The sequence below is a fragment of the Paraburkholderia jirisanensis genome, from assembly GCF_054782355.1.
Genome location: NZ_BAAGSQ010000009.1, coordinates 115,006 through 161,582 on the forward strand (window position 1 = coordinate 115,006; position 46,577 = coordinate 161,582).

Here is a 46,577-nt window from a genome sequence, read left to right on the forward strand (position 1 = left end):
TACCGCCGCTTGCGAACCAGGTCGAACTTGAAGATGCTGGTGTTGTAGTAGTCGTTGCTGTAGCAAAGCGGTTCTCCGCTTTGATCGAAATCCACTTCGTCCAGCAGCAGAAACAGGCCGAAGCCGTCGCCCAGTTCGGGCAGATCGCGCGGCGTCAGGATGGTCGGCTGGATCGATGTGTGCGTGTGCGAAAGACGGCGCCCGGTGCGCGCAAACATCGCGAACAGCGATTCGCCGAGTTCGCCGCCGGCTGCATCGAAGACGGGCTTGGGCACCGTATCGATACAGTACGCGGCGATCGCGTCGTCCGCACAGCGTACGCGCTCGATGCGCACGCACGGCGCGCCGACGTCGATATGCAGCTTGCCGGCGAGGCTTTCCGAAGCGCTGATCTGCTCGACCTGGATCCGGCAGGTGGACGGCACCGCGCCGACGCTGCGAATCATGTCGGTGACAGACATCAGATCATCGAGCCCGCCCTGCAGTTTCAGCGATATTTGTCTGACGAAGGTGCCGCGCCCTTGCACACGCGACAACAGGCCATGCGAGATCATCTGCGCGACCGCTTCGCGAAGACTCGAACGGCCCACGCCCAATAGCTCGCAGAGGTCCATTTCGGTGGGAATCTGGTCGCCCGGCTTGAGCGCGCGCTCGCGGATCATCGTCATCAGCGATTCCTGGATCTTCTCGCTCATCGAGTGTTCGACGGAGAGCCGCATGGAGGTATCGTAAGAGTCGCAACCCAGAAAATATACATCAGACATCTGATGTTTCTGCCGGTGTTTACCCGAGGCAAGCGGATTGTTAACCGTGGGTTAAACCGGTTTTGAATCGCGCATGCGCGATGCAAGGGCCTGCGTGCCTATGATGACGGGCCGAAGCCGGCACCAGGCCAGCACCCTTCGCCTGCATGGAACAAGCCCATCATCGGAGACATCTTGAGTTCGAATTCCCGTCTGTTGCAGCTGGATCCTTCCGCATCGCTGCGCGCGCCCGGCCGGCGCGATTTTCTGAAAGTCGCGGGCGCCGCCGCGGCGTTGGGCGTCGTCACACACGCGAGCCCGGGCCACGCCGCCGAAACGCCCGCGCATCCCGATGCGTTCGTGAAGATCGATATGAGCCAGATCAAGGCGCTGACCTTCGACATGCAAGGGTCGCTGCTCGACTTCTACTCGACCATCGTCGACGAAGGCGAGCAGTTCACCAGGGCGCGCGGCATCAGCGCGGACTGGACGAAGATCTCCGACCAGTGGCGCAGCGAGTATCGCAAGCAGCTGGACCAGGTGATTGCCGGCACGATTACGTGGCGCTCGACCGACCGGATCTATCGCGATTCGCTCGATAACCTGCTCGCCACCTATAGCTGGGGCAATACGCTATCTGCCGCCGATCGCGATCAGATCAGTTCGCTGTGGTCCAAACTCAGGGCATGGGACGATACGCGGCCGGGGCTCGAGCGGATGAGGAAGAAGTTCACGCTATCGACGCTGTCGAACGGCAGCATGGCCTCGGTGGTCAACATCGTCAAACAGGACAAGTTGCCGTTCGATTGCATCCTGACGGCGGAGCTCGTGAAGTCGTCGAAACCGGACCCGAAGGTCTATGCGCTTGCAGCAAATTCGTTGAACCTGCAACCGCAGCAGATCATGATGGTCGCTTGCCACAAGTACGATCTGGCTGCGGCGAAGAAATTCGGCTTCAATGTTGCGTTCATTCCGCGGCCGCTCGAGTTCGGGCCGGGCGGCAAGACCGATACGTCGCGGGAAGATTACTTCGATGCGATGGCGCCGAACCTGGTGGATCTGGCCAAGGTGTTGGGAGCTTGAGGTCGGAAGACTGCGTTTGACGCGTGCGCGGCCTGCACATTCTTTCTTCGCCTATGCTGCTATATTCACGCCGCTCATTGAGGTGCGGGTGAGCTCGCATGAATGTTCAAGGAGGAATTGCGATGCTGCAGGCCATTCATCATCTGCACGTTCGCGCACACGCGCGTGGACTGGTCGACATCACGATGCAGATTCGCGAATTCGTCGCGGAACAGGCTATCGAAATGGGCTTGCTGACGGTGTTCTGCCGGCATACGTCCGCTTCGCTGCTGATTCAGGAAAATGCCGATCCTTCAGTGCGCAGGGATATCGAGCGTTACTTTGCGACGCTCGCGCCGGAGGATGCGCATCGCTATGAGCACGATACCGAAGGGCTCGACGATATGCCCGCGCATTTGCGCACGGCGCTGACGCAGGTGCAGTTATCGGTGCCGGTGGAGGAAGGACAGATGGTGCTCGGTACGTGGCAAGGTATTTACCTGTTCGAGCACCGTAGGGATACGCAGACGCGCGACATCGTGCTGCATCTGATCGGCACGTGAGGCATTGCCGATGCGCGCTTCCGGCGTCATTCCTGCTGGATATGCTTCAACTCTTCGCGCGCCATCCGTTCGATTTCGTTTAGCGTGAAATTGTTGACGTTCATGCTCGCTTCGAAATGGATCTGCACGTTGACGGATTCGCCTTCGGCGTTCTGAAGCTCCGCGAACATCGTGTTCGGGTGCGCGTTGCGGTTGATCGTGATGGCGGTGAGCTTGAGGGTCATCTGGGCCTCCTGTGGTGTGTGCGCCGTTGATTGAGATTACTCGATCGACACGATGTGCAATCCCCGTGGCGATACTAACCCGGGATACCGCGTCCCGTTTCGACGCGACGCGGATTTCGGGAAAGTATCATATTGTGATTGAAGTGCACACCGCGATGGTGCTATTGCTTCAACGGAAGGTCTACGATCGAATCGCTCAACTGGGCAGCCCGCCGATTGTTAAGTTCGGCAACACAGGCAAGGCGTTTTATTTCGTGGGAATTGCCGGCGGCACCACCGGTCAGCGAGGTGGCGAAGTCACACTGAGACTGGCGATATTTGACAAAATCCTGCTGCGACGCGGCCAACCTGGCTTTCGCCAAGCCGACGTATTTTGGATCTTCATCCCACCGCGAAAGCGCGTTGGCTACCACGTTCTCCGCGTTTTTTAGTGCCTTTTGACTTTCTGCCGCTTTGTTCGCGAGACAATCATGCATTCCTGCTTCCGGGTAAGCGCTACACTCCTCCCTCAACGCGCGCTCGTCCAATACGAACTTGCTGGTGGCGGCTTGCAGGGATAGCGGCGACAAGAGTAGCAGTACAACGATATTCGTTATTGTTCGCATAGCGCCGCCTTGCCGTTACGAACCAGGTTCAACGCGTAGTCAAGCTTCTTCGCGTAGTTAGGATCGCCGCCCCCGTTGTATCGCTGCGCTATCGATACGGTGGACACGGTCCGCCAGCCGGTGATAACAAAGGCAACAGATGCTTTTTGCAACTTCAACGTTTGCCCTGGTCGCAAAACACTTGCCGCTGGATTCAATCGCCTCAATACGTCGGGCGTGCTTCCGTTGGCCTTCGCTATTTTTTCGAAACTATCTCCGGGTTTTACGTTAACCTCATAGACCTTGACGTCAGCGTCGGGCACCGTGCGATAGTCAAAGAAGGCCATGCGCATCAGCAGGTAACCCACTCCTGCCTGGATGTTGTGAGTGGGAATAGTGCGGACAGATCCAGTTGTCAGCCGCCCTTTCCAGAGTGACGGCAAGATCAGGTCTCCGCCCTCTTTCCCTGAAAGAAACGATGTAACGCCTGGATCGCCGGGCACCCCTATTTGCATGGGTTTGCGCTTCCACTCACGACTGTCTGCGCCTGTCTCAACCCACAACATCGCCTTGATATATTGCCAGTTCAAAGGGCTATAGCCAGCGGTGCCGGCCAGATGCCGGTTGTATTCATTGACAATGGTCCGAATCTCGCAATCCCACGCGTTCCATCTGGCGTCCTCCGGCGCCTCACTCAATCCGTCCTGCCATTTCTCGAATGCTGTTTTCGGCGGTGACTGAACCGGCATGTCTAACCTCTTTTAAATGACCTGCCGTATTGTCACCACGCTGGCGCGATGGAATCAACTATCAAATTGAATCAACAATGCCGCTCGCATATTCTTGATAGCTCTTAATTCAAGTAGATGTGTCGAGGCTTACGCTATCAGCTCATACGACCCCGTAGCGATAAAAGCCTCTTCACTGCGATGGCGCGGTATCACGCGCCATGCTGTCGCAAGACATCCTCGCAAGCCACCGGATCGATCCACCACGGAAACAACGTCGACGGATCGTCGAAGCCGTTCGCGATTAGTCCCGCCAGCGACGCACTATGCGCCGCCGCTCCGAGCACGAGCGGAATATGCGGCGGCGGCGCGGACAACAGCGAATGGGTCCACTGCGTGACATCGCGCCCGGCGTTCTGCCAAAACCGTTCGAATGTCGCGCTCATCCATTCCGCCGTGAACGGCTGCGTGCCGTGCCGCACGATCTCGTCGAAGTAGATCTGGCTGCATTTGACCGCCGTGTTAGCGCCCTGCCCGGTAATCGGGTCGTTGCGCAACACCGCGTCTCCCATGCCGAGCACGACGCGCCCGGACGGCAGCATGCCGACCGGCTTGCATACCGCAGGCGTCACCGCGCCCTTCAAAATGCCTTTCGAGTCGGTCAGTGCCAGCGTTTTGCAGCCCGCCAGCTCCCACGGCGCGAACTTGCGCAGCACCTCGAGTGTTCTTTGCAGATGCTGCTGCGCCGATACCACGTCCTGCCAGCAATCCATCGGCCCAGCGGGTACGCCTTCCAGCACGACGATATGACACGGCCCGCTGTGCGTGATCGCCGGCATCACGAACAGCTCGCCAATGCCGGGAATCAGATTGAAGCTCACGCCCTCGGCAGATTCTTCGGCCCGCAGGCCGTGTACGTAGGTCATCGCGAGCGCGCGTTGCGGTCTGTCGAAGATCGAGCGCTCGGCGTCGCGCTCGAACAGGCGGTTCAGTTCAGCCTGCCGGCCGGTCGCGACCAGCACGAGATCGTGCGATGCTGCCAGGCTTTCGAGGGTTGCGATGTCGGCCACTTCGCAGCGGATCTCAGCGCCCTTTTCTTCCGCAAGGTCGAGCCATGATGCCAGCTTCAGACGCTGGTCCACCGACATCGCGGCGCTTGCCAGTTCGCCGCGCCAGCTTGTCATCTTGCTGCTGGGAGACGCGCCGTCGGACATTGCAAACGAAATGCCGGTGATCGGCGGGCAGCGATCGTCCCATTGAGATGCGGCGACCTCGTGCTCCAGTTTCAATGCGGTTCCGAACAGGCACTGGCTCGACATCACGTAACCGCTTTCGATGTCTTCCGCGCTGCGCTCGGTGATCAGTGTGACCGCGTGTCCCTGACCAAGCAGGGATAGCGTCATCTGCAGGCCGGCCTGGCCCGCACCGACGATTGCGATGCGGCGAGGATGGGCTGTTGCTGCTGCATGCTCGTGCGAGTGTGGCTGAGTGATCGGTTCGCTCATATCGGCTTTTCTGGAGGCGGCCCGTTCGTGCGCTTGCAGGCAGATGTGCAAGTGGCGCTGACGGACACGGTTGACAAAGACGGTTGGTCGTACGCTGCGCGCGATCGTCGCGGATTGACTCGAAGCTACGAGCGGCTCGAGTTCGCTGCGTCGAAACGGCTCGCCGCTGATGTGCTCACGCGTGCGGCTCGACAGCCGAGTGTGCCGTATCTCGGGCTACCGCGATGCGGATGACGCGAAGAAGACAAACCTTTCACGAAACCTGGGCGGGCCAGGCGTGGTGCGGTGCGGCCTCGCGCTGCGACGAACGGAGCGCTGAACGAAGTGCATGCCTCGCGCCGCCCGGAGCAAGGCGGACAGGCTATTTGATCGGCTGTCTACTCGTCCGTTTAGCCACCGCCATCCGGCATATGGGCAGGCGCGGAAGAGTTTGCTATAATTCGCGTCCCCAGCGGAGAGATGGATGAGCGGTTTAAGTCGCACGCCTGGAAAGCGTGTATAGGTTAATAGCCTATCCGGGGTTCGAATCCCCGTCTCTCCGCCAGTACATATAAGGCTCCGCAACGCGGGGCCTTTCTCTTTTCGGTTACCTGTTGGGTTACCCCCAAGGAATCGAAGCCTCCGCAAAGTCCGGCGCGGCTCACCGACCGATGAGCGTCAGCAGAGCCGTGCATCGCGTCGAACGTCAGGCCGCAGGCGGATAAAGTTTTATTTTCTCTGCCAGACGTTCGGCCAGCACCCCGTGCGCTTCACCGAGTTCGGCAAGAATGAGCGCTGCTTCTCTGCGATACCCGCTGACCTTGTCTTGCGACCAATGCGCCGGTGGCGCCGCGAGATTCACGATACGGTCTGCCATCTTGACGCACCAGATCGCTGTGGGCTGCTGGCGAATACGCGCGAGACTATCCGCCATGGCTTCGGCTTTCGGCAGTGCCGGGTCTTTAGAAAGCGCACCAACCCCTCGCGCAACAGCCTCGCCGAATCTGGCACAAAGCGTGTCGTACGAAACGCCCTGGTCTTCCTGCGTGTCGTGCAACGCAGCGCACTTTATCGCCAGATCGATGTTGTCGACCGGCCACACGGAGTGGGCCGCAAACAGCTCCATCACGACAGCGCCTACGTGATAGATGTACGGCAAGTTCGACCCGGGCACTTTCTGTTCGACATGCATCGATGCGGCGAATCGCCATGCATCGATCCATCCATCAGGATCGGTAAGGCCAGATATTCCCGCGGCAGTCAGGTCCATTTCAGTTGAAGCGCGTTAGCGCAGAGGGTCGGCCCGGTTCGATTGTAGCGTCGTGAGACGAACATCCGGTGGAGACTCTCACGACACCATGCATGCCCGGTCTTTGGCTCGCGACGCGCTCTATGCGTCGATCGTATTGCGTGTTAGTTCGGCCTCTTGATACTGACTTCGGCCCTTGTTGGCCAATCCCCACACAACCCCAATGAGATTAAATAACGAGATGGTCGAACTGGTACGATTTCCAGCTCTGACCTGACCTGTGCGCTCAGCGTTTGCGTCTGTAGAGTCTTAGCCCATTTCACGAACACGAGACATCCCCACGCCAATGATCGACGATCTCGCGACCGACGAGGCAGAAGAGCTACTTGCCAAGATCAAATTCGGCGATCCCGGCATCGGCTGGGATTGGGCACAAGAATTGGCCGGCGTAACCAACTGTGCTTTCGGCGTAACCGACGCAGATGGGCTAGGCATTCGCGGAGTAACAGCCGACTTGCTCGTCAAATATGGAGTGCGCCCACCGAGCGTTCATTTCCGGTTTACCATCTTCAAGCTGGAATACAAAACCAAGCGTCGCGCATATCAACTGGACATCCTCCAGAATGGTCGGAAGCGTCTAGACCCTCATCGAGCCCCGCACGAGCATATCGGCCGTCGGAAGCAGTCAGGAGACCCTTGCTGGTTGTCGTATACGTACGATGACGCCTTGAAGTTATTTTGCTCACGGACTAACCTGAGTCTCGCCTCCGAACTTTCGGACCCATACTCACTCACTCTCACATGAACGCCAACATTCCTTGCGAAGAAATCTGCGGAAAGCTCGGCTTCGGCTACGAGAGGCTTGATGCGGACGGCGGCGCCATCATGGCGCTGGACACGCCATTTGGATTTTCCGATGGCTCCCCTTTCGTCATATACATAGAGCACCTGACCGGAGGCACCGTTCGGTTTTTTGATTCGGGCGAGACCTTGTTTCATGCGATGGGAAGAGGCATCAGGTCATTCCATTCGCGGAAGTATCAGTCGATAAAGGCTCTGCTCAGCAAACATGGCGCGTCGATCGACGAGTCCGGCGATATCCAGGTGTTCCATCCAGAACACCAGATGGCAATTGGATTCGCGAGATACATCAGCGCACTCATCGCAGTTGCAGACTGGGAAGATGAGAATGCCGGTGTCGATCTCGCCGACAAGGAAACGAGGCTTGTGCATGAGGCCAGAATGTACCTTACCGCTCTCCACTCCGCGATGCCGGCGGAGAAAAGCAATTTCAAGGCACGGGGGCTATCCGGTAGGGAATACGGGTTCGATCTGGTACAAGGCGATGCTCAAATCGATGCCATTTCATCCCATGCGAACGCGGCGGCTTCGGAGTTGTACAAGCTGGTCGACCTTCGGGGCAAAGCGCTAACGGCCGACACGAAGATAATCGTGATCATTGATGACCGGTCCTCTATCAATCAGGCAGAACAGGAAATCGCCGTGCTTGGGCAGTATGCAGACACATGGGCGATGAGAAAACTCATACATGCTGCGACCGGCGGAACCCAGCATTGAAAGCGCGAAGCTCCTTCCGTCGTGTGTGCCGATACGCGCTATTGTCAATAGGGTCGGCCAGGGCGCTCCTTGCGGCGCTAATACAGAAGGCTCCGCACCGCGGAGCCTTCCGTTTTCCCCCTCACTTCTGCTCCGCAAAATTCACAAACGGAATCGCCGCCCCCGACCACTGCGCCGGCAGTCGCCCATCCCACTTCTTCACCGCCTCCAGCGCGACATACTCGTGCCCGCCCTGCTGCTGGATCGCCTGAGCCTGAATCGCAATCGCCTTGGCTTGCCCTTCCGCTTCGACAATCCTCTGCTGCGCCGTCACCCTCGCCGTCTCCAGCTGCTGCTCCGCGGTCAGCCGGTTCTGCCCCGCCACCACTTTCTGCCGCACCGCCTCGGCAAACTGCGGATCGAAATGAAAATTCTGGACGTTGATGTCCGAAACAATAATCCGGTACTTCGTCAGCTTCGCCTGCAGCTTCTGCACGATGTCCTGCGACACCTTCGCGCGCTGCGTCACCAGTTGTTCCGCGGTGTATTGCGACGTGACCGCCTTGAACGATTCATAGAGCGCCGGCACGATAAACTTCGCTTCGATATCCGCATCATCGCCGAAATTGTTGTACACATACGGCGCATGAAGCGGGTCGTATTCATAGTTCACCGTGATGTCCTCAAATACCTCTTGCAGATCGGCCGTGCCGCCCTCTGCTTTCGTCGCAGTCGCGCTTTGAAAACGCACGTTGAAATCGACCACACGCGCCAGTGGATTCAGCAAATGGATCCCTTCAGGCAGCGGTGTTTCCTGCACGTCGCCGAACACCTTCACTACGCCGCGATGCCCCGCCGGCACGACGTGCACCGATGCGAACCCGATCAACACCAGCAATACGACAATCGCCCCTATCACAAAGCCTTTTTTATTCAACGTCTTTGCGTCGGTTTGCAGCTTCATTTTTTAATTCCCCATTAATCCCGTTCATACGGGCGTTCTGACTATAACGCCGCCGTCGTTTGAATGGGGTGCCTGGGGATAGACATTGACAAGCATCGCTTTCGTGCTAAAGCGACGATTAAAGAATCGACGTAACGCGTACAAGTCACATGCATGACAAACAAATTCACGGATGCCGGATATAGTCGACCAGCGCACGCGTATACGCGTCCGGCTTGCGATCGAACAGGCTCACCACGATCGCGACTACAAACCCCGCCGGCACCCCGAACACGCCTGAACTGATCGGCTCGATACCGAACCAGCGCGCACCGGCAAAACCCGTCATCTGCGTGAAGTACGGATACGTCGACACGATGTAATACACGCACACCGTCAGCCCCGCGAGCATGCCGGCCACGGCGCCCAGCCGTGTCGTGCGTTTCCAGAACACGCCTAGCACCAGCACCGGAAACAGACTCGAAGCCGCCAGCGAAAACGCCGCGCCCACCAGAAACAGAATGTTCCCGGTGTTCAGCGACGCCACATACGAAGCAAACAGCGCCACGCCTAGCAGCAGGATCTTCGATATTGTCACGCGCCGCTGGCTCGACGCTTCGGGATCGACCATGTGGTAATAGACATCGTGCGACAGCGCATTCGCGATCGTCAGCAGCAAGCCGTCTGCGGTCGAAAGCGCGGCGGCCAGCGCACCCGCCGCGATCAACCCCGACATCACATACGGCAGCCCCGCTATCTCCGGCGCCGCCAGCACGACCATATCCGGCTGCATCTGGATCTCGCTCCAGCGCACCACGCCGTCGCCGTTCAGATCCGCGATGCTGATCAGGTAGGGCTCCACTCTGCGCCACTGCATCACCCATTGCGGTAGATCCGCAAAGCGGTGCCCAACCAGATTCGTCAAGATCTCGTACTTGATCAGCACCGCCAGCACCGGCACGGTCAGGTAAAACAGCGCAACGAAAAACAGCGTCCATCCGACCGAGCGACGTGCCGAAGAAACCGACGTCGTCGTGTTATAGCGCGTCAGGATATGCGGCAAGCTCGCGGTGCCCAGCGACAGGCACAACAGCAACGAAAGAAAATTTCGCTGATGCACGCGGCGCGCCTCGCTATCTTCCGCGGGAAACGGTTCGTGCATCGGCACCGGCGCCGCCGCGCTCGCCAGGATCTCGTCGCGGCGTTGCGTCCATACAATGCGCGCGGCCGCCGGGTCGCGCGGAAAACGCGCGAGCTTGCGCTCGAGGTCGTCGATCTCGCGTAGCGGCCCGTTGTGCCGGCGCAGGTCGGCCAGCTGTTGCGTCAGCTGCTGCTTGCCGTCGATGAACGAAGCCGGCAATGCATCGATCTGCGCCTGCATCTGCGCGGCATGCTGCCGGTATACGTCGCGCACCGCTTCTTCCTGCGGCGCGGTGCGCACTTCGCGTTCGAGCGCTTCGACGCGCTCCATCACGCGTCCGTAGCTGAATTGCGGCACCCAGCCGAAGCCCTGCTTGTGTGCGATCAGCGAAACCGGAATCAGAAACGCCGCAATCAGGATGATGTATTGCGCAACTTGCGTCCATGTCACCGCGCGCATGCCGCCGAGAAACGAGCACACCAGAATGCCGGCCAGCCCGCAGAAAATCCCGATCGCGAAATCGACGCCGATAAAGCGCGTCGCAATCAACCCGACGCCCTGGATCTGCGCGACCAGATAGACAAACGAACACAGGATCGCCGCAAGCGCAGCGATCCCGCGCACTGCGTTGCTCGAAAAGCGCGTGCCGAGGAAATCGGGAATCGTATAGCGCGCGAGCTTGCGCACGTACGGAGCGAGCAAAAATGCGACGAGGCAGTAGCCGCCGGTCCAACCCATCAGATAGGCCAGCCCGTCGTAACCGCTTGAGTACAGCGAACCCGCAAGGCCGATGAACGATGCCGCCGACAGCCAGTCGGCCGCGGTCGCCATGCCGTTGAACGCGGACGGCACGCGCCGCCCGGCCACGTAGTATTCGACCAGGTCCGAGGTGCGCGACAGCAGCCCGATCACCGCGTACACCGCAATCGGCACGAACAGGAACACATAGCCGACCCACATGCCGGGCCCGCTCACCATCTCGATGCGCCACATCAGATAGATAAAAGCGAGAAACCCCAGCGTATAGAGCGAATACGAGCGGATCAGCCGATGCGCGAGCTTCATCGGCTGGTCTTCCGCGCCGCGGCATCCGCTTCGAAGGCGCGCTGCAGCGCGCGGTCGGCGATCTGCATCGACACGATGTAGACGGCGATCAACCCGAGGTAAATCAGAATCGCGCCTTGCGCGCCCATGTAGAACGGCAGGCTAAAGCCGAAGAAGCGCACGTCCGATAGTCTGCGCGCGGCCAGCGGCACGATGAACGACACCGAGAAGCCGATCGTCATCAGCACGATGATCAGCGTCACGTTGAAGCGCCAGTAGCGCCGATGCGCGCGCGCCATCGCGTCCGAAACCGGCGGCGGCACGGGCGGCGGATTGATGGCGGGGGCTCGGGATGAAGGGGGCGGCGCGGTCATGCGCCTGTTTAACAAAAAGCCGTTGCGCAGGCAATCGGGATTGTCCGCGCAACGGCTTTAATACGGCTGTCTTTCTGCTGCTTCTATTGCTTGTGCTGTCGTTTCTGTTTAGCGCGGCTCGCCGAGCTGATCCAGAATCGCCGGATTCTCCAGCGTCGATACATCCTGCGTAATTTCTTCGCCCTTCGCTAGCGAACGCAGCAGGCGTCGCATGATCTTGCCCGAACGCGTCTTCGGCAGGTTGTCGCCGAAGCGGATGTCCTTCGGCTTCGCGATCGGGCCGATTTCCTTGCCGACCCAGTTGCGCAGTTCCGCCGCGATCTGTTTGGCCTCATCGCCTTCCGGACGCGAACGCTTGAGCACCACAAACGCGCACACCGCTTCGCCGGTCGTGTCGTCCGGCCGGCCGACCACCGCCGCCTCCGCGACCAGCGGATTCGCGACCAGCGCCGACTCGATCTCCATCGTGCCGAGCCGGTGGCCCGACACGTTCAGCACGTCGTCGATACGGCCCATGATCGTGAAGTAGCCGGTGTCCTTGTCGCGGATGCTGCCGTCGCCGGCGAGGTACAGCTTGCCGCCCAGCTCTTCAGGGAAATAGCTCTTCTTGAAGCGCTCGGGGTCGCCCCAGATCGTTCGGATCATCGCGGGCCACGGCCGCTTGATCACCAGAATGCCGCCTTGTCCGTCCGGTACGTCCTGGCCGGTTTCGTCGACCACCGCGGCCATGATGCCCGGCAGCGGCAGCGTGCACGAGCCCGGCACCAGCGGCGTCGCGCCCGGCAGCGGCGTGATCATGTGGCCGCCGGTTTCGGTCTGCCACCACGTGTCGACGATCGGGCAGCGCGAGCCGCCCACCTGCTCGTAGTACCACACCCACGCTTCCGGATTGATCGGCTCGCCGACCGTGCCGATCACGCGCAGCGTCGACAGGTCATAGCTCTTCGGATGCACCTTCGGGTCCGCGTCGGCAACCTTGATCAGCGAACGGATCGCGGTCGGCGCGGTGTAGAACAGCGTGACCTTGTGCTTCTGGATCATCTCCCAGAAGCGGCCGGCGTTCGGGTAGGTCGGCACGCCTTCGAACACCACCTGCGTCGCGCCCAGCGCGAGCGGACCATACGCGATGTAGCTGTGGCCGGTGATCCAGCCGATGTCGGCGGTACACCAGAACACGTCGGTGGGCTTCCAGTCGAAGGTCCACTTGAGGGTTTGCGCGGCCCACAGCAGGTAGCCGCCGGTACTGTGCTGCACGCCCTTCGGCTTGCCGGTCGAACCGGACGTGTACAGGATGAACAGCGGATGCTCGGCGCTGACCCATTCCGGCGCGCAGGTATCGGCTTCGGCTTGCGCCAGTTCATGCATCCACAGGTCGCGGCCTTGATCCCATGCGACCTTGCCGCCGGTGCGGCGATACACGATCACGCTCTTCACCGCGTCGCAGCCGCCCATCGCGAGCGCTTCGTCGGCAATGCTCTTGAGCGGCAGCGCCTTGCCGCCGCGCATCTGTTCGTCGGCGGTGATCAGCGCGACTGCGCCGACGTCGACTAACCGCTCGTTCAGCGACTTCGACGAGAAGCCGCCGAACACCACCGAATGCGTCGCGCCGATCCGCGCGCACGCCTGCATCGCGACGATGCCTTCGATCGACATCGGCATATAGATGACGACCCGGTCACCCTTCTTGATGCCGCGTTTTTTCAGCGCGTTCGCGAAGCGCGACACCCGCTGCAGCAGGTCCTGATACGTGACGTTGGTGACGGTGCCGTCGTCGGCTTCGAAGATCACCGCGACACGGCCGCCGTTGCCCGCCTCGACGTGCCGGTCGAGGCTGTTGTACGACGCGTTTAGCTCGCCGTCTTCGAACCACTTGTAGAGCGGCGCGTTCGATTCGTCGAGCACGTTGGTGAACGGCTTGTTCCAGCTCAGCGTCTCGCGTGCGAGGCGCGCCCAGAAGCCTTCGTAATCGCTTGCGGCTTCGGCGACGAGCGCCTTGTACGCCTCCATGCCTGACACCGTGGCCGCCTTCATCGTCTCGGCGGAAGGCGGAAATACCCGGCGTTCCTGAAGAACGGATTCAATCGCTGACATCGACTACCCCTTGGTGAAGATGAAACGTAAAACCTTTCGCCGGCATGCATGTTGATATGCCGTGTCGTTGTGACGCCGCGGCGGCGCCTGTCTCCAGCCCTCGTGCGCGGCTTCGGGCCTCGTTGCCCAGGCGCGCACTGCAATCGACGAAGACGTGCGGCGGCGCAACATCCACTGCGCGGGCACGCCCGTCTGCTTCATGCGTCACGATAAGCGCTGCAACTTACCGCGCACTTACGATACGCGCTTACCCTGGGCGTCGATCCTGCCGCGCACCGCAATCATTCAGCATTCGGGAGGCTCAAAGCGCCATTCGCGTAAACCCAACGTAAGCTGTTGCGACGAGGCGGTGTGGCTGCGTCGTCGCTCCGGTCCTTGCTCAGCTACCGCAATGCTAGCTGAATTGGCGCGATTGCTCCCACACTGCGCCACACAGCAAGCGGCATCCCGCCCGCTTGTGCCATGCCTGAGTGCAGATGAATGCCAGTGGTAAGCCGCGACGCTGCGCAGCCTGCCGGTCGCGGTACAATGTTGCGCCCGCAGCAAAGCGCATCCGCGTTGCGTGCAGCGAAGCCCCACGAAGCAGCGCAAGCACCTGAACCCATTGCGAACCGTCCGCATCCGCCGCCCTCTTCTGCGACCCTGAGCGCCTATGTCCGTTTCGAAACGCAATCCCAATCCAGCGAATCCGGCAGATAGCCAGCCGCGCCGCAGAATGCGCCCGCTGCCGGCCGTCATCTTCATGAGCCGCTGGCTGCAGGTGCCGCTGTACCTCGGCCTGATCGTCGCGCAAGCAGTCTATGTGGTGCTGTTCCTGAAGGAAGTCTGGCACCTCGTCACGTCCGCAATGACCTTGAACGAAACCAGCGTGATGCTGGTCGTGCTGAGCCTGATCGACGTGGTGATGATCTCGAATCTGCTGATCATGGTGATCGTCGGTGGGTATGAGACCTTCGTGTCGCGGCTCGGCGTCGAAGGTCACCCGGACGAGCCCGAATGGCTAGACCACGTGAATGCCGGCGTGCTGAAGGTCAAGCTGTCGATGGCGCTGATCAGCATCTCGTCGATCCATCTGCTGAAAACCTTCATCGATCCGGACCAGCGCAGCGAGCATGCGATCTTGTGGCAGGTGATCATCCATGTCGCTTTCCTCGTGTCGGCCGTGACGATGGCGCTGGTCGATCGCCTCACCACGCATACGCACCCCGAACATTTCCACGAACCTGAAGAACGGCGAGCCGAACGGCGCCCGGGTCCCGCTGCGCTGAACACCCCTGAGTGAAACGCGCAGCGCTCGCGTTTCACGTTTTACGTTGCACGCTTCACGATAAAAGAATTCCCGAAGTCCCCACTGAGCTAGCCATGACCGTCATCAAACAGGAAGACCTGATTCAAAGCATCGCCGATTCGCTGCAGCACATCAGCTACTACCATCCGCTCGATTACATTCAGGCGCTCGGCCGTGCCTATGAGCTCGAGCAGAGCCCGGCCGCAAAAGATGCGATCGCGCAGATCCTGACCAACAGCCGCATGTGCGCCGAAGGCCACCGGCCGATCTGCCAGGACACCGGCATCGTCACCGTGTTCGTCAAGATCGGCATGGACGTGCGTTGGGATGGCGCCACGATGGGCGTCACCGACATGATCAACGAAGGCGTGCGCCGCGGTTACATGCACCCGGACAACGTGCTGCGCGCGTCGATCGTGAGCCCGCCGGAAGGCGCGCGCAAGAATACGAAAGACAACACACCGGCCGTGATCCACTACGAGATCGTGCCGGGCGACAAGGTCGACGTGCAGGTCGCGGCGAAGGGCGGCGGCTCGGAGAACAAGTCGAAGTTCGCGATGCTGAACCCGTCCGATTCGATCGTCGACTGGGTGCTGAAGACCGTGCCGCTGATGGGCGCCGGCTGGTGCCCGCCGGGCATGCTCGGCATCGGCATCGGCGGCACCGCAGAGAAAGCGATGGTGATGGCTAAGGAATCGCTGATGGATTCGATCGACATCCAGGACGTCATCGCGCGCGGCCCGCGCGACTGGATCGAGGAACTGCGCGTCGAACTGCATGAGAAGGTCAATGCGCTCGGCATCGGTGCGCAAGGTCTCGGCGGCCTGGCCACGGTGCTCGACGTGAAGATCATGGCCGCGCCGACGCATGCCGCCAGCAAGCCGATCGCGATCATCCCGAACTGCGCGGCCACGCGCCATGCGCACTTCACGCTCGACGGCTCGGGGGTGGCGAAGCTCGAAGCGCCGTCGCTCGATGCATGGCCGAAGGTGCAGTGGACCGCGAACACCGAAACCAGCAAGCGCGTCGATCTGAACACGCTGACGCCTGCCGAAGTGGCCAGCTGGAAGCCGGGCCAGACGCTGTTGTTGAGCGGCAAGATGTTGACGGGCCGCGACGCCGCACACAAGCGCATCGCCGATATGCTCGCGAAGGGCGAGAAGCTGCCGGTCGACTTCACGAACCGTGTGATCTATTACGTCGGCCCGGTCGATCCGGTGCGCGACGAAGCGGTGGGTCCGGCAGGCCCGACCACGTCGACGCGGATGGATTCGTTCACCGATATGATGCTTGCGCAGACCGGCCTGATCTCGATGATCGGCAAGGCCGAACGCGGGCCGGTAGCGATCGAGGCGATCAAGAAACACAAGGCCGCGTATCTGATGGCCGTGGGTGGTGCCGCCTATCTCGTGTCGAAGGCGATCCGCAGCGCGAAGGTGCTCGCGTTCGAAGACCTCGGCATGGAAGCGATCTACGAGTTCGATGTCGCGGACATGCCGGTGACCGTAGCCGTCGATTCGAACGGTACCTCGGTGCACCAGACTGGACCGAAAGAATGGCAGGCGAAGATCGGCAAGATTCCGGTCGCAACCGCTTAAGCCCCGTTCGCTATCTGACGAAAACCGGGGCTGCGTGCCCCGGTTTTTTATTAGCCGCGCGAATGTGGTTTACGTCCGCATTTAACCGCGCGCAGTGATTAATTACGCGAACGATTCTCATCAACAGCATCCGTCCTTGGCATTTTCCGATCGGACGTTTATTGTTGTTGGAAATTTCAAATCTGCCGACCCCGGCCAAGAGGACTCCCCATGCAAGGCGACAAGAAAGTCATCGAATATCTGAACGCGCAGTTGAAAAACGAACTGACCGCGATCAACCAGTACTTCCTGCACGCACGGATGTACAAACATTGGGGCCTCGAAAAACTCGGCAAGCACGAGTACGACGAGTCGATCGGCGAAATGAAGCATGCCGACAAGCTCATCGAACGCATCTTCATGCTCGATGGCCTGCCCAATCTACAAGATCTGCATAAGCTGCTGATCGGCGAAGAAACCAAAGAGATCCTCGAATGCGATCTGAAGCTCGAACAGATCTCTCAAGGCACCTGCAAGGAAGCGATCGCCTATTGCGAAACGGTGCGTGATTTCGTGTCGCGCGAGATTTTCACGTCGATTCTCGAAGACACCGAAGAGCATATCGACTGGCTCGAAACCCAACTCGATCTGATCGATAAAGTCGGGATTCAGAACTATCAGCAATCGGGCATGGGCGAGATCGAGTCGTAACATACCGCGCGCGCCGCTATTCCGTTGCGGCCGCGTGTCCTGATACACTGCCCGCCGTTACTCCTGTAGTTACCTTCGTGCAATGTCATCGTTACCGACGTGACCGCCCTCCGCGCGACACGTCGGCAAGCGTTGCGCGAATCTCGATCCCCCAAGCGCTTTCGCTACGCCATGACCGCTTCGTCGTCTGACTCGTTCATCGTGCCCGCATCGCCGGCTACGGCGGGTGCGCCCGTCGGCATCTTCGATTCGGGCCTCGGCGGTCTGTCGGTATTGCGCGCGGTGCGTGCGGAATTGCCGAACGAAGCGCTGATGTATGTCGCCGATTCGCTTTACGCGCCCTATGGCGAACGCGACGACGACTTCATCGCCGACCGTACGCTTGCGATCGGCGCATGGCTCGCCGCGCAAGGGGCGAAGGCACTGGTAGTGGCGTGCAATACGGCTACCGCGCAATCGATCGCGCTGGCCCGCGAGCAGTTGCCGATTCCGGTGATCGGCGTCGAGCCCGGCATCAAGCCGGCAGCGCTGCAATCGAAAACGCATGTCGCCGGCGTGCTGGCCACTCAGGTTACGTTGCGTAGTGCGCGCTTTCTCGCGCTGCACGAGCGCTATGCGGCCGAGTGCCGGTTTATCTGCCAGCCGGGGCACGGGCTCGTGCAGGCGGTCGAGCGCTGCGATGTCGATTCCGCGGAAGTGCGCGCGCTGCTGCAAGGCTATCTGCAGCCAATGCTCGACGAAGGCGCGGATACGCTGGTGCTCGGCTGCACGCATTACCCGTTTCTTGACCAGACCATCCGCGAAATCGTCGGCGACCGTCTTGCGCTGATCGATACCAGTGTCGCGATTGCGCGCCAGTTGCAGCGGGTGTTGGCGCAGCAGGACATGCTGGCGCCGCCGCACAGCGAAGCAGCCGCGCCCCGGTTCTACTCGACCAACGACGGCGCGCATCTGCAGCAGCTTGCAAAAACCCTACTTAATGTCGATGCCCGCGTCGAACGGGCGCACATTCCTTCGCGCCGCACGATCGAACTCGAATCGATGCCGGCCGCTGCCGCCGAGCCGCAGGCCGCGTCCACTTCCTGACTGGGGCGGGAGCAAGAGCAGCGCGACATCGCTCGTTCGGGCGCCGCGCTGACTCGTAGAGAGGGCGCTCTCCGGACACAGCGCCCCGCCCGACCAGCGCCGACAGCGGCACGCCCGGCCCCATCATCAGGCTTTCCCCGCCCCGTTTACCCGCCTCACCGTCCCGTTGCCCCCACCCGCCGCCGCCCGCACGGGCGTGCGCTAGCCCACGCCCGGCGAGCGAAAACCCTGCCAAGGGACTGGTTTTGTTACAAAAATTCCTACGTGGCGCTTGCCAAACCGCGCCGACAAAATGATAATAATTCGCATTAACGAAAGCTATCGCGATCCATCATGATTGTCTGCGTCTGCAAGTCCGTGTCCGACCGGAAGATCCGCGCCTCGATTGCCGAAGGTATCGACACCTTCGACGAACTGCAATTCGAGCTCGGCGTGGCCATCTGCTGCGGCAAGTGCGAGGAGTCGGTGCGCGACGTGATGGCGCAAAGCGGAGTATGCGCAAGCCATTACGGCGTCGAGACGCACGCGCAATCTATGCCCGTGACATTTTACGAACGCAAAGCTGCGTAATACTCTTACGTACACGTACAGAACCACTGCTGGCGCGGCAGCTTCCGCGCCTCATTCGCCGTCAGCAAGCCACCCGTACCCAGCCAGCGACACGATTCCTCAAGGAGTAGAAGATGGAATTGCTGATCGGTTTCATAACCACGCTGTGCATTTCACTGCTGATATTCCGAACATGACGTTGATTTGCCCGACGCGCTGCCTCGACGGCGCGCTGCTCCGCTAACCATGCAGGCTCCATCTTCTGTTGCGACCGGTTTTCCGTCAGACGGTCCGCGGTTCAATCCACGGCTTACCACCGCAATCGTCGCGGTCGTCGCGGCGCACGTCGTGCTGTTTGCGATCGCGCTGTCGATGCACGACAAGACGCTGCCCAAGCCGGTCGAGCCGCGCACGATCACTGCCGAGCTGATCAGCCCGCCCGCGCCGGTCGCCGCGCCTGCCGCGATCGAATCGACGCCGACGCCGCCTCCTCCCAAGCCGGTACCGGTTCAGCACATCAAGCCCAAGGTCCAGCCGCGTCCGACGCCCAAACCGACGCCGACGCCGCTGCCCGAGGCCGCCGCGCCGTCGCAGCACGAGATTGCAGCGCCCGCGGCCGATCCTACGCCGCCCGCGCCGCCGGCTCCGGCTGCCCCCGCGGCACCGGCCGCGCCCGCCGCGAAGCCGACGCTGGCGCTGTCAGCGCCCAAGAACGTCTCGCATCTCGACTGCAAGATCGTCGAACCGGAGTACCCTGCACTTTCGCGCCGCCGCGGTGAAAGCGGGACCGCTTTCGTGCGTTTCGTGGTCGGCCTGACGGGCAAGATCGAGAATGTCGAACTGAAGAAGAGCAGCGGTTCCGACCGGCTCGACGAAGCCGCGATGGACGCGCTGCGCTCGAGCACCTGCAAGCCGTATCTGGAAAACGGCGAACCGATTCGCGCAACCTATACCCAGCCGTTCGAGTTCGGTCTGAAAGACTGATCGAACCTGAACCGCTGACGCAGTTTTCGAAAACAAGGAATCGCAATGCAAAACTACGGTATGGCCCACGTATGGGTACAAGGGGATTTCGTGACGCGCGGGATCGCGCTCGCGCTCCTGATCATGTCGGTGCTGTCGTGGACGGTGATCGTCGTCAAGAGTTTGAACGTGATGCGCCTGAGCCGTCTGACCAAGAACGCCGAGCGCGCGTTCTGGCACTCGGACGACTTCGCCGACGGCATGAAGAAGCTCGGCAGCGGCAAGTCGTCGCCGCACGACAACCCTTACCTCGCGCTTGCGCTGTCGGGCCAGGAAGCGGCCGATCATCATCATCAGACGCAGCCGCATCTGCATGACCGTATGGACGTGTCCGACTGGGTCACGCGCTGCCTGAAAGACACGATGGACGATTGCGTCGCGCGCATGCAAAGCGGTCTCGCGATTCTCGCGTCGATCGGCAGTACTGCGCCGTTCGTCGGCCTGTTCGGCACCGTGTGGGGTATCTATCACGCATTGCTGTCGATCGGCGCTGCCGGTCAGTCGTCGATCGACCAGGTCGCCGGCCCGGTTGGCGAGGCGCTGATCATGACCGCCTTCGGTTTGTTCGTCGCGATCCCCGCCGTGCTCGGCTACAACGCGCTGACGCGCGCCAACAAGGGCATCGTCACCAAGCTGAACCGCTTTGCACACGGGCTCCATGCGTTCTTCGTGACGGGCGCACGCCTGTCGTCGTCGAAACGCGGAGACGGTCTTCGGCTCGCCACCGCGCGACGCCCCGCAGCCGCCCACGCAAACGCAAACTGAGTAACGAGGCTTTCAGATGGCAATGAGCCCTTTCGCCGCCGATGACGACGACGGCCTGATGAACGAAATCAACATGACGCCGCTCGTCGACGTCATGCTGGTTCTGCTGATCGTCTTCATGGTGACCATTCCGGTGATTCGCCACGCCGTGAAGATCGATCTGCCGCACGCGAGCAGCCAGAAGGAAGACACGAAGCCGTCGCAGGTCACCGTTTCGATCGATGCGGCCGGCAACGTGATGTGGGAAGACAAGAAGATTTCCGACGACGAACTGCAAGCCAAAATCGCCGCGGCCGCGCAGCAGAATCCGCAGCCGGAACTGCACCTGAGTGCGGACCGCAAGGTGGCCTACGAACGCGTGGCGGATGTGATGTCCGCTGCGCAGGCCGGCGGTCTGACGAAGATCGGCTTCGTCACCCAGCCGAAGCATTGATTTGAGCGAATGACCGCGGCCAGGTGTCGCGGTCGCGATTTCGCACGGAAACGCCAGCGCAAAAAGTAAAAGGCCTTCATCGTCAGATGAAGGCCTTTTTCATTGCGCACTCGGCGCCTTCGGGCGGCGGGACTATTTTCCACTCGACGAGTAGCTTCCGTCACCGCATGCGACAGCCGTGATCGACACGGACAGCGCGGTCAGCCCTATCAGGCTCACTATGATAGCGGCCATGAGTTTTCGCATCGGACGCCTCCTTAGCGAAGGGATTTCAATATAAGCCCAGCGGCGCAGGTGTTCAAGCAAACCGCCATTGAAAGTACTCATCGCTGCTCGCGCTTAAATGCCTAAACGCAAACGCGGGTTAATGCGGATGAAGCTGGGTCTGCACGTGCCAGCTTGCCAACGTCGGCGGTTCACAGCATTTCGGCACGCGCCTGCTCCGCGAGCGCGTGGTCTGCTTCGAATGAATCGCGGGTCGGGCATTCGCGCGTAACGTGCGTGCCGGTATCCGGATCGAGCATCTCGACCAGATAGTCGACGAACGCACGCACCGCCGGCACCATCCCCAGACGCGACAGGAACACCGCATACAGTTGCGGCGACGGCAAGGTCCAGCCGGGCATCACCGGCGACAGCTGCCCTGAGCGCAGCGCCGCACCGTACAGCATTTCCGGTAGCGCGGCGATGCCGAGCCCGGCCATCGCGGCTTCGCGGATCGTCGAGAGATCTCCGGAGACGAGCCGCGGTTCGTGCTCGAGCGCGTGCCGCGTGCCGTCCGGCGCGATCAGGTGGAACACGTGACGGCCGTCGCCGGTCGGGGTGTCGAGCGTTTCATAGCGGTCGAGATCGGCGGGTTGCAGCGGCGGCGCGTATTGGCTCAACAGGCTCGGCGCGCCGACCAGCATCTGCTCGGTGCGCCATAGCGGCCGCACGACGATATTCGCGCTCTCGGGCGGCTCCGAGCGCACGCGCAAAGCGACGTCGATCGAATCCTCATAAAGATCGACCACACGATTGGTCACGCGCATCGACACGCGCACTTCCGGGTAGCGATGCATGAATTCCGGCAGGATCTGCGACAGGATCGTCTGCGACACGGTGACCGGCACGCTGACGCGCACCGTACCGCGCGGCGACGCACGCAATTGCTGAACCACGTTCACCGCCGCCTGCGCCTCCGACAGCATCGCCTGACAGTGCTGGTAGAACAGGTGACCGGCTTCGGTCAGCGCGAGCTTGCGCGTCGAGCGCTGCAGCAGGCGCACGCCGAGCGACGCCTCCAGTTCGGTTAGCCGCCGCGACAGCCGCGACTTCGAAATGCCGAGCACGCGCTCGGCGGCGGAAAATCCGCCGTGTTCGACAACCTGTGAAAAATACATCAGGTCGTTCAGATTGTGCGAATCGATCTTCATGTCATCGTTTCACCAGTAGAACAATCCATTGCGCGACGCCTGCTGGCATGCGCAAAAACGGTCCATATAATAGCCCCACGTTTCAAAAATGATGCTATTCCCCATTTCCCGAGGTGACATTGATGGATTCGACCCGCACGATCGAACGGACCTACCCGTCCGTTCGCACCACCGAAGGCGGCGGCTTTATTGTCCACCGTCCGTTTCCAACCCGCATGTTGATGGACTTCGACCCGTTCCTGCTGCTCGATGAAATGGGTCCGGTCGACTATGCACCCGGCGAGGCGAAAGGCGCGCCGGACCATCCGCACCGCGGCTTCGAAACCGTGACCTATGTACTCGAAGGCCAGTTCGGCCACAAGGATTCGGCCGGTCATTCGGGTACGCTGCGCGCCGGCGACGTGCAGTGGATGACCGCCGGCGCGGGCGTCGTGCATAGCGAGCTGCCCGATCCGTCGTTCGTGGAGAGCGGCGGCCGCGTGCACGGGCTGCAGTTGTGGGTCAACCTGCCGCGTCGCGACAAGATGATCGGGCCGCGCTACCAGGAACTGCCGTCGGCCAACATTCCGGTAGCGACGTCGGCGGATGGCAAGGTGCGCGTCAAGGTGATCGCCGGCGAAGCGCTCGGCGTATCGGCGGCCATCGAGACGCGCACGCCGATCCTGTATCAGCACTTCACGCTGCAGCCGGGCGCGCGGATCGAGCACCCGGTGCCGCGCGACTATCGCGTGTTCGCTTACGGATTGTCAGGCGTCGGTTTGTACGGCGCGCATCCGCATGCGATCGCCGCCCGGCAGATGGTGGTCTTCGCGAACGACGGCGATAGCGTGACGCTCGCCGCCGGCGACGAGCCGCTCGACGTGTTGCTGTTCGGCGGTGTGCCGCTGAACGAACCGGTGGTGCGTTACGGTCCGTTCGTGATGAACACCGAGGACGAAATCCGTCAGGCCGTGATCGACTACCAGGCGGGCCGGATGGGCCAGATTACCCACTGAACGGTCGCTACGCCGCGCGGCGCTCTCTCGCGCAAATTCGTTCACAATAGCGGTTCGCCCGCGCGGCTAGCTGGCCGCGCGGTGAACCCGTCCGCTTCAGGAGCGTATATGGCAGAGTCCAAGGTCACCGCACACATCGGCTCAACGAATTTCAAGGTTCTGTTCGACGACGGCGCGCATACGTGGCTCGCCGACGAACCCGAATCGCTCGGTGGTGGTGATCGCGGTCCGACGCCGATCGGGCTGCTGCTGTCCAGCCTCGGTGCGTGCACGTCGATTACGCTGAAGATGTATGCGCAGCGCAAAGGCTGGCCGCTCGAAGACGTGCGCGTGACGCTGTCGATGGAAACCAGCGACGAAGGTTCGGTTATCGATCGCCAGATTGCGCTCGAAGGCAATCTGTCCGACGAGCAGCGGGAACGGCTGTTGCAAATCGCCAATGCGTGCCCGGTTCACAAGATCCTGTCGCGGCCGATTGCGATTCGCTCGGGGCTGGTGGTTGCCTGAGCGCGCTGCCAGTCGGACACAACCGGGCACAATCGGGCGCACATCGAATTGTCGAGCGCGTTAATGCGCTTTCACAGGAAGCTGTCGTTTTGAATTTCGAACACCTGATCCAGATCAACGATCCGTCCAACCCGCTCGTGCCAAGCATGACGCGCGACCAGCTGTGGGAAGGGCTCGTGCTGCGCGCCGAGCAGCCGCAGCTGTTCGTGCTCGGCCTCGACAGCTGCACGATCCTGTCGCGTACCGACAGCACGCTCGAACGCGAGCTGCACTTCGGTAACGCGACGGTGCGCGACCGCGTCACCATGCAGTCGAAGCAAAGCGTGCGTTACGACATCATGGCGACCGCGGCGTACGTAGGCGGCTCGCTGACGATGACGATCGAGCAGCCGGACGCGCTTCAGCTATTCCTGCGCTTCGAATATCAGACCACGCTGCCCACCGCCGATGCCACCGCACCAGATAGCGACGTACGGCAGACCCAGGAGATCGTCAAGTCGGCGTATCGCGAGTCGGATATCGACACGGTGCGGCTGATTCGCCAATACGTGCTCGGCGCGAACCCTTCCGACCAGCCGTTGCACTGAATCCTGCGGCGCTGCCGGCAATGCGCGGCGCCGCCTTCCTTCGCGCCTACTGAAGACATCTTTTCGCGGCTATCGGAATGTCATTCCGATGAATTTCAATTCCTTGTGAATAGGAATAGTTATCATTTAGAATTCTTCCATCGACTCGACAAACCGATGGAACGAATGACTAATCTGACTCGCCCTTCCACGCTCAGCCTGCGCCGCCCCGCGACCCAGGCGCTGACGACGAGCCGTTCCAGCAGTTCCAGCAAACCGCCGCGCGCGTCTTCCACTGCCCCCGTCGCCGAACGCGACAGCGCAGTGGACGGATCGGAAGCATCAGGCGAGCGGATGATTCGAAGCGACACGTTGCTGCAAGGACGCACGCATATCAGCATCATGCACAACGGGGAAACCTACCAGTTGCGCGCGACGCGTCTGGGCAAGCTGATTCTGACCAAGTAGTAGAACCGGGTATTGTGGGGACCACCTCTCCGAGAGGTGTTGGGCTTTAGCCAGCCACGACGGCTTGCACGTTAGATCTAGACCCCTTCGTGCAGACACCAAGCCAGCCGTCGAAGCAAGCCATGCCGTTTTTTTGGTTCCCGCCGCCGCGTGCTCATGTAAAGATCGGAGCCGGGCATTGTGATTGTCAAACGAGGCCGTGTGAATGACGACATTCACACGGCTTTCGTTTTTGTGCTGCTTGCACGCGCGGTATCGTTGTACGCGCTGACGCTACTCGCTGCCTGCAACGCAACGATTACTGCGCGCCCGCTTCGCTCAACGCCGCGATACCCGCGCGGGCAATCGCCGCGTCCTGCTCCGACTTCACGCCCGACACGCCGATCGAGCCGACCACTTCGCCGTTGACGACGATCGGCACGCCGCCTTCCACCATCGCCACCAGCGGCGCGCTGAGGAACGCGGTACGCCCTTGTTTGATGATGTCTTCGTAGATCTTGGTCTCGCGCCGTCCGAGCAACGCGGTGCGGCCCTTGCCGATCGCCATCTCGACAGTGCTCGCCGCAACACCTTCCATCCGGTGCAGATTCAGCAGATGACCACCGTCATCGAAGATCGCGACGGTCACATGCCACTGGTTGGCGGCCGCATGCGCTTCGGCGGCAGCGGCCATTTTCTTCACGTCTTCGTCGGTCAGGACAAGTTTGGTTCTCACAGGCAGCCTCTTTTCAGTTACTCGACACGCCGTTAGCGCGCCCAGCCCCAGAACATCAGCCACCACGCGCTATCGACCACCGCTAACGCGGCCATGAACCATACCACCGCGAGCCCACGCTGGAAAAGCCGCGTGCTGTAGCGGCGCGTCACGAGCCACGCGAGCCACGCACTCCACACATTCGCGATCACGAGGATCGCGATGCGCACATCCGAGGCCCAGTAGAGCGGCACATGTTCGGCGCGCAGCAGCGACAGCGTGGTCGCCGACAGCCCGAGGAACACGCCGGTGCCGGCAATCGGAATCAGCGCCTGCGCGAGATGGTGCAGCCGCGTGATGCTGAAGCGGCCGAGCACGCGCGTCGCGCCGGCCATCAGCGCAAGCAGCACCGTACCGTACACGAGCCCCGTGACCAGAATGTAGGCGATCACCATCGTGCCGTCGAGCCACGAGAACACGTCGTTCTGTTCCGGATAATGCGTGAACAGGAACCACGGCACGTTATCGGTCTCGAGCGGCCAGGTGATGTCGCGATCGATCAGCCATGTCGCCAGGAACTGCTTGATGCCGATGAACCACGGCGAAGCGGTCCAGTGGAACGCGCCGATCGCGATGCCGAGCAGACCGTACAGGATCAATGCGGTATCCCAGCCGCTCGCCTGCTTGTCGCCGAGTTCGACGACTTCCGACGAGGGCTTCCGCCACGTCAGCGCGATCGCATCGCGATGGCCGCTGCAGCGGCCGCACATATGGCAGGCCGCGGCGCCCTTCATATTGCGCAGCGGCAATAGCGGCGCGCAGTTGATCGGAATCACGCGATGACCGTGTTCGCCCTCTTTGTACGAGCGGCGCCACGCATCTTCGTCGACCTTGTAATGGAACGGCGCGAGGCGCGCCAGCAGCGCAAAAACCCCGTTGACGGGGCACAGGTACTTGCACCAGACGCGTTTCTCGCGCCCATACAGCACGCCGATCACCATCGCCGCGAAGGTCGACCCGCCGAGCACCAGCAGCACCGCCTTCGGATACTGGTAGACGCTGACCATCTGGCCGTAGATGGTGGTGATGCCAAACGCGACGAATGGCCAGCCGCCCCAGCGCATCCAGCGCGGTATCGCCCAGCCGCGGCCATACTTGCTGGCGAATTCCGCGAGCGCGCCTTCCGGACACAGCACGCCGCACCAGACTCGCCCGAGCATCACCATCGACAGCAGCACGAACGGCCACCAGATGCCCCAGAACACGAACTGCGCGGCGAGCGTCAAGTTGTTCCACAGATGCGCGGTGTCGCCAGGCAGCTGCGTGAACGCCGGCACCAGAATCAGAAACGCGTAAATCGCGACCACCACCCACTGAATGCCGCGGATCGCAGCGCCGTGGCGCTGCATCCATTGGCCGACCTCAGCCAGCCTGCCGGGTCGGCTTACTGCGGTATTCATGCGGCACGCCCCGCCGTCTGCGGCGCCGGGCGCCGGTTGACACGACGCATCAGCAGCAACACGACGGCCCAGTACACCGCATAAGCGATCAGGTTCATCAGCGCCGGATGCGCGCGATAGCCGGTCAGCGTGGCGACCAGCGAACCGACCGGGCTCGAATCATCGAGCAGCCACGATGAGTTCCACACCTGATCGACGATCGTCGGCAGCACTTCCTTGTCGATCAGCTTGTCGACGCCGGCTTCGAACAGGCCCGCGCCGAGAAACAGCAGCATGATTTCCGTGACGCGGAAAAACAGCCGCCATGAAAAAACCTTGCCGCCCAGTTGCAGCAGATAGAACGTCAGGAACGCGAGCCCGAGGCCGATCAGCGCGGCCGCAATCTGGCTCACCGCGACATGCCCCGACTGCCCGAAGCCGACGCCGTACAGAAAGATGACGGTCTCGCTGCCTTCGCGCGCGATCGCCAGTGCGACGAGCACCGTGATGCTCCACCAGTTCGCGTCCTGCGTGCTTTTTTGCAGCGACTGTTCCATGTCTTTTTTCAGCGTGCGTGCGTGCTGTTTCATCCACAGCACCATCTGCACGATCAGTACGCAGGCAATCAGGACGATGGCGGTCTGGAAGTAGTCTTGCGCGTCGCCGGACAACACCTCGGTGAAGCCGACCAGCGCCGCACCCAGCGCGATGGCCGCGAGAATGCCCAACCCGACGCCGGCCCACAGATACGGCAAACCGCGCCGCGCGTTGTCGTCGCCGTTTTTCAGCCATGCATACAGGATGCCGACCACCAGCAGCGCCTCGACGCTCTCCCGCCACACCACGAACATCACCTGACCCATCGATACCTCCGACTGCTTCCAGCGGACGCCACGCGCCCTGGATTTTCACGCGACCCGCAGATCGCCCCCGTGCGCGCCGCACGCGCGCACGTTACTTCGCGACGATCACACCCTGTGCCTGCTGATGAAAATCGTCGAAAAACTTGTACTCGCCCGGCGACAGCGGCGCGATCACGACGAACGACTCGGCGCCCGGCGCCAGCACTTTCTCCTTGCGCAACTCGACGCTCTCGAATTCGGCCGCGCCTTTGCCGACGTTGCGCACCTCGATCTTGATGCGCTGGCCGGCCGGCACTTCGATACGGGCCGGATTGAGCTTGCCGTCGTTCATTTCCAGCTTGAACGTCGGCAGATCCGCGGCTTGAGCGACGTCGATACAGGCCACGCTCACCGCCAATCCGGCCGCTATCGCCACACGCGCGATCTTGCTGTTCAATTTCATGCACCTTCCTCACGTCGCAACTTCGCAGACTTCGATGTCCACCGCGCGCCACCCGCTGCCGCTTGTCCGCAGCCGGTCTCCGCAGCGTGCCGCAAGTGGCCGACCGGTAGTCTACCGGCAGCCGACGAGCTTCGATCAGTAACCGCCCTTCTTGCCGATGCCCGCGAACGTGAAATCGTAGTCGAGCGTGATCGGCTTGAACCACGGACCCACGCCGGTTTCCTTGTCGACGTGGCGGCCGAACGCCATATGGCCCATCTGCATCGGCGGCTCGACGATCAGCTTCAGGTGGTACTTGCCCGGGCCCGACAGCTTGACGTTGTCGCCGTAGTGCGGACCGTCGTTCGCGACCATCGCCATCAGATCGCCCTTTTGCGACCAGCTCGAGCCGTTTTTCGTCAACTCGTAATGCACCTGCAGGTACGGCATCCAGTCGCCCTCGGCGAAGCCGGTCGGGTTGTTCTTGACTGCGTGGATGTCGGACTCGAGATGGATATCCGAATCCGATGCCTTGCGCATCATGCCTTCGGGGTCCATCGTGATCGGTTGCAGATACACGGCGCCGATTTCCATGCCGCCTTGAATCTGCTGCTTGCCGATCGGGTACTCCGCGGCCGATGCCGACAGCGCAAACGCTGCCGCGACGGCAACCGCACCGCCACGCAAAACTGACGAAACTCGCATCGAAACTCCTTTGTTTTTTTAAGAGAGACAACCGCGACCACGGGCTGAAACGACCGCTGCACGGCTTTCAGGATGATTGCGAAACGTGTACAGAACGGTAATGCGAACCATTCTCATAAACTTGTTCGGAGTTTAACACTCTTCCCCGTCCAGAACAAATCCTGGACACGGGCGAAACCCTGCTACGACAGGGGTTTACGGGTGGCTTGTGAGATGAATCGCAGACGGCATGCGGCGATTGCGAATATGCGTGCGGCGTCAGGTCGCACGCGCCTCGCATCCGCCATTTCGCGCCTTCAATCGGTACCGGTCAGATGATCGCCGACGTTCGCGCCGAACACCCGTTCGCGCAATAGCGCCAGTTGGTCGCGCGCCTGCGCCGCCTTTTCGAATTCGAGATTTTTCGCGTGTTCCATCATCTGTTTTTCGAGACGCTTCAGTTCTTTCGCCAGCTGCTTTTCCGACATGTCCTCGAACTTCGCGCGCTGTTGCTGCTCGCGCAGTTCGGTGCGCGCTTCGTCGACGTTGTAGACACCGTCGATGATGTCCTTGATGCGCTTGACCACGCCGCGCGGCACGATGCCCATCAATTCGTTGTGCGCGATCTGCTTGGCGCGCCGGCGCTCGGTTTCGTCGATGGCACGGCGCATCGAGTCGGTGATCTTGTCCGCGTACAGAATCGCTTTGCCGTTGACGTTACGCGCGGCGCGGCCGATCGTCTGGATCAGTGAACGCTCGGCACGCAGAAAACCTTCCTTGTCCGCGTCGAGAATAGCCACCAGCGATACTTCGGGAATGTCGAGGCCCTCGCGCAGCAGGTTGATGCCGACCAGCACATCGAAGGTGCCCAGACGCAGGTCGCGAATGATTTCGACCCGCTCGACCGTGTCGATGTCGCTATGCAGATAGCGCACCTTGACGCCGTGATCGGCGAGGAACTCGGTTAACTGTTCGGCCATTCGTTTGGTCAGCACGGTGACCAGCACCCGGTCGCCGGCTGTCACGCGCTCGTTGATCTCGCTGAGCACATCGTCGACCTGGCTGCGCGCCGGGCGCACTTCGATTTGCGGGTCGACAAGACCGGTGGGCCGCACGACCTGCTCGGCTACCTGCGACGCGGTGCGGTTCTCATAGTCGGCGGGCGTCGCCGACACGAACACGACCTGGCGCATCTTGCGCTCGAACTCGTTGAACTTCAGCGGCCGGTTGTCGAGCGCGGACGGCAGGCGGAAGCCGTAGTCGACCAGATTCTCCTTACGCGCGCGGTCGCCGTTGTACATGCCGTTTAGCTGGCCGATCAACACGTGCGACTCGTCCAGCAGCATCAGCGCGTCGGGCGGCAAATAGTCGACCAGCGTCGGCGGCGGCTCGCCTGGCGCCGCACCGGAAAAATGCCGCGAGTAGTTCTCGATGCCTTTGCAGAAACCAAGTTCCTGCAGCATTTCAAGGTCGAAGCGGGTGCGCTGCTCGAGCCGCTGCGCCTCGACCAGCTTGCCGCCGGCGTAGAAAAACTCAAGCCGTTCGCGCAACTCGGTCTTGATCGTCTCGACCGCGCGCATCACGGTTTCGCGCGGCGTCACATAGTGCGACGACGGGTAGACCGTGAAGCGCGGAATTTTCTGCCGTACGCGGCCGGTCAGCGGGTCGAACAGCTGTAGCGTCTCGATTTCGTCGTCGAACAACTCGACGCGCACCGCCATTTCGGCGTGCTCGGCCGGAAATATGTCGATCGTGTCGCCGCGCACGCGGAACGTGCCGCGCTGGAAATCCGCCTCGTTGCGCGAGTACTGCATCGCGATCAGCCGCGCGATCACTTCGCGCTGGCCGACCCGATCGCCCGCGCGCAACGTCAGAATCATCTGATGGTATTCAGATGGGTTGCCGATACCGTAGATTGCCGAGACGGTCGCCACGATTACCACGTCGCGCCGCTCCATCAGGCTCTTGGTGGCGGAAAGACGCATCTGCTCGATATGCTCGTTGATCGACGAGTCTTTCTCGATAAACAGGTCGCGCTGCGGCACGTACGCTTCCGGCTGGTAGTAGTCGTAGTACGACACGAAGTACTCGACCGCATTGCGCGGAAAAAACTCGCGGAACTCGGCGTACAGCTGCGCCGCCAGCGTCTTGTTCGGTGCGAAGACGATGGCCGGACGGCCGAGCCGCGCGATCGTATTCGCCATCGTGTAGGTCTTGCCGGAACCGGTCACGCCGAGCAGCGTCTGGAACGACAGGCCGTCTTCGATGCCTTCGACGAGGGTCGCAATCGCCGTCGGCTGGTCGCCGGCCGGCGGATAGGGCTGATAAAGCCTGAAGGGCGAGCCCTCGAACGAGACGAACCTGGATTCGTCGAGCGCGTCGTTGACTTCGCGCAGGTGATGTTCGGACATGGGACGGCATCCTTGGCCGGAAGCAAACGACTATTTTAGCGGGTTGTGCGACGGCGAGCGCAGCGCGCTGCCGACAGGCGGCAAGCCGATACGTGGCGTGGCTTCGTGGCTTGGTGGCTTGGTGATGCCCGCGGTTAAGCCCGCGCCTGTGCAACCCATGGCACATTTGTGTCGAAAATCGAGCGTGGATTGCTACAATGGCGCGTTGCGCTTGCCCTCGTCCGGAATGGCCGGCAGCGCGCTGAGCTGCTTACCCGCTAGCCGTCTCAGCGTCGGCCGCCGCGTGTGCCGATTGGCTGACCGGGTCGGATTCTGGTCCGTTCCGGGCGGTACTGGCCCGAGCCGGGCCGGTATCGTGACGCAAGCAAACCGCCCTGTCGCCGTCTTCCTTTTCACTACTGCCGAACCATCATGTCTCTCTTTGCCGCTGTCGAACTTGCCCCCCGCGACCCGATTCTGGGCCTGAACGAAGCCTTCAACGCCGATACCCGCCCGACCAAGGTCAACCTGGGCGTGGGCGTCTATACGAACGAGGAAGGCAAGATTCCGTTGCTGCGCGCGGTGCGCGAAGCGGAAAAGGCACGCATCGAAGCAGCGCTGCCGCGCGGCTACCTGCCAATCGAAGGTATTGCCGCTTACGACGCAGCGGTCCAGCAACTGTTGCTCGGCAACGATTCGCCGCTGATCGCCGCAGGCCGCGTGGTTACGGCGCAGGCTCTGGGCGGCACCGGCGCGCTGAAAATCGGCGCGGACTTTTTGAAGCGGCTGAATCCGGCATCGAAAGTCGCGATCAGCGATCCGAGCTGGGAAAACCATCGCGCACTGTTCGAAGGCGCAGGATTCGAAGTCTTGTCGTACCCGTATTACGACGCACAAACCAACGGCGTCAATTTCGAAGGCATGCTGGGCGCGCTGAATGGCTACGCGGCGGGTACGGTGGTCGTGCTGCACGCTTGCTGCCACAACCCCACCGGCGTCGACCTGACGACCGAACAATGGCGCCAGGTCGTCGAAGTGGTGAAGGCTCGCCAGTTGGTGCCGTTCCTCGATATCGCGTACCAGGGCTTTGGCGACGGCATCGATGCTGACGCGGCCGCGGTGCGTCTGTTCACGCAATCCGATCTGAACGTGTTCGTGTCGTCGTCGTTCTCGAAGTCGTTCTCGCTGTACGGCGAACGCGTCGGTGCGCTGTCGATCATTACGAACAGCAAGGAAGAAACCACGCGCGTGCTGTCGCAGTTGAAACGTGTGATCCGCACCAACTACTCGAACCCGCCGACGCACGGCGGCTCGGTTGTCGCGGCCGTGCTCGGTTCGCCGGAACTGCGTGCGATGTGGGAAACGGAACTGGGCGAAATGCGCGACCGGATCCGCTCGATGCGTCATGGTCTCGTTGCGCGTCTGCAGGCGGCAGGGGTGGAGCGCGACTTCAGCTTCGTCAACGCGCAGCGCGGCATGTTCTCTTACTCCGGGTTGACGGCGCCGCAAGTGGACCGTCTGCGTGAGGAGTTCGGCATCTATGCGGTGGGCACGGGGCGCATCTGCGTTGCCGCGCTGAACATGCGCAACCTGGATGCGGTTGCAAATGCGGTTGCACAGGTTTTGAAGTAAGCACGAGTACGCTGGCCGGACGGTGGGTGCTGTCCGGTTTGCAGCAAGCATGCTGTGGCATGCAGAGCGGCGGCACGATTGGATCGTGCCGCTTTTTTTATGGCTGCTTTTTTATGGCTGTTTCTTGTTGGCTGCTTCTTGCGATTTGTACTGCGTTACCGTCTTGCTTTGTCCCGCGCGCGCGCTGCGCAGTTGGCCCGTCGTTTCGGCCGTTGCCGCCACAGCCGTTGTCCAGCCGGTGCACGACCCGAAGCCTGTGTTCAACGTGCATCGCGGTGAATGTCATGCGTGACGAAACCTGAGTCGTTGTCAGGCATATCGAGCCAGCCAGGCTGGGCGAGCGAGGCACGAATGTCTTCCAGACCGCTTTGCCAGTGCTCGCGCATCGTCGACAAGCCGAACTGATAGTCCTTGTAGTGGCCTTCGTATTCCTTGTTGCGGTAAATCAGGTGGACGATGTTGTAGCGCTTGGAGCAGGACAGTTCATCGGCCAGCTTGCACCATGGGTCGTCGCGATGCTCGGGTGCGACCCGCTCCAGCACTTCGCGCAATACGTGCCTGAAGCGTTGCGTGCGCTGCATCATGTCCGTGACGAGCCGCGTGCGACTCGAGTACTGCACGTCTTTCATCCGCCCCTGCACATCGGTAATGTTATCCGGCACCGGGCCGACCGCGCTCCATAGGTCCACCTGGAACGCCAGCGTGTCGCGCCGCGGCGAAGTCTGAGCGACCTCGTAAAGCGGCGTGTTCGACATCAAGCCACCGTCCCAGTAATACTGGCCGTCGATCTCGACCGCGCCGAAGCCTGGCGGCAACGCCCCGGAAGCCATGAAATGCTCGGGCCTGAGCGTCATGTTCGGATGTGCGTTGTCGAAGTACGCGAAGTTGCCCGTGCCCACGTTGACCGCGCCGACCGATACACGTGTCTCGCCGGAGTTGATGCGATCGAAATCGCACAGCCGCTCGAGGGTTGCCTTGAGCGGGGTCGTGTCGTAGTAGCTGGCAACCTGCGGCGGACCGGACACGGCCGGCAGCGGCGGAGGAAAGCGCGGCACGAAGAAGCCCTTCTGACCGTCGACGATCGCGCCGACCGCTTGCATGGCTGTGAACGCCTTGCGCACCGTATCCGTGGAGTTGAAGAACGCCTGCTCGACGAATGGTGGCAACGGCGGCCCGAAGGCCGGCTGGCAGATCGTTTCCCAGAACTCGCGCAGCTTCGCTACCCGCTGTCCGGGCGCGTTGCCGGCGATGATCGCAGTGTTCAACGCGCCGATCGAAATGCCGGCAAGCCAGTTGGGCCGGATGCCGGCTTCGTCGAGCCCTTGATACACGCCTGCCTGATACGCACCGAGCGCACCACCGCCTTGCAGCATCAGTGCAATCGTCTCGTATTGCGGCAGATCGAAGCGGGGACTCACGGATGCCGGGGTGGCCGCGTGATTGCCGCCACCCATGCTGACACGGGCACTCGCGCCGGTGCTCAAGTCCATGCCTTGACCTGTGTCCTGATCTGCGCCCTTACCCGGACCTTCACCCTTACCCGGACCTTCACCCGCGCCGCGTCCACCAGCGCGTGCCTGCTTGACGTTACGGACGTTGCGTTGCGCCATCCGCGTTCTCCATGTTTATTGCATATACCAGCCGTGGCTCACGATGAACGACTGGCCGGTCAACGCGGCGGTGGGGAAAGCCGACAGGAACAGGACCGTTTGCGCGACGTCTTCGACGGTCGTGAACACGCCATCCACTGTGCCGCCCAGCATCACGTGCTTGACGACCTCTTCTTCGCTGATGCCGAGTTCTTTCGCCTGCTCTGGAATCTGTTTGTCGACCAGCGGCGTGCGCACGAAACCCGGACAGACAACGTGCGAGCGCACGTTGTGCTTCGCGCCTTCCTTCGCGAGCACGCGCGCCAGACCCAGCAGGGCGTGCTTGGCTGCCACATACGCGGACTTCAACGGCGACGCTTCATGCGAATGCACCGAGCCCATATAGATCACCACGCCGCCTCGATCGTCCTTGTACATGTGCTTCAACGCTGCTTTGGTGGTGAGGAACGCACCGTCGACGTGAATTGCCTGCATCTTCTTCCAGTCGGAGAAAGCATAGTTCTCGATTGGATTAACGATCTGGATGCCGGCATTTGAAATCAGGATATCCACCGAGCCCAGTTCGGCGGCAACCTTGTCGATACCCTGATTCACCGCGTCTTCGCTGGTGACGTCCATGGCCACGCCGATCGCCTTGCCGCCGGCCTTGTTGATCTCGTCGGCCACGGCGTTAGCGCCTTGCTGGTTCAGGTCGGCGATCGCAACGGCCGCGCCCGCCCCGGAAAGCGTCAACGCGATCTGCTTGCCAATACCGCTTGCCGCGCCGGTCACGACCGCGACTTTGCCTTTCAGACTCGTATTCAATGACGACATCCGGAACCTCCATGCAGTAGATGAAATGAAACCACGGCGCACAAGCGCTGTGAAGCTAGCCGAATGGCATATGCCATCCGGACGAATGTTGCGCTGCGGCTAACGTTGCTATTGTGCATGAACCCAAACACACGACGCACGAATCACGCGCGAAACGGAATCGGATTAAGCTACGCGGTTTCGAGCGGTCACACATCATCAAGGAGAATTGCATGAACTATCGTCGGCTCGGCCGTTCAGGCCTGCAAGTCAGCGAGTTGTCCATTGGCTCTTGGGTCACGTACGGCAATCAGGTAGACCGCCGCGCGGCGCGCGAGTCCCTCGCCGCAGCACGCGATGCGGGCGTCAACTTCTTCGACAATGCCGAAGTCTACGCAAGTGGCCAATCCGAAGAAATCATGGGTCACGCGCTCAAGGAACTGGCGTGGCCGCGCATCAGCTATGTGGTCTCGACCAAATTCTACTGGGGCCTCAACGAAGCGCCGAACCAATACCACACGCTGAACCGCAAATATCTGCTGAACGCCATCGACACGTCGCTCAAGCGTTTGCAGCTCGACTATGCCGATCTGGTGTTCTGCCATCGCCCGGATCCGAACACGCCGATCGAAGAAACCGTATGGGCGATGAGCGACATGATCGCGCGCGGCAAGGCGTTGTATTGGGGAACGTCGGAATGGAGCGCCGACGAGATCCGCGCGGCTTACGAAATTGCGGAGCGGCATCATCTTCACAAGCCGGTCATGGAGCAACCGCAATACAACCTGTTCTGGCGCAAGCGTGTCGAGCAGGAATACAGCCGCCTGTACGAAGACATCGGGCTCGGCCTGACCACGTGGAGTCCGTTGGCCTCGGGCCTGTTGACGGGCAAGTATCGCAACGGCGTGCCGGCCGGCAGCCGCGCCGAACTGCAAGGCTATGACTGGTTGCGCCAGGCGCTGACGGATACGGAGAAGAACAACGTCGTCGCGCAGCTTGGCCGCGTGGCCGACGAGCTCGGGTGCACGCTTGCGCAACTTGCAATCGCGTGGATCCTGCAGAATCCGAACGTGAGCACCGTGATTACCGGCGCGTCCCGCGTCGAACAGATCGGCGAGAACATGAAAGCACTCGAGGTCGCTGCGAAGATCACGCCGGAAATCAAAGAGCAGATCGAACAGATCGTTGGCGACTCGTTCAACTGATATGTACGCCTGCGTGGCACCGCGCGAGTCTGTGGTATGTAGCGATCACACAGTAGCAACGCGCATCCGGTGATAACCTCGGACCGCAACGCGGCAGCGCGTACTACAATACGCGCCCGCGTTGCCGCAACTGGCCGCGCGGCCTACCTGCGTTACCGGTCGCAACGGCCGGCACGTGCTCTCACCAGCCCCGGAGGCCACCATGCTCAGCTACCGACACGCCTTCCACGCAGGCAACCACGCCGACGTTCTCAAACATGCCGTACTGGTGCAGCTGCTGCGCTACCTCGGTCAGAAAGACAAGGCCTACTGGTACATCGATACGCATGCAGGCGCCGGCGTGTACGCGCTGCAGGAAGGCTACGCGGCGAAAACCGGCGAATCCGCCAGCGGCATTGTGAAGCTGTGGCAGCGCAAGGACCTGCCGCCGCTGCTGGCCGACTACGTGGCAGAAGTGTCTGCGGTCAATCCTGGTGGAGAGCTGCGCTACTACCCAGGCTCTCCTTATCTCGCCTGGCGGCTGATGCGCGAACAGGACCGCGTGCGTCTGTTCGAACTGCATAGCACCGAAATCGAAGTGCTGCGCCACAATTTTCGCGACGCCGGCCGGCGCGCAATGCTGTTTGAAGGTGACGGCCTCGATGGTCTGAAGACACTGCTGCCGCCGGCTCCCCGTCGCGCGCTAGTCCTGATCGACCCGTCGTATGAAGACAAACGCGACTACTCCCGCACACTGAACTGCATCGAAGAAGGCCTGAAGCGGTTTGCGACCGGTACCTACGCCGTGTGGTATCCGCAGGTCACCCGTCTGGAATCGCAACGCTTTCCCGATCAGCTGAAGCGCTTGCAGGACAAGAACTGGCTGCACGTGTCACTGACGGTCAGCGGCCCCCCGACCGACGGCTTCGGATTGTTCGGCAGCGGCATGTTCATTCTGAATCCGCCGTACACGCTGGCACCGTTGTTGAAAGAAGCCATGCCCAAACTCGTCGAGGCGTTGGGCCAGGACAAGTCGGCACAATTCAAGCTGGAATTCCGGGCAGATTAGCCGACCTGCGGGTTACGCACCACACGCGCCAGCTCGCCGGCGGAAACCTGCGCGAGCACCAGCGCAGGCAGACTCGCCCGCTTACGCCGTTTCATTTCTGCCAACACGCGCGTCGATACAGAACGCTTCGTCGATAACCTCGCACGCCCGAAACGACGCGAACCACACCGCCCCGACGAGTCGGTCTATGGCCTACTGTCGTGGCTGCGGCACAGGCCGCGGCCCGGGGCGAGGACCTGGGTTGGGAGATGGCGGCTGGCCGCCATTGGCGGGGTACTGAATATAGGGTGCCACGTAGATAGGCATCGACGAATCCGGTGCCAGTTGCTGCGGCTGAGCCGTCGGCGCAGCCTGGACGATCGGCTCCTTCGACAGCGGCGCGTTCTGCAGCACAGTACCGCTCTGGCCGTCGATGATCCCGCGTTGGGTATCGAGTATCAGCGGCTGGCCGCCACCTGATGCAGCTTGCACAGCCGACGGCGCGCAAAGCGCCGCAGCGAGCAGCATCGACGCCATGACGGCGTTTGCAAATTGAGTCGAACCGGCTGTGTACATGAACGGGCTGATCTTCGGAAAGGGACGGGACGCGTAGAAAGCGCTTTACCTTACCGCAGTGGCAACGTTCAGACTAGTGGCTGGCGAAATGGAGCGACACCAAATACGACAAAGCCCCGCTTGGCGGGGCTTTGTGTGGCGGCTGGTGAACCGGTCGAAGCGCTTTTGCGCGTGCCGCCCCGGCGCATTTACAACGAGTAGCCATTCTTTTCGAGTTCGCGGATACGTTGCTCGAGTTGGACGATGTCCGTCGACTCAGCGAGGTAAGCCTCGCGGCGGCTACGTTCTGCGGTTTCGAACCAGTGGCTCAGTTTTTCGACAACAAACACGATCATGATGCTTCTCCAAGGACCAATATGAATCCCCGGTGGATTGAACATCAGGGATTTCCCGTAAACGGGTTAACCCGCATTATAGCGCTACATCGTCGGTCCGCTAGTGAAATGCCTGAATCAGGTGCATTCCGTTTCGGAATGGAGCATCGTTTTTCGCAAAACAAATTATTGATTTCACGGCCTATTTTTTGGATAGCGGTGGGCAGTACCGCTGTGAGTCGGCAAATACGCACCGATTTAGTGCAAATCGAACACGACCGACATCAGAAATCTGGCCCTTTTATTAATTCAATCTGCGTGGCATTTGTTGGCCACCGTCTTTGCATCCACACTCGCCAGTTGCTCGATGATCGGGCAGTCGGGCCGATCATCGCCATGGCAATGGTTGGCAAGGTGTGCGAGCGTATCGCGCATTTCGGTCAATTCGGCGATACGCCGGTCGAGATCCGCCACATGCTCGAGGGCGATCGTCTTGACTTCGGCACTGGCGCGCGACCGGTCATGCCACAGCGCGAGCAGCCGACGGATATCGTCGACCAGGAAGCCGAGGCGCCTCGCCTGGCGGATAAAGCGCAGCGAATGAACCTCCTGCGCCCCATAAACGCGGTATCCGGCAGCAGTCCGCGTGGCGGCTGCAAGCAAACCAACACTTTCGTAATAGCGAATCATCTTCGCCGTGACACCCGACGCGCTAGCCGCTTCACCAATGTTCATCACGCTGCCCCTCGTTCGTTACCGTTCCGCCCGATGCTACACCTTCCCATCATAGGAAGGTCATCGTTCGAAAATAAGGACCGGCGGGCATAATCCAACCGTTGTTGCATCACTTCATTGCAAAAGGAAATCCAGATGACTATCCAGTTCAACGTAGAAGGCATGAGCTGCCAGCATTGCGTATCGGCCGTAACCAATGCGATCCACGAGCGCGACGCCGCCGCGCACGTCCAGGTCGATCTCGCAGCGGGCAAGGTTTCAGTCGACTCGACGGCAACCGTCGACGCACTCAAGGACGCGATCGACGACGCTGGCTATACGGTCCTTGCCGTTGCGAATCAATGATGGCAGCGCGCGCTAGCTTCAAGGTCGCGCTGATCGGCGCGTCCGGCTTGCTCGGGCGCGCCATCGCCGGCTGCCTTGCGCGCGAGGCAGGCTGGCAAGTCGTGCAGACGGCCTTCAATCATGCGCGCCCGGATCAGACCGTGCTCGACGTGCGCGACGCGCAGGCGGTGGACCGCTTTATCAATCAGCATGCGCCCGACGCGATCGTGATCGCCGCGGCCGAGCGTCGGCCGGATGTCTGCGAAAACGATCCGGCGCTCGCGCAGGCGCTGAACGTCGACGCGGTGCGCACGCTCGCGGGGGCGGCGCGCCGGCATGGTGCGTGGGTGCTGTCGATTTCAACCGACTATGTGTTCGACGGCACCCGGCCGCCCTATCTGCATGACGCCGCGCCGTCGCCGCTCAACGCGTATGGCCGCAGCAAGCTGGAAGGCGAACACGCGTTGTTCGATACGACAGATTTCGGCTGTGTGCTGCGCTTGCCGCTGCTATACGGGCCGATCGTCAGTTGGCAGGAATCGGCCGTGACGAGCCTGGTTCCGGCGATTGCGGCGTCGGCGCACTCCGCTGCCGCGGAATCGAAACCGGCCGTGATGGATGCCTGGGCGATTCGTTACCCGACCTTCACGCCCGACGTAGCGTTTGTGATTGCGCAGATGCTCGAGCGGCATCGCCAGGGAAAAGCAGTGTGCGGCATCGCGCAATGGTCTGGCGACGAGCCGATGACGAAGTACCAGATCGCGCAGCGGATCGCCGACGCGCTGCGGCTCGATGCGCAGTTGACGCCGCAGCATACGCCGACCGATGCAACGCCGCGCCCGCATAACTGCCATCTGGATTCGGCTGTGCTGGAGGCACTAGGCATTGGGCGCCGTACGCCGTTCAACGTAGGAATCGGGCAGGTACTGGCAGAGTTTCCGTGGCGAGGAGCCGTGTCGTAAACAAGCGTTCGGCGTCAGCAAAAATTCCGGCTAGTCGATTGCAGCCCACCCAGCAGATGCGACATATCGACCAGCCGATGCGCAACGAGGTGTCGTACTTCGCCCTGACTTTGCCACACGCCGTACACCGCCAGCAGCGATGCACCCAGCAGTTCCTTGCGCTGCTGCTGAACCAGCTTCGGCCACACGATCACGTTGACGTTGCCGGTCTCGTCCTCGATCGTCACGAAGATCACGCCTTTCGCGGTGCCCGGCTGCTGGCGCACTGTGACGATACCGCAGGCGCGCGCGAGGCGCCCATTGCGGTAAGCATTCAACGTCGCAGCAGGCATTAACCGCTCGGCCAGCAGTTGCGGCCGCAACAACTGGAGCGGATGACGCCCCAACGTCAGCCCTGCCGACCGGTAATCCGCGACGATGTCCTGCGCTTCCGACGGCGCGCCCAGTCGCGGCGTCTCGTCGGTCACCGCGGTGCCCGCCAGCATATCCTTGTCGGGCACCGCCGCGACCGACTGCCACAACGCTTCGCGGCGATTGCCGGCGAGCGCCGCGAGCGCGTTCGCGTCGGCCAGCACATGCAGGTCGCGACGATCGAGTTGTGCCCGATACGCCAGATCCTGCACGCTGGCGAACGGCCGGTCTTTACGCGCCATCCCGATGCGCTCCGCCGCGCCGTCTTTCATGCCGCGCAGCAGCGAGAGCCCGAGACGCACCGCAGGGCGCACCGCATCAGCGATCTTTTCGAGCGACGAATCCCAGTCGCTTATCGTGACGTCGACCGGCAACACCTCGACGCCATGCCGCTTCGCGTCCTGCACCAGCTGCGACGGCGAGTAAAAACCCATCGGCTGGCTGTTGAGCAGCGCGGCCAGGAACGCCTCGGGTTCATGGCACTTCAGCCAGCTGCTGGTGTAGACGAGCAACGCGAAACTGGCAGCATGACTCTCAGGAAAACCGTACTCGCCGAAGCCTTTGATCTGTTCGAAAATCGCGTCGGCGAAACCCTGCTCGTAACCGCGCTCCAGCATGCCGCTGACGATGCGGTCGTAGTATTTCTGCAGGTTGCCTTTGCGCTTCCATGCGGCCATCGCACGACGTAGTTCGTCGGCTTCGCCCGGGGTGAAGCCGGCCGCGATCATCGCGACCTGCATCACCTGCTCCTGGAAAATCGGCACGCCAAGCGTGCGCTCCAACGCGACCTTTAAATCTTCGTTGGGGTAAGTCGTCGGCTCGACTTTCTGGCGCCGTCGCAAATACGGGTGCACCGCCCCACCTTGAATCGGCCCGGGCCGCACGATCGCGACCTCGATGACGAGGTCGTAGAACTTCTCCGGTCTTAACCTCGGCAGCATGCTCATCTGTGCGCGCGATTCGATCTGGAACACGCCGATCGTGTCGGCGCGCGAGATCATCTGGTAAGTCTGCGGGTCTTCCACTGGAATCGACTGCATCTCGAAGTGCTCGCCGCGCCGCTGCGCCACCAGATCCAGCGCACGACGAATCACCGATAACATGCCCAGTGCCAGCACATCGACCTTCAGCAAGCCGAGCGATTCGAGATCGTCCTTGTCCCACTGGATGACCGAGCGCTCCGCCATCGCTGCATTCTCGACCGGCACGAGCCGCGTCAGCTTGCCGCGGCTGATCACGAAACCTCCCGAATGCTGCGACAGATGCCGCGGAAAATTGAGCAGCTGCGACGCCAGCATCGCCCACATCTGGATCAGCGGCGTTTCCGGGTTGAGCCCCACCTCCTCGAAACGCGCCAGCAAGTCGCTGCTCGAATCGAACCAGTGATGCGACTTCGCCACCTTGTCGACGATCTGCGGATCGATGCCCAGCGCCTTGCCGGTTTCCCGCAACGCGCCGCGCGGCCGGTAAGTGGACACCGCAGCGGCAATCGCCGCGCGATCGCGACCGTACTTTCCGTAGATGTACTGGATCACCTCTTCGCGCCGCTGATGCTCGAAATCGACGTCGATATCGGGCGGCTCGCCGCGTTCTTTGGAGATGAAGCGTTCGAACAGCATGCTGTCTTTGACATGCTCCGGGCCGATTTCGGTGATCCTGAGGCAATAGCAAACCAGCGAATTGGCTGCGGAGCCCCGCCCCTGACACAGGATGTGACGGCTACGCGCGTAGCTGACGATGTCATAGACGGTCAGAAAAAACGGCTCGTATTCCAGCTCTTCGATCAGCTTCAGCTCGCGTTCGAGCTGTTGCCGGTTTTTATTGGTAAGGCCCGTGGGAAAGCGCTCTTGCGCGCCTTTATAGGTTTCCTGCCGCAAATAAGTGGTCGGCGTGAAGCCTTGGGGAATGATCTCGTCGGGATACTCGTACCTGAGATCATCCAGCGAAAACTTGCAACGCCCCAGCAAGCTGATCGTCTCGCGCAACGTGTGCTCGGGATAAAGCTTGGCGAGCCGCACCCGCGCGCGCAAATGCTGCTCCGCATTCGGCGCAAGATCGTAGCCGCACTCGTGAACCGGCTTGCCGACGCGAATCGCCGTCAGGGTGTCCTGTAGCGGTTTGCGCGAACGTATGTGCATCACGACGTTGCCGAGCGCGACAACCGGTACCTGCAGACTGTCCGCGACATACTCGAGCGCGCCGCGATGAATATCGTCCATCGCGCGCTGATGCAGCACGAGGCCCGCCCATGCGCGTCCGGGGAAGGTCTCGTCGAGCCATTTGATCTGCGCCTCGAGCGCTTCCTCCTTCGCGGGGAACGGCGGCACCAGGATCGCGAGACAGTCGGGCATGCCGCGCAGATGCGCGTTGTTGCGATCGGGCCGCGACAAGTCATGTGGCGTCAGACGGTATTCGCCTTTCGGCGCGCGTTTGCGCGCAAGCGTGATCAACTCGCACAGGTTGCCGTAACCGTCACGATTCTGCGCCAGCAGGATCAGGCCGAAGGCTGGTGAACCGTCGGCGTTGCGCAGCTGAAAATATGAACCGATGACGAGCGGGAAGCCCTTTTCCTTCGCTGCAACGTGCGCACGCACGATGCCGGCGAGCGAACATTCGTCGGTGATAGCGAGGCCTGCGTAGCCCAGCTCCAGCGCGCGCTGGACCAACTCATCCGCATGCGACGCGCCGTGCAGGAACGTGAAATTGGAAAAACAGAACAGCTCGGCGTACGCCGGCAATCCGAACGACATCGTGGACGCTTCGACGAGCGACGACGCGTCGGGTAGCGCAGGGATGGGCGGCTTGGAGGATGGATCCATGGTCGTTGTGCTGTACCGTTTGTGCTCCGTTTGAGCTCCGTTTGTGCCGGATCAGCCAAACAGGCCGTGCAGAAACCAGCGCGGCTCCTCTTCGCCCACCACGCGGCTGCTGACGCGCTCGAGATAGACCCAGTAACAGCTGCGGTCTTCGGCCTGCATCACGTAGTAGTCGCGTGTGACGAAGTCGTTGTCGAACCAGCCTGCTTCGATGCGCTCGGCCCGCGATACCTTGCGCAACGGCGAGCCGTAAAACGGCCGATTCTGGCGCATCAGCAGACGCAGCGGCGTTTCCAGCAGCCACGTCGGGCGCGGCAAGCCTTGCGGCAGCGCCGTCTTCTTCTCCACATCGCCGACTGGCACCCAGCGGTTCGCCATCTCTGGACGGTAATCGCCGGTCGGCGCAGCACGCAGTACGTTTTCGGCACCGAGCCGCGCAATCAGCAATTCGAGCAGACGCGCGTGATCCTCCGGCGTGCCGCCCGGTTCCGGGAACAGCGCGTCCGACGCCGGTTCGGCCACGTCGACGCGCGTCGCGTCGAGCCGCAGCACAATAGCGGGTGCAGGAAATTCTGCGCGATGCAGACGCTCCTTTAAAAGTCGCATCAGATGCTCTTCGCGCCATGTCGGTTCGCCGAGCGCGATTTCGATCACGGTCGGCGCAATCGCCTGCCGGCCTCTCTCATGTTCGAAAGTCAACGTGATCGAGGCTACAGCGAGTTGCTTTGCGCACAGCCAGCCGCATAGTTGCGCGATCAACCGGTGCGCGGCAAATATTGCGCCGTCCGCATGCTCGAGTCGATCGGGTAACTCGACACGCGCAGCAAAGGTAGGGGGTAGTGCAAGCCAATCGAACAGTTCCGGCGCCATACCGAAAGCGCGGTCCAGGGAATCCAGCAGATGCTCGCCGCAACGGCGTTGCAAACCCGCGCGGGGCAACTGGCGCACATCTGCGATCGTTTCGCAGCCGAGCCCGGTGAACCAGTCAGCGAACGGACGGATTTCCGGCACGATGTGCATCGGCAACGGTGCCAGCGCACGTTCAAGCGAGGCGATTTTCAGCACCCTTCGATTACCGTGCTGAGCCAGCAACCATGCGCCCTGCGCGGTTGGCGCAACGCTGATGCGTGCGGTCAGGCCGAAGGTGTCGAGTAGCGCTTTTGCCTGCCGGCATAGCGACAGCACCCCGCCGAAAAGCTGCAGACTCCCACCGACTTCCACGATGACCGTGGCCCCGTCGAGCAGCGCGACATCCGGTGAAAATTTCATCAACGCGATGCCGACTTCACGTTGCGCGGTGGCTTCGCGTACAAGGTCGCGCTCGTACAAGCGTGTCTGCGGCGAAAGTGTATGCACACCCGCGCGCTTCATGCCAAAACGCACGCCGACTGCGCGCGCCGCCTTATCGACGACCACTACCGCGCCCTTCTCCAGTACTGCGTTGCCGTACCCCATTGCAGATGAGTCGTCATGCGGCCACTTCGGCTGGAACACTTCGAGTGACAACTTCGGCAAGTGGACGGCGAGCAAGACGCGCATGACGGGAATACAGAACGGGTGTGGGTTGCAGGGAAATCGACAGCGGCTCGGTGCGTATGGGGCCTCGTCGCTTCACAATCTCGACTGTCAGGCCTTCCGCCGCGGGTCTTAGCGCCAGCCGTAACGAGGCCGGCGATGAATCTTGGATCGCGACGAGCGGCCGGACCATGATGAACAGCGTGTCGGACGATTGCGCGGCCAGATGAAGACGCCGCAACGATGATGCTTTCGCATGCTCTGCCCACAGCAGCACTGCAGCGCAGCTGCCGGCACGTAGGATCTGTTCGGCTGCCCATAGAGCGTCGGTAATTTTCGGCGCCTTGATCTGCAACAGCCGATCGAGCGACAGGCCAATGTGATCGAAGCCAGGTCCATCCGGGATATGCGGCGGCCGGACCAGTGCTATAGGCCGTGTGCTCAGCACATTCAGTGTGGGACCAAGAAGCCGCATTTCGCCGACACCCGGTTGCTCGACCAGTAAATCGATCAGTTCACCTAGCGGCCAGCCGTGGCCCGGCAACTCCGTGGACAAGACCGCATAGCCGGTGTCGACCGTCTTCCCGCGCCCGTGCGCAAGCTGCGAGGCTCGCCAGAGCGCTGGATGGATATCCTCGGCAGGGACAGCGGCGGTCGACATCGATCGTAGGAAAAACCTGTATGTTTATACAGTATCCTACACGTAATTCAGGGGGCTGGACCTGGCACTTGTTAAGGTGCGATGGGGAATTGACTGAGGAAAAAATATGGAAATATGACTTTAAGCAGAAAGGCTTATTCGAAATGTTTACTCATTCGAGATAAGTCATCGCCCATTTTCGACTTGCGATATGCCAGTTAATAGAACCGGATATTGAAATAAATTTTCGAGTCGTAAACGCACAAACCCCGCCATTTATGGGGCGGGGTTTGTGGTGCTGCATAAGGAGCCTGACGATTACCTACTTTCACACGGGCAATCCGCACTATCATCGGC

46 protein-coding genes and 1 tRNA gene (1 of these 47 running past the window's edge) are annotated in these 46,577 nt (G+C 61.4%); 22 read left to right on the forward strand and 25 right to left on the reverse strand.

Annotation, left to right across the window (positions count from 1 at the left end):
- A protein-coding gene (locus ACYVNQ_RS06420) for a GntR family transcriptional regulator (RefSeq protein WP_460901561.1) crosses the window boundary here: on the reverse strand, positions 1-695 show its 5' portion. The gene continues 1 nt to the left of window position 1, outside the view; 695 of the gene's 696 nt are visible here — the first part of the coding sequence; the start codon lies at positions 693-695; the stop codon is cut by the window's left edge — 2 of its three bases fall inside, at positions 1-2.
- 243 nt (positions 696-938) lie between these two features.
- Here ACYVNQ_RS06420 and ACYVNQ_RS06425 point away from each other — a divergent pair, with 243 nt between their 5' ends.
- Both ACYVNQ_RS06425 and ACYVNQ_RS06430 read left to right on the forward strand, forming a co-directional pair.
- The gene (locus ACYVNQ_RS06425) at positions 939-1,826 is read left to right on the forward strand and encodes a haloacid dehalogenase type II (protein ID WP_460901563.1); all 888 of its coding nucleotides are present in this window, start codon (positions 939-941) and stop codon (positions 1,824-1,826) included.
- 122 nt (positions 1,827-1,948) lie between these two features.
- The gene (locus ACYVNQ_RS06430) at positions 1,949-2,368 is read left to right on the forward strand and encodes a secondary thiamine-phosphate synthase enzyme YjbQ (RefSeq protein ID WP_460901565.1); all 420 of its coding nucleotides are present in this window, start codon (positions 1,949-1,951) and stop codon (positions 2,366-2,368) included.
- A 26-nt stretch (positions 2,369-2,394) separates the two neighbouring features.
- On the opposite strand, the gene ACYVNQ_RS06435 is transcribed toward ACYVNQ_RS06430, so the two are convergent.
- From ACYVNQ_RS06435 to ACYVNQ_RS06450, 4 genes are all read right to left on the reverse strand, one after another.
- Complete coding sequence (locus ACYVNQ_RS06435; RefSeq protein WP_460901567.1) at positions 2,395-2,592, reverse strand: hypothetical protein; 198 nt, start codon at positions 2,590-2,592, stop codon at positions 2,395-2,397.
- A gap of 161 nt (positions 2,593-2,753) precedes the next feature.
- Entirely contained in the window at positions 2,754-3,197 is a 444-nt protein-coding gene (locus tag ACYVNQ_RS06440; protein WP_460901569.1) for a lysozyme inhibitor LprI family protein, read from the reverse strand.
- Positions 3,185-3,925: a LysM peptidoglycan-binding domain-containing protein gene (locus ACYVNQ_RS06445; protein WP_460901571.1), complete on the reverse strand. Its 741-nt coding sequence runs from the start codon at positions 3,923-3,925 to the stop codon at positions 3,185-3,187. The genes ACYVNQ_RS06440 and ACYVNQ_RS06445 overlap by 13 nt, the downstream gene beginning before the upstream one ends.
- A gap of 191 nt (positions 3,926-4,116) precedes the next feature.
- Positions 4,117-5,409, reverse strand: a complete 1,293-nt coding sequence (locus ACYVNQ_RS06450) for a styrene monooxygenase/indole monooxygenase family protein (protein WP_460901573.1) — start codon at positions 5,407-5,409, stop codon at positions 4,117-4,119.
- Between the two features lie 453 nt (positions 5,410-5,862).
- Here ACYVNQ_RS06450 and ACYVNQ_RS06455 point away from each other — a divergent pair.
- Positions 5,863-5,953: transfer RNA gene (locus tag ACYVNQ_RS06455), tRNA-Ser, on the forward strand.
- A 141-nt stretch (positions 5,954-6,094) separates the two neighbouring features.
- On the opposite strand, the gene ACYVNQ_RS06460 is transcribed toward ACYVNQ_RS06455, so the two are convergent.
- The gene (locus ACYVNQ_RS06460) at positions 6,095-6,517 is read right to left on the reverse strand and encodes a bifunctional (p)ppGpp synthetase/guanosine-3',5'-bis(diphosphate) 3'-pyrophosphohydrolase (RefSeq protein ID WP_460901575.1); all 423 of its coding nucleotides are present in this window, start codon (positions 6,515-6,517) and stop codon (positions 6,095-6,097) included.
- Between the two features lie 466 nt (positions 6,518-6,983).
- On the opposite strand from ACYVNQ_RS06460, the gene ACYVNQ_RS06465 reads away from it, so the two are divergent.
- Both ACYVNQ_RS06465 and ACYVNQ_RS06470 read left to right on the forward strand, forming a co-directional pair.
- Positions 6,984-7,442, forward strand: coding sequence for a hypothetical protein (locus ACYVNQ_RS06465; protein ID WP_460901577.1), 459 nt, complete (start codon positions 6,984-6,986; stop codon positions 7,440-7,442).
- Positions 7,439-8,215 (forward strand): DUF1828 domain-containing protein, encoded by a 777-nt coding sequence (locus ACYVNQ_RS06470; RefSeq protein ID WP_460901579.1) that lies wholly within the window; start codon positions 7,439-7,441, stop codon positions 8,213-8,215. Before ACYVNQ_RS06465 ends, ACYVNQ_RS06470 begins: the two co-directional genes overlap by 4 nt.
- A gap of 121 nt (positions 8,216-8,336) precedes the next feature.
- Here the strand turns inward: ACYVNQ_RS06470 and ACYVNQ_RS06475 are convergent, their stop codons facing one another.
- The 4 genes from ACYVNQ_RS06475 to acs form a co-directional block, all read right to left on the reverse strand.
- Positions 8,337-9,158: a prohibitin family protein gene (locus ACYVNQ_RS06475; protein WP_460901581.1), complete on the reverse strand. Its 822-nt coding sequence runs from the start codon at positions 9,156-9,158 to the stop codon at positions 8,337-8,339.
- A gap of 166 nt (positions 9,159-9,324) precedes the next feature.
- Positions 9,325-11,343 (reverse strand): VC_2705 family sodium/solute symporter, encoded by a 2,019-nt coding sequence (locus ACYVNQ_RS06480; protein WP_460901583.1) that lies wholly within the window; start codon positions 11,341-11,343, stop codon positions 9,325-9,327.
- A complete protein-coding gene (locus ACYVNQ_RS06485) occupies positions 11,340-11,696 on the reverse strand; it encodes a DUF4212 domain-containing protein (RefSeq protein WP_460901585.1) in 357 nt (118 codons plus the stop codon). The genes ACYVNQ_RS06480 and ACYVNQ_RS06485 overlap by 4 nt, the downstream gene beginning before the upstream one ends.
- A 108-nt stretch (positions 11,697-11,804) precedes the next feature.
- On the reverse strand, positions 11,805-13,787 hold the full coding sequence (gene acs, locus ACYVNQ_RS06490) for an acetate--CoA ligase (protein WP_460901587.1): 1,983 nt from the start codon (positions 13,785-13,787) through the stop codon (positions 11,805-11,807).
- 652 nt (positions 13,788-14,439) lie between these two features.
- Between acs and ACYVNQ_RS06495 the strand changes: the two genes are divergently transcribed.
- The 8 genes from ACYVNQ_RS06495 to ACYVNQ_RS06530 all read left to right on the forward strand — a co-directional run bounded on the left by ACYVNQ_RS06495 (position 14,440) and on the right by ACYVNQ_RS06530 (position 21,219).
- Positions 14,440-15,069 carry a TIGR00645 family protein gene (locus ACYVNQ_RS06495; RefSeq protein ID WP_460901589.1) on the forward strand — a complete coding sequence of 210 codons (630 nt, stop codon included), beginning with the start codon at positions 14,440-14,442 and terminating at the stop codon, positions 15,067-15,069.
- Positions 15,070-15,149: 80 nt separating this feature from the next.
- The gene (locus ACYVNQ_RS06500; protein WP_460901591.1) at positions 15,150-16,673 is read left to right on the forward strand and encodes a fumarate hydratase; all 1,524 of its coding nucleotides are present in this window, start codon (positions 15,150-15,152) and stop codon (positions 16,671-16,673) included.
- 210 nt (positions 16,674-16,883) lie between these two features.
- A complete protein-coding gene (bfr, locus tag ACYVNQ_RS06505; protein WP_460901593.1) occupies positions 16,884-17,363 on the forward strand; it encodes a bacterioferritin in 480 nt (159 codons plus the stop codon).
- A gap of 171 nt (positions 17,364-17,534) precedes the next feature.
- Complete coding sequence (gene murI, locus ACYVNQ_RS06510) at positions 17,535-18,449, forward strand: glutamate racemase (RefSeq protein WP_460901595.1); 915 nt, start codon at positions 17,535-17,537, stop codon at positions 18,447-18,449.
- A 333-nt stretch (positions 18,450-18,782) separates the two neighbouring features.
- Complete coding sequence (locus ACYVNQ_RS06515; RefSeq protein WP_460901597.1) at positions 18,783-19,019, forward strand: (2Fe-2S)-binding protein; 237 nt, start codon at positions 18,783-18,785, stop codon at positions 19,017-19,019.
- A gap of 225 nt (positions 19,020-19,244) precedes the next feature.
- Positions 19,245-19,982: an energy transducer TonB gene (locus ACYVNQ_RS06520; RefSeq protein WP_460901599.1), complete on the forward strand. Its 738-nt coding sequence runs from the start codon at positions 19,245-19,247 to the stop codon at positions 19,980-19,982.
- Positions 19,983-20,027: 45 nt separating this feature from the next.
- Positions 20,028-20,786, forward strand: a complete 759-nt coding sequence (locus tag ACYVNQ_RS06525) for a MotA/TolQ/ExbB proton channel family protein (protein WP_460901601.1) — start codon at positions 20,028-20,030, stop codon at positions 20,784-20,786.
- 16 nt (positions 20,787-20,802) lie between these two features.
- Entirely contained in the window at positions 20,803-21,219 is a 417-nt protein-coding gene (locus tag ACYVNQ_RS06530) for an ExbD/TolR family protein (protein WP_460901603.1), read from the forward strand.
- Between the two features lie 416 nt (positions 21,220-21,635).
- Here the strand turns inward: ACYVNQ_RS06530 and ACYVNQ_RS06535 are convergent, their stop codons facing one another.
- Positions 21,636-22,634, reverse strand: coding sequence for a LysR family transcriptional regulator (locus ACYVNQ_RS06535; protein WP_460901605.1), 999 nt, complete (start codon positions 22,632-22,634; stop codon positions 21,636-21,638).
- A gap of 122 nt (positions 22,635-22,756) precedes the next feature.
- Between ACYVNQ_RS06535 and ACYVNQ_RS06540 the strand changes: the two genes are divergently transcribed.
- The 4 genes from ACYVNQ_RS06540 to hemP all read left to right on the forward strand — a co-directional run bounded on the left by ACYVNQ_RS06540 (position 22,757) and on the right by hemP (position 25,170).
- Positions 22,757-23,629, forward strand: a complete 873-nt coding sequence (locus ACYVNQ_RS06540; protein WP_460901608.1) for a pirin family protein — start codon at positions 22,757-22,759, stop codon at positions 23,627-23,629.
- A gap of 108 nt (positions 23,630-23,737) precedes the next feature.
- Entirely contained in the window at positions 23,738-24,136 is a 399-nt protein-coding gene (locus ACYVNQ_RS06545; RefSeq protein WP_460901610.1) for an OsmC family protein, read from the forward strand.
- A gap of 89 nt (positions 24,137-24,225) precedes the next feature.
- Positions 24,226-24,723, forward strand: a complete 498-nt coding sequence (locus ACYVNQ_RS06550; RefSeq protein WP_460901612.1) for an SRPBCC family protein — start codon at positions 24,226-24,228, stop codon at positions 24,721-24,723.
- A gap of 165 nt (positions 24,724-24,888) precedes the next feature.
- Positions 24,889-25,170, forward strand: a complete 282-nt coding sequence (gene hemP / locus ACYVNQ_RS06555) for a hemin uptake protein HemP (protein WP_460901614.1) — start codon at positions 24,889-24,891, stop codon at positions 25,168-25,170.
- Positions 25,171-25,468: 298 nt separating this feature from the next.
- Here the strand turns inward: hemP and ACYVNQ_RS06560 are convergent, their stop codons facing one another.
- The 6 genes from ACYVNQ_RS06560 to uvrB form a co-directional block, all read right to left on the reverse strand.
- A complete protein-coding gene (locus tag ACYVNQ_RS06560; protein ID WP_460901616.1) occupies positions 25,469-25,885 on the reverse strand; it encodes a GlcG/HbpS family heme-binding protein in 417 nt (138 codons plus the stop codon).
- Between the two features lie 32 nt (positions 25,886-25,917).
- Positions 25,918-27,324, reverse strand: a complete 1,407-nt coding sequence (locus ACYVNQ_RS06565; RefSeq protein ID WP_460901618.1) for a 4Fe-4S binding protein — start codon at positions 27,322-27,324, stop codon at positions 25,918-25,920.
- A complete protein-coding gene (locus tag ACYVNQ_RS06570; protein ID WP_460901620.1) occupies positions 27,321-28,166 on the reverse strand; it encodes an FTR1 family iron permease in 846 nt (281 codons plus the stop codon). The genes ACYVNQ_RS06565 and ACYVNQ_RS06570 overlap by 4 nt, the downstream gene beginning before the upstream one ends.
- A 91-nt stretch (positions 28,167-28,257) precedes the next feature.
- Entirely contained in the window at positions 28,258-28,608 is a 351-nt protein-coding gene (locus tag ACYVNQ_RS06575; protein ID WP_460901622.1) for a cupredoxin domain-containing protein, read from the reverse strand.
- Between the two features lie 135 nt (positions 28,609-28,743).
- Positions 28,744-29,292, reverse strand: a complete 549-nt coding sequence (locus ACYVNQ_RS06580; protein ID WP_460901624.1) for an iron transporter — start codon at positions 29,290-29,292, stop codon at positions 28,744-28,746.
- 296 nt (positions 29,293-29,588) lie between these two features.
- A complete protein-coding gene (gene uvrB, locus ACYVNQ_RS06585) occupies positions 29,589-31,682 on the reverse strand; it encodes an excinuclease ABC subunit UvrB (RefSeq protein ID WP_460901626.1) in 2,094 nt (697 codons plus the stop codon).
- Positions 31,683-32,093: 411 nt separating this feature from the next.
- On the opposite strand from uvrB, the gene ACYVNQ_RS06590 reads away from it, so the two are divergent.
- The gene (locus ACYVNQ_RS06590; protein ID WP_460901628.1) at positions 32,094-33,293 is read left to right on the forward strand and encodes an amino acid aminotransferase; all 1,200 of its coding nucleotides are present in this window, start codon (positions 32,094-32,096) and stop codon (positions 33,291-33,293) included.
- 260 nt (positions 33,294-33,553) lie between these two features.
- On the opposite strand, the gene ACYVNQ_RS06595 is transcribed toward ACYVNQ_RS06590, so the two are convergent.
- Both ACYVNQ_RS06595 and ACYVNQ_RS06600 read right to left on the reverse strand, forming a co-directional pair.
- Complete coding sequence (locus ACYVNQ_RS06595) at positions 33,554-34,747, reverse strand: DUF3734 domain-containing protein (RefSeq protein ID WP_460901665.1); 1,194 nt, start codon at positions 34,745-34,747, stop codon at positions 33,554-33,556.
- A 171-nt stretch (positions 34,748-34,918) separates the two neighbouring features.
- Positions 34,919-35,716 carry a 3-hydroxybutyrate dehydrogenase gene (locus tag ACYVNQ_RS06600; protein WP_460901630.1) on the reverse strand — a complete coding sequence of 266 codons (798 nt, stop codon included), beginning with the start codon at positions 35,714-35,716 and terminating at the stop codon, positions 34,919-34,921.
- Between the two features lie 212 nt (positions 35,717-35,928).
- Between ACYVNQ_RS06600 and ACYVNQ_RS06605 the strand changes: the two genes are divergently transcribed.
- On the forward strand, positions 35,929-36,900 hold the full coding sequence (locus ACYVNQ_RS06605) for a potassium channel beta subunit family protein (protein WP_460901633.1): 972 nt from the start codon (positions 35,929-35,931) through the stop codon (positions 36,898-36,900).
- A 202-nt stretch (positions 36,901-37,102) separates the two neighbouring features.
- The gene (locus ACYVNQ_RS06610; RefSeq protein WP_460901667.1) at positions 37,103-37,948 is read left to right on the forward strand and encodes a 23S rRNA (adenine(2030)-N(6))-methyltransferase RlmJ; all 846 of its coding nucleotides are present in this window, start codon (positions 37,103-37,105) and stop codon (positions 37,946-37,948) included.
- 192 nt (positions 37,949-38,140) lie between these two features.
- Here the strand turns inward: ACYVNQ_RS06610 and ACYVNQ_RS06615 are convergent, their stop codons facing one another.
- The 3 genes from ACYVNQ_RS06615 to cueR form a co-directional block, all read right to left on the reverse strand.
- A complete protein-coding gene (locus ACYVNQ_RS06615; RefSeq protein WP_460901634.1) occupies positions 38,141-38,464 on the reverse strand; it encodes a hypothetical protein in 324 nt (107 codons plus the stop codon).
- Positions 38,465-38,691: 227 nt separating this feature from the next.
- Positions 38,692-38,838 (reverse strand): DUF3563 family protein, encoded by a 147-nt coding sequence (locus ACYVNQ_RS06620; protein ID WP_460901636.1) that lies wholly within the window; start codon positions 38,836-38,838, stop codon positions 38,692-38,694.
- A 288-nt stretch (positions 38,839-39,126) separates the two neighbouring features.
- Positions 39,127-39,552, reverse strand: coding sequence for a Cu(I)-responsive transcriptional regulator (gene cueR, locus ACYVNQ_RS06625; RefSeq protein ID WP_460901669.1), 426 nt, complete (start codon positions 39,550-39,552; stop codon positions 39,127-39,129).
- A gap of 135 nt (positions 39,553-39,687) precedes the next feature.
- Here cueR and ACYVNQ_RS06630 point away from each other — a divergent pair, with 135 nt between their 5' ends.
- On the forward strand, positions 39,688-39,897 hold the full coding sequence (locus tag ACYVNQ_RS06630; RefSeq protein WP_460901638.1) for a cation transporter: 210 nt from the start codon (positions 39,688-39,690) through the stop codon (positions 39,895-39,897).
- The gene (locus ACYVNQ_RS06635; protein WP_460901640.1) at positions 39,897-40,838 is read left to right on the forward strand and encodes a dTDP-4-dehydrorhamnose reductase family protein; all 942 of its coding nucleotides are present in this window, start codon (positions 39,897-39,899) and stop codon (positions 40,836-40,838) included. Before ACYVNQ_RS06630 ends, ACYVNQ_RS06635 begins: the two co-directional genes overlap by 1 nt.
- 14 nt (positions 40,839-40,852) lie before the next feature.
- Here ACYVNQ_RS06635 and ACYVNQ_RS06640 read toward each other — a convergent pair whose 3' ends face one another.
- From ACYVNQ_RS06640 to imuA, 3 genes are all read right to left on the reverse strand, one after another.
- On the reverse strand, positions 40,853-43,999 hold the full coding sequence (locus tag ACYVNQ_RS06640; RefSeq protein ID WP_460901671.1) for an error-prone DNA polymerase: 3,147 nt from the start codon (positions 43,997-43,999) through the stop codon (positions 40,853-40,855).
- Between the two features lie 120 nt (positions 44,000-44,119).
- Entirely contained in the window at positions 44,120-45,604 is a 1,485-nt protein-coding gene (locus tag ACYVNQ_RS06645) for a Y-family DNA polymerase (protein ID WP_460901642.1), read from the reverse strand.
- Positions 45,534-46,241: a translesion DNA synthesis-associated protein ImuA gene (gene imuA, locus ACYVNQ_RS06650; RefSeq protein WP_460901644.1), complete on the reverse strand. Its 708-nt coding sequence runs from the start codon at positions 46,239-46,241 to the stop codon at positions 45,534-45,536. The genes ACYVNQ_RS06645 and imuA overlap by 71 nt, the downstream gene beginning before the upstream one ends.
- Between the last annotated feature and the right edge of the window lie 336 nt (positions 46,242-46,577).

Coding starts and splice junctions, on each gene's coding strand:
- ACYVNQ_RS06475 (WP_460901581.1), bottom strand. CDS start 9,158: ATGAAGCTGCAAACCGACGCAAAGACGTTGAATAAAAAAGGCTTTGTG.
- ACYVNQ_RS06595 (WP_460901665.1), bottom strand. CDS start 34,747: ATGGGTGGCGGCAATCACGCGGCCACCCCGGCATCCGTGAGTCCCCGC.
- ACYVNQ_RS06620 (WP_460901636.1), bottom strand. CDS start 38,838: ATGATCGTGTTTGTTGTCGAAAAACTGAGCCACTGGTTCGAAACCGCA.
- ACYVNQ_RS06445 (WP_460901571.1), bottom strand. CDS start 3,925: ATGCCGGTTCAGTCACCGCCGAAAACAGCATTCGAGAAATGGCAGGAC.
- uvrB (WP_460901626.1), bottom strand. CDS start 31,682: ATGTCCGAACATCACCTGCGCGAAGTCAACGACGCGCTCGACGAATCC.
- ACYVNQ_RS06615 (WP_460901634.1), bottom strand. CDS start 38,464: ATGGCGTCGATGCTGCTCGCTGCGGCGCTTTGCGCGCCGTCGGCTGTG.
- acs (WP_460901587.1), bottom strand. CDS start 13,787: ATGTCAGCGATTGAATCCGTTCTTCAGGAACGCCGGGTATTTCCGCCT.
- ACYVNQ_RS06530 (WP_460901603.1), top strand. CDS start 20,803: ATGGCAATGAGCCCTTTCGCCGCCGATGACGACGACGGCCTGATGAAC.
- ACYVNQ_RS06645 (WP_460901642.1), bottom strand. CDS start 45,604: ATGCGCGTCTTGCTCGCCGTCCACTTGCCGAAGTTGTCACTCGAAGTG.
- hemP (WP_460901614.1), top strand. CDS start 24,889: ATGACTAATCTGACTCGCCCTTCCACGCTCAGCCTGCGCCGCCCCGCG.
- ACYVNQ_RS06465 (WP_460901577.1), top strand. CDS start 6,984: ATGATCGACGATCTCGCGACCGACGAGGCAGAAGAGCTACTTGCCAAG.
- ACYVNQ_RS06500 (WP_460901591.1), top strand. CDS start 15,150: ATGACCGTCATCAAACAGGAAGACCTGATTCAAAGCATCGCCGATTCG.
- ACYVNQ_RS06605 (WP_460901633.1), top strand. CDS start 35,929: ATGAACTATCGTCGGCTCGGCCGTTCAGGCCTGCAAGTCAGCGAGTTG.
- ACYVNQ_RS06540 (WP_460901608.1), top strand. CDS start 22,757: ATGGATTCGACCCGCACGATCGAACGGACCTACCCGTCCGTTCGCACC.
- ACYVNQ_RS06495 (WP_460901589.1), top strand. CDS start 14,440: ATGTCCGTTTCGAAACGCAATCCCAATCCAGCGAATCCGGCAGATAGC.
- ACYVNQ_RS06630 (WP_460901638.1), top strand. CDS start 39,688: ATGACTATCCAGTTCAACGTAGAAGGCATGAGCTGCCAGCATTGCGTA.
- ACYVNQ_RS06635 (WP_460901640.1), top strand. CDS start 39,897: ATGGCAGCGCGCGCTAGCTTCAAGGTCGCGCTGATCGGCGCGTCCGGC.
- ACYVNQ_RS06610 (WP_460901667.1), top strand. CDS start 37,103: ATGCTCAGCTACCGACACGCCTTCCACGCAGGCAACCACGCCGACGTT.
- ACYVNQ_RS06430 (WP_460901565.1), top strand. CDS start 1,949: ATGCTGCAGGCCATTCATCATCTGCACGTTCGCGCACACGCGCGTGGA.
- ACYVNQ_RS06565 (WP_460901618.1), bottom strand. CDS start 27,324: ATGAATACCGCAGTAAGCCGACCCGGCAGGCTGGCTGAGGTCGGCCAA.
- ACYVNQ_RS06480 (WP_460901583.1), bottom strand. CDS start 11,343: ATGAAGCTCGCGCATCGGCTGATCCGCTCGTATTCGCTCTATACGCTG.
- ACYVNQ_RS06570 (WP_460901620.1), bottom strand. CDS start 28,166: ATGGGTCAGGTGATGTTCGTGGTGTGGCGGGAGAGCGTCGAGGCGCTG.
- ACYVNQ_RS06485 (WP_460901585.1), bottom strand. CDS start 11,696: ATGACCGCGCCGCCCCCTTCATCCCGAGCCCCCGCCATCAATCCGCCG.
- murI (WP_460901595.1), top strand. CDS start 17,535: ATGACCGCTTCGTCGTCTGACTCGTTCATCGTGCCCGCATCGCCGGCT.
- ACYVNQ_RS06440 (WP_460901569.1), bottom strand. CDS start 3,197: ATGCGAACAATAACGAATATCGTTGTACTGCTACTCTTGTCGCCGCTA.
- ACYVNQ_RS06525 (WP_460901601.1), top strand. CDS start 20,028: ATGCAAAACTACGGTATGGCCCACGTATGGGTACAAGGGGATTTCGTG.
- ACYVNQ_RS06600 (WP_460901630.1), bottom strand. CDS start 35,716: ATGTCGTCATTGAATACGAGTCTGAAAGGCAAAGTCGCGGTCGTGACC.
- ACYVNQ_RS06450 (WP_460901573.1), bottom strand. CDS start 5,409: ATGAGCGAACCGATCACTCAGCCACACTCGCACGAGCATGCAGCAGCA.
- ACYVNQ_RS06520 (WP_460901599.1), top strand. CDS start 19,245: ATGCAGGCTCCATCTTCTGTTGCGACCGGTTTTCCGTCAGACGGTCCG.
- ACYVNQ_RS06580 (WP_460901624.1), bottom strand. CDS start 29,292: ATGCGAGTTTCGTCAGTTTTGCGTGGCGGTGCGGTTGCCGTCGCGGCA.
- bfr (WP_460901593.1), top strand. CDS start 16,884: ATGCAAGGCGACAAGAAAGTCATCGAATATCTGAACGCGCAGTTGAAA.
- ACYVNQ_RS06515 (WP_460901597.1), top strand. CDS start 18,783: ATGATTGTCTGCGTCTGCAAGTCCGTGTCCGACCGGAAGATCCGCGCC.
- ACYVNQ_RS06640 (WP_460901671.1), bottom strand. CDS start 43,999: ATGTCGTTCGGATTGCCGGCGTACGCCGAGCTGTTCTGTTTTTCCAAT.
- ACYVNQ_RS06590 (WP_460901628.1), top strand. CDS start 32,094: ATGTCTCTCTTTGCCGCTGTCGAACTTGCCCCCCGCGACCCGATTCTG.
- ACYVNQ_RS06535 (WP_460901605.1), bottom strand. CDS start 22,634: ATGAAGATCGATTCGCACAATCTGAACGACCTGATGTATTTTTCACAG.
- ACYVNQ_RS06470 (WP_460901579.1), top strand. CDS start 7,439: ATGAACGCCAACATTCCTTGCGAAGAAATCTGCGGAAAGCTCGGCTTC.
- ACYVNQ_RS06545 (WP_460901610.1), top strand. CDS start 23,738: ATGGCAGAGTCCAAGGTCACCGCACACATCGGCTCAACGAATTTCAAG.
- cueR (WP_460901669.1), bottom strand. CDS start 39,552: ATGAACATTGGTGAAGCGGCTAGCGCGTCGGGTGTCACGGCGAAGATG.
- imuA (WP_460901644.1), bottom strand. CDS start 46,241: ATGTCGACCGCCGCTGTCCCTGCCGAGGATATCCATCCAGCGCTCTGG.
- ACYVNQ_RS06575 (WP_460901622.1), bottom strand. CDS start 28,608: ATGAAATTGAACAGCAAGATCGCGCGTGTGGCGATAGCGGCCGGATTG.
- ACYVNQ_RS06435 (WP_460901567.1), bottom strand. CDS start 2,592: ATGACCCTCAAGCTCACCGCCATCACGATCAACCGCAACGCGCACCCG.